Below are 42726 nucleotides of genomic sequence, written 5' to 3'. Positions count from 1 at the left end.
CTCCGATAGCTTCCACCCGCTAACCTTGTACTCTACCGAGCGACAGTGTTTCTTGAACTTAGGATACCCTTTAGGCTTTTCCTTCTTCTTGCAACGACTATAGAAACTAGAGATAGCCCGCCAAGCTCTTTCGGCACTAGCCTGTCTAGCGGACGAGTTTAATTTACCCGCAAACGGGAACTCTTTCGCTAGATCCTTACATAGCGAGTATAGAGCCGCTTTCCCCACTCCTCGATTATCCATCCAGTATCGAACCGCCTTATTCCGAATGAATTGAGCGGTACGAATGGCATCGTCGAGAGCGCAGTATTGCGCCTCCGTTCCGTTTAGTAGCTTGGCTTCTCTAATTAACATGACATTATTTTATAACACATTGTTGCGGATAAATATAAAGCCGCCCTAGAAGGGCGTTGCTCTAAACCCAAATTTCCGGTAATGAGACATAGTTGTAGGGGCGAACGGCCGACCCTACTGGATTGTTTCAACTAAAATAGGGCAATAGGTTTCCCGGAGTGCGTAGCGTAGCGTGTCCGCAGGACAAACGTCTCGCTCCCTAGGGAAAACAACAGCGAGCAAGATGCTCGCACTCCTCTTAAATGCATCAAATTAGCTGAAACAGTTCACTACTGCCTTGACAACCCTAAAATGGTGGGTTACGGCGGATTGATAGATTGCTGTCACAGTCTAGGTTTTAGCCGCCTAACCCACCCGCACATTTTTAGCTGTGTCACGGCACTACGGTGTTAATACTGGGATCTACGGCTACCTTCCCCCATCACCCCAGCACAAAGCCCTGTATTAGGGATTGGAGAATAATATCATTGAGCAGTCGAGTCCCTGAATAATCGGAGTTGCCCAATCATTGAGGATTAATCCTTTACCCGGATGGATATCTTTGGCATTGAGGATAATTAAGTCAAAGTTGTGGGCAGTCTCCAGGATAACCGTAGCTGGATGGGTATTAACGATCGCCTCAATCTCGATCTGATGATATTCCTCTTCCAACCCAAATACCAGATGTTGGCGCAACTGTAGCTCAAATTCCCCTTGCTTCTCTGGGGGAGTGCTAGCAGAAATCAAATATTTAAGGGTAATATTGCCTTGATTAGCCGTAGCAATGGACTGAGCAAAGGCAATTAACTTAAGAGTATGGGGTGAGATATCCCAGATAAAGACCAAAATGCGACTGAGCAGCTTAGGAGCGGCTAACAGTCGCATCACAGCCACAGGAGAAGGGCTACTCTGAAATACTTGATCGATGATATTCCCTAACAACCGGGCTTGTAGGGTGGTAATGTCCCCATATCCCATTAACACGAGATCGGCTTCCTGTTCTTTAGCAGCATGACAAATGCCTAAAGCAATATCGAGATCGATACGCAATAAGGGTTGGGTTTCTACTCCTAAATTTAAGCTGTGTTCGGCTGCTTGTTGGAGGACAGAACGCTTTCGGGATAAGCTTTCTAGAAATCGAGGATCGTTGAGAGTGCTAGAAGTTTGGGCGATCGCCAAAGGCATCACCCGCCCCCCCTGCTGTTGAACCAGCAAACCCGCCATCGTCATCAGATTGGGTTCTGTCGCAGGGTTATTGACAGGGACAAGGATCGCCAGAGGGCGATCCGTAGAAAATCGATTATTAGATCTCTGGAGATCCTTAGAGGTAGCTCCATCTCCAGAAATCATTAACTGTTTAGCAAAGCGTTCCGTTAACACCGGGCCTAAGATCGCAGTCACCAACATCAACACAATCACACTATTAAAAACCGGTTCAGTCAGCAGTCCCACCTGAAATCCCACTAAGGCGGCAGCTAGGGTTGCGGCTACTTGCGGTAAAGAAAGAGACCACATGGTAAGGGTTTCGATCCAAGTGTAGCGATCGACTCCTTTAACTATCCAAGCCGCAATAAATTTACTGCCGATTAAAGAGCCTACGATCGCGATCGCCAACATTGGCTCATTCCCTAAAGTGTAGAGAAAAGTCTGAATATCAATCAGCAACCCCATACAGACAAAAAAGAAAGGAATAAACAGCACTGCGCCAACAAATTCCACCTTTTCTTTTACCGGGCCATGGCCGAGAACATCACTAACCGCTAGTCCAGCTAGAAATGCCCCCACAATGTTTTCAATTTGAATAACTTGAGTCCCTACTGAAGCTAGAAATAGGGACAGAAGCACAAATAAAAATTGATTGCCCTCTTCATTTCCCGTGCGTTGAAAGTATTCCCGACCCAGCCGATCTAAACCGATGAGAACGGCAGCCGCATAAATGGCGAGGGAAACCAGTTGTAGGATTAAACCCACCCATGAAAATTGTCCTTGATGGATCGAGACACAAATCGCCAAAACCAAGAGAGCGCTCACATCTGTGAAAATGGTTGCCCCTACAGTAACGGCGATCGCCGGATTTCGCACCACTCCAAATTGTTGGATCAAGGGATAAGCCAACAGGGTATGGGAAGCTAAAAGCGATCCGATCAGTAAAGAGGCATTTAAGCCAAATCCAAAGACTTGTCCGACCAGCGTTCCCGCAATGAGTGGGACTAAAAATGTAGTCAATCCAAACTTCAGGGAGCGATTTCGAGTTTCGCGAAAAGCCGCCCGGTCGATCTCTAGACCCGCCACAAACATTAAGTAAATTTTCCCAATGTCCGATAGAAGTTTGACCGTTTCCGTCTCCGGGTTGAGCAATTGCAGACCATAGGGGCCAAGAATTACGCCAGCCAGGAGCAGTCCGACAAGTCCCGGCAGTTTCAGGCGCTCCACTAGGGGAGGAACCGTTAAGCTGGCAAACAGCAACAGAGTAAATGAGGCGATTGGGTTGGCTGCAACCCAGGTCGGAAGATGCTGCATAAATGGCTGAATTGATAATGACTTTAATTATTATGTATAGGACTCAACCAAAAAAGGGATGAACCCGAAGATTCATCCCCATCAACAATATCAGTGAACAGTTAGGAACAAACGAAGAGCAAATGCTCAAGAAAAATTAAACAGCAGCGACTTCTTTAGTGGTTGCGTCTAATTCACCTTTGCTATATTTAACCGCATAGACATCTAAGCTATCTTGCTTGATCTTACTGGCATTACCGGCAGTCCAGAACTGTTGATAACGATCCAAGCAGACTTGTTTCATGTACTTGATAGAAGGCTTCATGAAGTGACGAGGATCGAAGTTAGACGGATCTTGAGCCGCCGCTTCACGGATAGCCGCCGTGATCGCTAACCGGTTGTCGGTATCGATATTAACTTTACGCACGCCACTCTTGATTCCCTTCTGAATTTCTTCCACGGGTACACCGTAGGTTTCAGGGATGCTACCACCGTATTGGTTGATGATGGCAATTAAATCTTCGGGTACGGAAGAAGAACCATGCATCACTAAGTGAGTGTTAGGCAGACGCTTGTGGATTTCTTCAATGCGGCTAATGGCCAGGATTTCACCGGTGGGTTTACGGGTGAATTTGTACGCACCATGGCTAGTTCCAATAGCTACGGCTAAAGCGTCTACTTGAGTTTGTTCTACAAATTGAACCGCTTCATCGGGATCGGTTAATAATTGATCGTGAGAGAGTTTTCCTTCAAACCCATGACCATCTTCTTTATCACCCATTCCGGTTTCTAGGGAACCTAAGCAACCGAGTTCGCCTTCAACGCTCACACCAATGGAATGAGCCACTTTAACAACTTCAGCCGTAACGCTAACGTTATATTCAAAGGTAGCGGGAGTTTTCGCATCCGCCTCTAAGGAACCATCCATCATCACGCTAGTGAAACCATAGCGCATCGCGGTATAGCAGGTGTCAGGAGCATTCCCATGATCTTGGTGCATAGCAATGGGAATATGGGGATAGGTTTCCACTGCGGCTTGAATCAGGTGACGGAGGAAGTTCTCACCGGCATATTTTCTAGCACCACGGGAAGCTTGCAGAATTACAGGGCTATCGGCTTCATGGGCAGCTTCCATGATCGCCAGAATTTGCTCCATGTTGTTTACGTTGTATGCTGGGATACCGTAATTGTTTTCGGCTGCGTGATCGAGCAGAAGTCGCATGGGTACGAGGGCCATACTATACTTGTCCTCCTAAGATGGTTATGGTTATCAGCAAGTTGTCTAATGACAAATCCAGTCTTGAAACAATATTAAGATATTTTTGGGATTTTAGGAAATCAAACCGGGATCTTGCTACGATCATCGGTTTTTCTTTTTATGCCGTGCGCCGTTCTCCTTCTCCATTAAAGAGAGCTAAAGTTTGACGGCAAAAGTGCTTTAACTTATTTTCCATGTCGGGGTTAGGTTGGGTTTCCCCTTCAAAGCGCCAATTTTCCACCGTGGAGAATCGCCATTGTTGCCCTTGGTGGCTATATCCAGTCACTTCAATACCAATAGCCCGATGAGCATTGTCTAGGGGATCTCGATGAAAGCGAATTTGGATCAACAGAGAACGACTTTGGAGAGATCGACTAAAACCGGGAAAATGGAAACCCAGATCGATGGAGTCCGGATCAACCCATTCTTGGGTATCGGGGTCATTCATCCAAGGCTTCATATCCACCCGCACATCGGGGAATTGGGACTTAAAAAGGTTGATAGCCGTAGCGATTTGGCTGGCGACTTCAAAGTTTTTTGCTTGTTCAGCAGCATTCACAGGCAATCCTCCTCAATCGTGATGATGATTATTGACTTATCCTCTGCACTTTTGTTGTATCTCAAGTTACAGTAAATCTACTCAAGGTTAAGATTTTGTAAAGGTTTATTAAGTTGACAATATAATCAACATTTTTGTAAAATTCAGGGACAACTTTGAAGCTGCTGGAGTAAAGCGATGGCAAAACCTTCAATTCTTGATCCTGCCGCAAGTTACAGCTTTAGCCAATATGCCGCCCTACCCTTTGACACCGCCGATATCCTAGCTGAATTTGGGGTGGCGTTCCAATCCACTTCTCTCCAACTGCCAGAACAACAACCTCTAGACCCGACCCCACTGATCCATGAATTGACAGAAAACTTGGCATTAGTCAATCCCACCTCAGAAATTGCCCGTCGAGAATCGCTCATTTTTCCCGTGCTGAAAACGGTCTGCAAGTTTATTCAGTCGCCCCTCAAAATTGAGTATTCGATCCAGGTGAGTAACCAATTGAAGGGAAATGTGGATTATTTTATTCCCGCGCATCAAAACGTTGTCATTATTGAAGCGAAAAATGCCGATCTGGGGAAAGGATTTACCCAGCTTGCGGTAGAACTGATTGCCCTAGACCAGTGGGTTGATGCTCCTGTAGATTGTCTCTACGGAGCGGTGACGACAGGAGATACTTGGAAATTTGGTCTGTTTTATCGCCAGCAAAAGTTGATTCAAAAAGATATCAATACCTACGGTGTACCGAATGATTTGGCCAAAGTTATCGCTATTCTATTTGGCATTACGCTGCAAACACCAGGAGCGATCGCCAGTTGATATCATTAAGGGTGGGTTGGTGAAGAACGCAATCTTACCGAATGTCAGCTAAGGAAGGTCGTTGAGATTATGTCCATCACATTACGGAGTATGCAAAAGCTCCTGCGGGAGAATATATCAGGGGAAAACCCCCTCACTGTTGACCCCGAACAGGCCCAAGCGCTGGCGGAAGACTTTTTAGCGCGAGTTGAGCCTCTCGCTGGGGTCAAGCGCCATGATACCTGTTATGATCTCCGTCGTTCTCAAACCGGGTCAAGTGCAGAGCAAATCCCCAGCCATAGGGTCTGTTGTTGTATTCTGCTCGAACAATCAAAAGAGCGCTGGTATCACCACGATACCCATTTACATCTGCTTGTGAGTCCGGAGCAACAGCTCTGGGTAGACTTAGGATATCAGCGATCGCCGGCCCCCGTTTCCGATATCAGTGAAGTCGTCTCCCTAGTAAAAGCTTTTTTACAGCGCGTTGACCGGCAAAAAGCCCAAGCTGCCAAGCGCAAAAAACAGAAAGACTTGAAAGTGCAAGCCATCTTAGCTCAGGTGCGGAAAATTGCCAAAGAAGATAAATTTGACTTTGCCACCGAAGTCGATAGCATTAAGCTTAAGCTAATGATTCGTCTGTCTGACCAAGACTACTTTGCCATTCTGATTCCCTTTAACCAGTTCAAAGAAGTATTACCCAAATTACGACCCGCCATTCAAACTCTTCGCGAGACTTACAATAGTGGTGTTCGCTTTACCACCCGTCTCAAGCGTCGTTATGGCTGGTCTGGCTGGATTCGTCATGAGGATTTGTAGTAAAATCAATGAACAATTAACAATTAACAATGAACTCCCACGGGAGCTAATCTTGTAGGGGTTTTAAAATACAGATCAATTAGAGTTGAAGGAGTGCGAGCGTCTCGCTCGCTGCCTTTCTCTCGTGAGCAAGATGTTTGTCCTGCGGACACGCTACGCACTCCCAAGAGTTTATTATTATTGGTTAAATGATTCGTATTGATGCTCGCGAACTCTATCAAGTGCTGGAACTCACCCCACCGGAGCAAAATATTCTTCTGGTGGGAAAGCATGGTATTGGTAAATCAGAAATTATTAGCCATTTCTACCGTCAGCGCCAAAATCTGCCTGTTATCCCCTTCTTTTTGGGTCAGATGAGCGATCCGGGGGATTTGATTGGCTTGTTGCATAAAGATGAGAAAACCGGGCGATCGGTGTTTTTACCCCCCTACTGGTGGCCTGAAGCCGATCGCCCCGTGGTACTCTTCCTAGACGAGCTGAACCGCGCCCGTCCCGAAATTTTGCAGGCGGTTCAAGACCTCACCCTGAACAAAACCTTAGCCGGTAAAGCCTTACCCCCTGGCAGTATTGTCATTGCTGCGGTGAATGGGGGAGAAGAATATCAACTAACCGAACTCGATCCGGCCCTGGTATCCCGGTTTAACCTCTACGAGTTTGCGCCGACGGTGGAAGATTGGCTACTCTGGGCTGCCGATCGCGATATTGATTCGCGGGTGTTAACCTTTATCCAACAGCATCCAGAATATCTCGATGGTGATAATCTGGATGCGGATACGGCGATCGCCACTGCCGGTCTAGTCAAAACCCCCGATCGCCGCGCTTGGGTGAAAGTGGCGGATTTTGTTGGCAACCATAAAGATCTGCAAGACATTCATTTCAAACTGATCGCCGGTATGGTGGGGACTCATGCTAGTCTCGCATTTCGCCAAAGCTTGGCTAACCAACGGGGTTTGGAACCGGAGCAACTGTTGTTACAATTTTCTAAGTATTCCAAGCAGCTTAAAGACCTGGAAATTCAGGACTTTGCGAGTTTAAATGAACGGGTTTTACTCTGGCTAAATTCGGGCCATTGCCCGGAAAATAAAGCCGATCAGGCCCGCAAGAATCTGTTGAAATACCTCCAGCATCTCGCCAAAGCCAAACAGCAGGAGGCGATCGCCCATTTTTCCTCCCTGGTTCAAAGCCCCAAATTTAGCGATGCCATGGGTTTTGTCGCTGAATCGATGGATCTGATTGACTTCTTGTCGGAGTATTTAGAGGCGATTCAGGTTTGAACCCCAATCCTTCGCCAGAAACCGCCAGAAACCCGGTTTCTCCAAGAAACCGGGTTTCTTCAACCTCTTTTAATCTCTCATCCTGAATAACTATGATTGCAACTCTAACAACCCCCGTATCGTTCGATGAATTTGTGGACTGGTATCCAGAAAACTCGATTGATAAATACGAGCTACGCAATGGAGCGATCGTCAAAATGCCTTTAGCAACTGGGGAACATTCTAACGTTATCGGTTTTATTGCGGGCGAACTCCATTTTGAAATTCGGCGATCGCAATACCCTTGTACAATTCCCGGCGATTGCTTGCTGAAACCAATTGATGGCGAATCCGGTTACCAACCCGATCTTATTGTCCTCAATAAAGCGCAACTGGCGGAGGAACCCCGTTGGCAGCAAGAATCGATTATTACCAAGGGAGATTCCGTCCGACTGGCGATCGAGGTCGTCAGTACAAACTGGCAAGATGATTATCTGAGGAAGGTCGGGGACTACGAACTGATGGGTATCCCCGAATACTGGATTGTCGATTATCTGGGTTTAGGTGGCCGCAGGTTTATTGGCAATCCCAAACAACCGACGCTCTCGGTTTACCAACTGGTGGATGGGGAGTATCAGGTAACGCTGTTCACCGGAAATGAGAAGATTGAGTCTTTGGCCTTCCCGGAATTTCAACTGAGCGCCGCAGAGATTTTTGCCGCCAAAACTATTTAGATAAAGGTATAGTAAAATTATCTCAATAAAAATTTAGCTTTTGCACTAATTATGAGTACATTGAAAGAAGCTGAACAAGTTGTTAGTCAATTACCTGCGGAAGACTTAGCTGCTTTTAGAGCTTGGTTTGCAGAGTTTGATGCAGAGATTTGGGATCGTCAGTTTGAAGAAGATGTAGCGGCAGGTAAGCTTGATGGACTCGCTGAGAAAGCATTGCAACATCTACAGGAAGGGCGTTGTACCGATCTATGAAATATCGTGCAACTCCTGACTTTTGGTATCACTATCGACAGTTACCACGTGAGATTCAAGAACTTGCCGATCGTTGTTACGAGTTGCTAAAACAAGATTCTCGCTATCCGTCACTACATTTCAAGAAGGTGGGCCCATTCTGGTCAGTGCGAGTAGGAATTCATTACCGTGCTTTAGCTGTAGAGAAAGATACTGATGTAGTGTGGTTTTGGATTGGGACACATGCAGAGTACGATTTATTATTACGATGAAACAGATTGCCCGTCACCGTATTGCTCGAATAGTCGAAAAGTGGCTGCTGGTTGAGCCACTATTCTTGGCTGTCTGGACGAGTCACGCTTTGGTGTCTGAGCCACGCATTCAAACGATTCGCGTGCAACGGGGTAGAATTGAGTATAATCCGGAGTTTATCGCGCAATTGAGCGATCGCCACTTAGAAGCCACCCTACGTTTTGAAGCCCTACGGATTCTGCTCAAACACCCCTACAGTCGCCGCCAAGCGCACTCCGCCATTAGCTATGCTGCCAGTAATATAACGCTCCAGGAATATCTGCAAACCGAGCTACCGTTTCCGAGGGCGCGGGATGTGTTTGGCGACTCCAGTTCTGACCAACAATTCTTCGAGTTCTACTACCACAAGCTGCTCGATCAGGTTCCCCCCTTTTTAAGGGGGGCTAGGGGGGATCAACAGTCCCCCAATCCTCAGCAGGGAGGCTCTGGAGCAGGGATGGGAGAAGCTGAAACTGCCCTCCCATGCAGCTCTTCTAACTCTTCAACTTCAGATCTCCTAGAAGTCTATACCGACGCAGACCTGAGCGGTGTGGAAAATACTGACCAGTGGGATCGAGACGAATTATTGAGCGATCGCCTAGACGATCTGGTGAGAATGGCACAAGCCAATGACAGTTGGGGCAGCATTGGCGGCAAATTGCGCGAACGGATTTTGGCCAATCTGCACCCAAAACTCGACTATCGGGCAGTTTTACGCAAGTTTCGCACCTCCATCCTCAGCCAACAGCGACGGCTCACCCGCATGAAGCCGAATCGCCGTTATGGGTTCGCCTATATGGGCAGTCGTCGCGAGTTTACCACCCGTTTACTCTTTGCCATTGATGTGAGTGGCTCCATGGGAACCAAAGAGCTACAGCAGGGATTTTCCGTGGTGAATCGCTTTTTTAACTATGGCGTTCCGGCGATCGATGTCATTCAATTTGATGCTCAGATTACCGCCGATGTAATGACGTTCCGCCGCGCCAAAAGGGAGGTTCAGTTAACAGGACGAGGCGGGACAAATTTTGACCCAGTTTTAGCGTATCTGGAAGAACATCGAGATTACGATGGTCTGATTATTTACACCGATGGTTATGCTCCCTGTCCTAAGCCACCCCAGAATCGGCGGACTCGGATTCTGTGGTTGTTTGTGAGCGAGACGCATTACCGGAGTTGTTATCCCAAGCTAGAGCATCTGGGGCTGGGGGCTTATATTAAGGCTAGTGCGGCGATTTCTGCGTTAGCATAAGTTAAGATTGCCCAAAACACAAAGTCTGAGTGGTCAAGTTATTAGTCGGAGTTGGCTAATACCCCACCTTACAACTTTACAGGGAAAGATAAGCGAACATAGGGAAAATCATGGACATTAATGAACTTGTTGGCTCATGTCAATCGATAATTGGGAACCTTGTATTTCAGTATTCTGACGATTTTCAGAAGTATTTATCTGCTGGTGGTAGATGTCCTTCTTGCAAAGAAAAACTTTGGAATTCCATGGGAGTTCATACAAAAGTTGAATACTACTTTGCTGATGGTACAAGAGCCTCAAACTTGCACTCAGTAGATCCTACTCTTTCACATGCTAGATGCTCCATTTGTGGGTATCAATGGAATGTGCGTCCAAATACCACAATTGAACAGCCGAAACAGGTCAAAGTTCTTTCTGTGACTGAAACTAGCCGAAGCCAGGAGAATATTGGTGATGATAAACGAATCATTGATAATCTTAAGAGTCCAGCTATCTTGAGGCGTAAATTTACGGTTAGCAAAAATTGGAAGAGAAGTTATACGATTGAATACGAGGCAGTTCAGGTTGATGGTCATGAGTTTTCATTGGGCATTCAAGGTACAGGTCTGAAATTTCTTACAGAAGAATCTCTACGCAGGCAGTATTCTATCTCAGAAAACAGTCAAGAAACCTATACTGAAGAGGTAGAGATAGAAGTTCCTGCGTTTACTAGACTAGCGGTCATATTTCACTGGAAAAGAATCCTACAAAATGGATCAATAAGAATCACGAATAATCAGGGGCAAGAATTCGATATCCCTTTTCATATCGTAGCCGGTTTAACCTTTGATCAGCTTCAGTATGAAGATAGGGAATAAAGATCGTGTAGGGTGCGTTAGCAGGGGAGCAATCTATCAATAAATGGAGAATCTCTGTTCCTGCGTAACGCACCAAAACCCTGAATAAAATAGCTTGGCGATCGCTTGTTATACTTACATCAAGGACAGAAGCGCGATCGCATTACGTTACTTCGTCTTCATCTCTACTTTTGCCCAGATTAGGAAAACGTCCTAATGTTTCAAAATTTATCAAGAATTTTATCTAATAAACGGTTAGCAGCTTGAGGACTATAGGAAACCATGCGATCGTTAATACTTTCTAAATCGCTTTCAGCTTTTGAAGATATTAAAACAAGCGTCATTCTTCAATTCTCAATTAAGTCGAGATTTTTTACTTTTAAGCGTTGTATAACTTCTCTTCCATCAACTTTTCTACCTTGTTTTAGATCTTCCACGCCGATTGCGACCTCTGTTTTCAATTCTTCAAATCTTCCTTTATAAATGCTTTCTCTTTCAGCTAATAAGAGTAAACCTTCTTCAATTACCGCTAGATCGTCCCGATATTTTCCGCTTTTGACGTGGCGATCGACTAGGGCTTCAATTTCAGGAGTCAGTTGGATTGTTTTCATAGTTGAATTGAGTTTTTATAATAGAGCTATCTTAGCAGAAAATTTCTAGAAGATACAAATAATTTCCATGCGATCGCGATCGCCTCTCCATCAAAAATCTGTTAACTCCTCAAATACTCGTTCTGTTGGAATTGCTTCTAATTCACCCCTGCGATATGCTTGCAAGCGATCTTGAGATTCGCTTAACCAGAGTCGATCTAAATGGGAATCGGGTCGATCTAAACTGAATACTAAAGCATCAATTAAGACACTTCTTTCAGTGGGAGATAAGATTAATGCCTCTTGCAGAACTTTTTGAGTCGATTCGAGCATACTGACGATTCTTACAGAAAGAATATTGTATATTTTAGCATGATTCAGAGTGTGAGGTGTTTGCTTGGTGCGATCGCCGATATTTTGCGAGTGCGATCGCTTGCTATACTTCCACGAAAGACAGATAGCGTTTCATTGCCCAATACTCGCGATCTCACTTGTGTTCTTTGCTATTGGCGTTGTTTCGGCTACAATTGAATGAGTAGTTATAAGAAAACTGAGGCGAAGATCCATGAATCTCATATTCAAGCCAGAACAAGAACGTTTAATTAAAAAGCAAATCCAACAAGGGAATTTTACAACAATTGATGAAGTTATTGATGAAGCCCTACAGTTATTAGAAGAAAAGCAAAAAATTCTCTCCCAAATCAAAAGCAAGATTGCACAAGGAACAGAACAATTAAAACGCGGTGAAGGTATTGAAGGAGAAATGGTTATATCTCGTTTGCGAGAACAAGGTAAAAGATTACGAGAGAAAGGCTAATGGGTCGTTATATTATTTCTCCAGAAGCCAGTTTGAATTTAGAGGAAATTTACAACTATCTGGCAAGTTTTGAGATCGATCTAGCCGATCGTTTTTTAGATCGCTTTGTCGAAAAATGCGAGCGTGTCTCAGGGTTTCCTAATATGGGTAAGCCCTATGAAAATTTAGCACCGAGATTGCGCGTTTTTTTAGTTGATGATTATATTGCTTTCTATTATCCTATGGATGATGGAATTGAAATCGTTTATGTATTAAGTGGATATCGTCAATTTGAGATGTTTTTTTCAGATTAAAAAGATGAACCACGAGTATTAGATCGCTAAAAAGCATAAAATTAGGATATAATGCAATTATATCAAGAGTTTCACGTTGAGAGGCAAGAGTTATTAATGACTTTTAGTGATTATAAAACTATTGCTCAAGTTCAAGAAGAGTATAATATTAAATACTTAGAAGAAAACTTTATTGAAATTACCGATTTAAAGCCTTCCGATCTTTTTGTTCAGGAATTGAAATTCAGCGAACAAACTATGGATATTTACACATCTGAATACTCAAGATGTGAAAGTATTATTTATCCAATTTTAAGAGAAGTTTATAAAGATTTTGTTGATCAATATACTCTCTGGAGCCACAAATCCATAACATATGATGCTAAACTCAATGGAACACCTGATTACTTATTCTCCACAAAATCCGAATTAGGTAAAACGGTTTTGGGTTTGCCAATCGTCGTTATTGTTGAAGCAAAAAAGAATGATTTTACAGAGGGATGGGGGCAATGTCTAGCTGAGTTGATTGCTGTGCAGAAATTAAATAAAGCCGAGGAACTTCCTGTGTATGGGATAGTAACGGATGGAGAATTATGGCAATTTGGAAAATTAGTATCTAATGAATTCACAAAAAGTAAGTTGAGAATTACAATTACCGATTTAGATAAAATTTTTGGAACGATAAATTTTCTATTGTCAAGTACAAGGGAAGCAAATATTCTGGACGAATAGAAGTTCGCGACCTACAACCATTACATAACTCATTTAGGTTTTCTAATGAAGCGGATCGCAAACTACTAAAAGATTGAGGCGATCGCTGGCTATACTTTAATGTCAAAGTCGGTTAACCTCTAATGTTAGGTAAGAAGGCGATCTCGGAAACTTTGGCTTTCGCGATCGCCTTCTTATCGCTTATGGTGCGCGATCGATCGTGAAGGCATCAAATTCGCCACCCTCAAATTCACCCGAAATCGTCAATTCATCCCCCACAGAGATATTCGCGGGCGTTCTGTCGCCGTAGAGATCCCAAGTATCAACCCGCAAAGTGCGATCGCCTGTATTTAAGCTCAGTCCGTCTTCCCATACCGCTTGAACCGTACCCGTGTAAACCTTAGATCCCGGAGAACGAGAAGCCGGGACACCGACCCCTTCAGAAACCGGAGCAGATCTAGCCCCCTCAATGCTGAAGGCATCAAATTCACCACCCTCAAATTCACCCGAAATTGTCAATTCATCCCCCACAGAGATATGCGCGGGCGTGCTGTCGCCGTAGAGATCCCAAGTATCAACCCGCAAAGTGCGATCGCCTGTATTTAAGCTCAGTCCGTCTTCCCAAACCCGTTCGACGGTTCCCGTATGAACGGTTTGAGCGCGACTGATGTAGGGAAAAGCCACCGCTACAGCAAGACTACTGGCAACTAAGACAGACGCAACAATACGATGCATGGCGAGACTCCTTAAGTATTGAGAAGAGACTCTTTCGACTTTAGGGACTAAAGATGACGGAAAAATGACAAGGTGGTTTATGGTTTCGATTCGGCGGTAGTCAATGAAAATCTATTGGAATATTCAATGATACATTCTTGTAGGGGCGAGCGGCCGCTCGCCCCTACATATACCGACTCTACGGGATTGCGCGTAATCTAAAACCCTGTTAACCGGCTGATGAAGCTGAGGTTTGTTGTTCAATACGTTCCAACATTTTCTCCTTATCTTGGCGGCGTTTCTTCGCATAAAGTTGAATTGCAGCTACCATAGAAACAACTAGCCCAAAAATGAGCCACGTTGTTAAATCTAAAGGTAAACTTCCCTTAAAGACTGCCAAGAGAACGATAACAACTAACAGCACTGTCGGGGCTTCATTTAATGCGCGAAATTGTTGACCTGTCCAGTTACATTCACCGGATGCTAACCGTTTCATTATGCGTCCACAATAGAAATGATAGGCCAGTAATAGAGCAACCATAGCGAGTTTAATATGGAGCCAACCCGATTTTAAGATTTCTGGTTCTGTAGAGATCAAACCGATCGCCATTGCCACTGTAACCACCATTCCGGGCATGGTAATAATATGATAGAGGCGCTTTTCCATAATTTCGTATTGCGCTTTGAGAATGGTTTGTGCGGGTTCCTCTCGTTCTGAGGCTTCAGCATGGTAAACGAAGAGACGAACTAAATAAAACAACCCTGCAAACCAGACCACAACACCAATGAGGTGGAACGCTTTAAACCAAAAATAAGCCATATAGTGTTTTCGTATCGAGCAACTCATCAAGGCGAGTTTAAAATTTCTCTTGGGTCAACAGTGCGATCGCGTAACAAAAGTTAATATAGTCTGAGGGAGTAGTAGGGTGCGATCGCATGGGGAAGAGCGCAAAACACTAAGGTTATTTGGTACTCTGGTCTACAACACTGAGTAGGTGAGGAGAAGAGCCTTGAGATTGGTAATTTTGGGTGGGCCGGGTTCAGGAAAAAGCACGCAAGCTCGGTATTTGTGCGATCGCCTCCAGATCCCATTAGTCTCTATGGGGGGGATTCTCAAAAAGGCGATCGCCAAGCAAACCGAATTAGGATTGCAATGCCAAACCTATGTAGAACGAGGGGAATTTGTACCCGATCCAATTTTAATCACCTTTATCCGCGATCGCCTCCTCCAAGCCGATACCAGCAGTGGATGGCTCCTCGAAGGCTATCCCCGTACCGCATTCCAAGCCGAAGAACTCGATTTCTTACTCGATGAACTTCACCAACACCTAAACTGGGCCATCTTCCTCAATACCTCAGAATCGGTCATGATAGAAAGACGGTTAACTATGGGAGAAGCTGAAGATCTCCCCCACCTCATCCAACGACGGATTGAACTCTTTCAAACCCGAACTGTCCCCATTCTGGATTATTATGACAAACGTCAGCGCCTACTCACCATTGATGGGAATCAATCCCAAGAGCAAGTGCTGGCCAAACTCCAAACTCAACTGATGGCAAACTCCAGCGAAACTTAACCTCAATTATGGCTCTACCCCGTCCCGATGGTCGTCAACCCGATCAACTCCGTCCCATCCGCTTTGAGCGTGGTTTCACCAAATTTGCTTGGGGTTCTGTACTCACCAGTTTTGGCGATACTCAAGTTTTATGCACCGTATCTGTACAAGAAAATGTACCCAAATTTCTAGAAGGCACAGGCAAAGGATGGCTCACCGCAGAATATCGAATGCTTCCCAATGCCACCCCCCAACGTCACCCCAGGGAAGTCTTGAAATTATCCGGACGCACCCAAGAAATTCAACGGTTAATTGGGCGCAGTTTAAGAGCCTCTTTAGACTTAGAAGTATTGGGTGAGCGCACCTTAACCGTTGATGCTGATGTACTGCAAGCCGATGCTGGCACTCGCACCGCCGCCATTACCGGAGGATATGTAGCGGTTGTCGATGCCATTAATCAATTGTTAGAACAAGGAAAATTAACCCAGTCTCCATTACGTTATCGGGTGGCGGCTGTCTCCGTAGGATTACTAGAGGGTGAACCCTATTTAGACCTATGCTACGAAGAAGATGCGATCGCCCAAGTCGATTTTAATGTCGTCATGAACGATCGTCTAGAGGCGATCGAAGTCCAAGGAACCGCCGAACATGGAAGCTTTAACCGGCAGCAACTCAACCAGATGTTAGATCGGGCTGAAATAGGGATTCAGCAACTCTTCACCGCTCAACAGGAGGCACTTTCCTAAGAAATTGAACCCGGATGAATTACCCTTCAATCCGGTGAATCTTAATAAAATTCGTCCCCCGAATCTTCTGAACTGGAGAACCCCCTAAAATCAAAATCTTATCCCCTGGAGTCGCCCAACCTTTAGCCAGCAGGCGAGCATTAATTTGCCCAATCAACTGCTCCAAAGAAGCTTCAGGATTCTCCAAAAGCATAGGCTTAACCCCCCAAACCAAATTTAAACGATGATAAACGCGATCGCGAGGAGTAAAAGCCACCACCGGCGCTTTCGGACGCTCCGCAGCCGCCAGAGTCGCCGTATACCCCGTCGTCGTAAAACAAGCAATACAGCGCAGATCCAGAATCTTATCAATCGTATTGAGGGCCTCACTTAAAGCATGGGTTTCATCCCGTTCTGCTGGAGGATAATTCACAAACTGGGCATTCTCTTCCGTATCACAGGCAATTTTCACCAACATTTCCACCGCCTTCACCGGATACGCACCCACCGCAGATTCACCTGAGAGCATCACCGCATCCGTACCATCCATAATCGCATTCGCCACATCAGACACTTCCGCACGAGTTGGCCGGGGATTATGAATCATGCTATCCAACATTTGCGTCGCCGTAATCACCGGAATACTCTTTTGATTGCATAACTGAATAATCTGCTTTTGCAACTTAGGCACGCGCTCCGGACTCATTTCTACCCCTAAATCCCCCCGCGCAACCATCAAACCATCGCATTCCTTAACAATCTCCTCTAAATGCTCTATCGCTTGAGGCTTCTCAATTTTCGCCATCACCTGAATATGATCCGCTTCATGTTCCTTGAGAAATTCTCTCAGAGTGATAATATCCTTAGCACTACGGACAAAACTTAGAGAGACCCAATCAATCCCCTGCTCTAACCCAAAGACCAAATCCTGTTTATCTTTCTCCGTCATCGAAGGTAAACGCAAGGTTAAAGAGGGTAAATTCACCCCTTTGCGATTTTTAAGGATGCCTCCTTCCATCACCTTACATTCGACCTGTTGCCCCTCAATGGCCATAATCTGAAGCTCCAATAAGCCATCATCAAGCAAAACTTGCGATCCGGGTTCAGCTTCTTCAGCTAAAAAAGGATAATCAATGGGAATAGTTGACTCTTGACCGTTATATTCAGCTTCAGGAACTAAGATAACCGATGCTCCCGGAATCAACTCTAGCTGACCTTCCGGAAATCGTCCCACCCGAATTTTAGGCCCCTGTAAATCTTGCAGTAAGGTAACCGGAATCTCTAATTCTTCAGAGACTTGTCGCAGTCGCGAGACAACAGTAGCATGATCTTCATAACTGCCATGGGAGAAATTGAGACGAGCGACTCTCATGCCTGCTTGGACTAATTCTCGCAGAATTTCTAACTTATTACTGGCAGGGCCAATAGTAGCAACAACTTTGGTTCGAGAGAGACTTGAGTTCATAGGATAATAGGAAATAGATGGGATAGTCGGTAAACTGCTTCCCAGGGTAACAGCTTAAGATTAATCTCTCTTCAAGAAAGGTTAAGCTTTTACTGATTACTCAAGATACAGCCTTGGCGAGCAGGAAGTTCGAGGCGCAAATCCCCATTGTCTAACCATTCGATTTCTGCTTGTCCATAAACGAGGGTTCTGGGAATTTGATTTAAGTTTCTGGGGAAACAGCGCACGGCAATGGCTTGTTCTCCAGCATTGAGAGCGATAATCAGGGTTTGATCGGCTTCTTGACGGGCAAAGATATAAACGAGTCCTTCAGCAAAAATGACGTGATAGGTTCCCACTCGTAGGGCGCGATATTGATGTCTGAGGGCAATGAGTTGGCGATGATAGGTGAGGATGACTGGATCTCGCTGTTCTGGAGGGGGGAAACTGCGCCGACAATCGGGATCTCTTGCCCCGGCTAATCCAATTTCATCACCATAGTAGATGCTGGGCGCTCCTGGGAAGGTCATGAGCAAGAGGGTGGCTAATTGGACGCTAGGGCGATCGCCTTGAGCTATGGTGACTAAGCGGGCAGTATCATGGGAATCGAGTAGATTGAGTTGCGTCAGTTGAATTTCCCAGTCATAAAGATGTAGCAGGGATTGAATTTTGCTGGCATAACCGGCAGCATCGAGGGCTGGATAGGGTTCATAGGCACAATCACGAACCAGATTAAAATCTACGCGATCGCCAGCAGTAAAGGCTATGGTAGGTGCAGTAAATAAATAATTCATCACCCCATCAAACTGAGTTCCATCGAGCCATGGTAGGGCATCCGTCCAAATTTCGCCGACAATATAGGCTTCTGGGTTAATGGCTTTCACTCGTTGCCTAAATTCTTGCCAAAAGCCTTCCACATTAATACAAAAGGGCACATCTAATCGCCAGCCATCCACCCCTAAGCCAATCCAATATTCGGCGATTTGCATGATATATTCTCGCACATCGGGATTCTGGTGATTAAATTCCGGTAAGGCGCGATTATTGGCCCAACCGATATAGTTAGCCGGTTTACTCCCATCATAGGCGGAGAGGGGCCAATCTTGAATTTTGAACCAATTGACCCAAGGGGAATGGGGGCCATTTTCTAGGATGTCATGGAATTGGAAAAAGCCCCGACTGGCATGGTTAAAGACTCCATCTAAGACAATTTTGATATTTTTGTTATGGGCAGCTTCCAGAAGGGCAAAAAAAGCTGAATTTCCCCCCAGCATGGGATCGACTTGGGTGTAATCATGGGTATGGTAGCGATGATTGCAAGCTGATTGAAAGATGGGGGTAAAGTAAATGGCTGTAATGCCTAAATCTTGTAAATAATCTAGGGTTTCAATGACCCCCCAAAGATTGCCTCCCTTGTAGCCTTGTTGGGTTGGAGGACTCTCCCAGGGTTCTAGGAGGAGACGGGGGCAAGTTGTGTTTGGGGGTGGGTTGCCTTTTGCCAGGCGATCGGGAAAAATTTGGTAGAAAACGGCGTGTTTTACCCAGTCTGGTGTGTAAATCTTCATCTGTGCCAAAGTCTCCCTGATCTTAGGGTGAGGGGTTTTATTCAACTCAAGTTTACCGAAGGTCAGCCCCAGTGAAAACGTTTGACCCATGACGCAGGTGAATTAGAATAAGGGGTTAGAAACCGTGAAAAGTCGCGCCCTTTCGCGTTTCTGGTTCCCTATCTGTAATTGTTCCATGAAATCTTTGGTCGTCGCCACGGGTAACCCCGGTAAATTAGAAGAAATTAAAGCCTATTTTGAGGGCCTCGATATTAACTTTCTGCCCAAACCCCCAGAATTGGACGTTGAAGAAACGGGGGATACTTTTGTCGAAAATGCTTGCTTAAAGGCTTCAGAAGTGGCGAAAGCAACGGGAGAATGGGCGATCGCCGATGACTCTGGACTGTCTATTGATGCCCTCAACGGCGCTCCAGGTATTTATTCTGCTCGCTATGGAAATACCGATACCGAGCGCATCGAGCGAGTTCTCAAGGAATTAGGGGATGAAGAAAATCGCCGCGCTCACTTTGTTTGTGCGATCGCCCTTGCCGATCCCTCTGGAAACATCGCCCTGAGTAGCGAAGGCATTTGTCCCGGTGAAATTCTCCATGCTCCCAGGGGGAATAGCGGATTCGGCTACGATCCCATCTTCTATCTGCCCCAATATCAACGCACCTTTGCCGAATTCACCCCAGAGATGAAACACAACCTTTCCCATCGGGGAGAAGCCTTTAAACTCTTTTTGCCTCAATTTCGACAACTCTGGCTCTAAAATGATCGCTTAAACCTCAAAAATAGGATTGGATCATTAGTTCCCCCTAGGAGACACCAGAAGCGCTCAGAGCCTTTTCCCTGAGCGCTAGGGTGGCAACTGTGAGTTAGAAGCTATCGGGATGACTCTTGTCCTGCCTTTCAACCGCCTTCAACAGAACATTCAGTCAATCAACTCCTAACCCATCATCACCAGACAACTGCGGTTGCTATCTTAGATTGCCTGTTGGTTAGATTCTCCGGTTCTAATGCGAACCACGGTTTCCACAGGAGAAATGAAGATTTTCCCATCTCCAATCTCACCCGTACGGGCAGCACTAATGATCTGATCGACCACCTTCTGAACCTCCGTATCTTCAACAACCACTTCTAATTTGAGTTTTTGCAGAAACTCAACCGTGTATTCAGAACCGCGATATCGCTCGGTTTGACCCTTCTGCCGTCCGAAACCCCGGACTTCAGAAACCGTCATCCCCACAATACCAGCATTGACCAAGGCAATCTTAACTTCATCCAGTTTGAACGGACGGATAATAGCTTCAATTTTCTTCAAGGTTTTAACTCCTTCAGGGCTTGTTACTCAAATAGACTGCACTAGGACTGCATTTTACTATCACCCCTTGGCAATAGAATTTTGTTACAGACTTTACGAAATTTACTTTGGATTGCCTTGTTGAATCAAGGGGCGAACAATCAGAAAGCTGGCTGTTCCTGCCATAGCCGCAATAATAAAGATAGCGATCGCCAGGCCAACACCATTCAGGTCAGAAGAACGTTCTGGGGCGCTAGGATAGGGATAGGGGCGTTGTTGCTCCTCACTAAATAAGGGTACATCTTCTGGATTGGGAGGTAAATCAATCGGGCGATCGCTCTCTTCTGGTTCCGGTTGCAGTGGAGGATTTAAATCCACTCGTGACTCCGGCTTAAACTGGGGTTCTGACATTACCCCCTCTTTGGGAACTGGGCGAGGAGGTGACAGGGGCACAACCGGTATACTGCTTGGCTCATAGGCATGGGCAATCTGTTGTAAGCGCACCACCGAACGCACCAACTGCTCAATTTCTCCCCGTAACTGTTGATTTTGTTGAATCAGTTGTTGATTCTGTTGTTTCAGACTCTCCAGTATGACTTGCTTTTCTTTCACCTCACTGGCTAAGTCCCGATACACTGAAATCGGTACAGAGGGGGAATACTTCTGAGAAGCCGCTCGGCTCTTCTCTGGGTCAGTTTCATAAGGGCCTGCCGGTTTTCGGGGAGGAGGTGTATAAGGTAAAGAAGTCATAAGCTTTTACCGAAGATCGTATTTGTTATTAGAGCAATAATCGGTCGGATTCGTCAAGAACTGAGTCTTAAAATGAAGTCAGGAAAATCTTCTCCCCGATCTTCATCCATCATTTCTTTCTCTAGGGTTCACTAATTATGACTTGTCAGACTTATTTTAATCTTCTCCTTTCCCGCCGGGATTATAGCGTTAAAGAACTGGAAAAGAAGGGCCAAGCAAAAGGATTTTCCCTTGAGGAAATTACTGAGGCGATCGCTCACTTGCAAAGTTTAGGCTATCAATCCGATCGACGATTAGCCAACAGCTTGATTGAAAGTGGCAAAGGGAAATATGGTAAAGCGGGGATTCGTCGCAAATGCCTAAGCAAAGGCATTCCCCCAGAACTCTTTGAAAAAGTTTGGGATCAACAGGCTGAACTCCCAGATGATTTAGCCGAAACCCAAGACTTACAAGCTAAAGTAGAACGCAAATATAAAATTACGGATTGGACTAACCTCGATCCTCAAACCCAAGCCAAGGTTTATCGTTATCTGCAATATCGTGGATTTAATCCTCGTGAAGTATTAGAGTATTGGCAAATGAGTAATCAGTAATCCCCCATTCCCCCATGCGTGTTATACTAGATTCCAGAATAAAGGTTTGAGAGTCCTGGGGGTTAAGATCCTTGGGGCTTTTTTTTACCTTTACTCAGAGGATTGACTCTGAATCCACAGACGGGCTTGTTCTTGTTCTGACCAAGGAAAACAAGCCACTTCTAAAGCCGGAAACAAGCGACGAGCCAAAGGCAACAAAGACTTAATCCACTTCGTATCAGAAACTACAGCTTTTTTATCAAAGTCCTGAAAGTGATTAAAGCCAATTTTCAAATCTTCCAGTAGTGCATCTGGAGTAATCCATCCCCACTGCTTCACTTCCACATAGGCTTGTAAATGGGGATACTGTTGTAGTTTGTCATCAATTTCTTGACCAATTTTATCAATATCCTCGCGCTCAATTTTGCCTTCAATACTCAGAGCAATCACTGAAGGATGATCGAAATCTATTAGGGTAATCATCAGCCGGTTCCTCTCCTGCTGGCTATCTCCTTTCAGTCTAGCAAGTTTCACCCAATCAGAAAAACCGCCTAACTCGGAGGTTAGGCGGCTCAAGTCCAGCTCAAGGGACTAGCTCAAGAGACTAGAGCCAAGTCCTAATCAGCCAGATCTAACTGGGCAATAGATTCTACCGCAGGGGTAGAAGCTTGCAACAGGGGAGTATTGATGACGGCATCATTGGCTAAAGTAAATAAGGGATTGGAGAAAATGCCACCTAGGGAAGTGACTAACAAGGAGACAATTAAACCCACTTGCAGAGGACGCAAGCCGGGAATATTCCATTGAATGGCGGGATAATTTTCTACAGATTCAGACATTTCATGGGGTTCTTTAACCACCATCATTTTGACGACACGGATGTAGTAGTAGATGGAAACAACGCTGGTAATTAATCCCAGTAAAACCAGGGTATATAAACCGGCTTGCCAACCTGCCCAGAAGAGATAAATTTTGCCGAAGAAACCGACGAGGGGAGGAATTCCACCGAGGGATAATAAGCACAGACTTAATCCCAGGGTGAGTAGGGGATCTTTTTGATATAAACCGGCATATTCACTAATTTGGTCGGTTCCAGTTCGCAGAGAGAAGAGGATGACACAGGTGAAGCCGCCGAGGTTCATGAACAGGTATACCAGGAGATAGAAAATCATGCTGGCATATCCGGCTTCAGTTCCAGCAATGAACCCAATCATGACAAAACCGGCTTGAGCGATGGAGGAGTAGGCGAGGAGCCGTTTCATGCTGGTTTGAGCCAGGGCAACCACATTTCCTAAGATGAGGCTGAAGATGGCAAGGGCGGTAAAGACAAAGTGCCATTGCTCGGAGACGGAGGGGAAAGCGGTGACGAGTAGGCGAATGGCGAGGGCAAAGCCAGCCGCTTTGGAGCCGACGGAGAGGAAGGCAACGACGGGGGTAGGGGAGCCTTCATAAACATCGGGTGTCCATTGGTGGAAGGGGACAGCAGAGATTTTGAAGGCAATACCGGCGATAATGAAGACGAGGGCAATGACGAGACCGATCGCCGGACTTTGGGGATTTTGACTAAAGCTTTGGGCTATTTCGCCTAATTGGGTTTCTCCACCGGATAAGCCATAGAGTAAGGAACTGCCATAGAGAAAGACTGCCGAACTTGAGGCTCCAATTAACAGATATTTTAGGGCTGCTTCATTGGAGCGGGGATCGCGTTTCATATATCCCGTCAGTAAATAGGAGGAGATACTGAGGGTTTCTAGGGAGACGAAGATCATGACTAATTCATCTGCTCCAGAGAGGAACATGCCTCCAATGGTAGCGGTGAGCAGAATCATCAGAAATTCACCTAAAGCGGTTCCGGTTTCTCGGACGTAGGTGATGGACATGAGGATGGTGAGCGCCGCAGAGAGGGCAATTACACCCCGGAAGACGATGCTGAGGGCATCACTGTTAAATCCGCCAAAGAAGGCGATGGGGTTGGGGTTATCCCATTGGAGAACTAGAGCGCCAACGGCGGTGAGTAATCCGGCGATCGCAATATAGGGTGTCCAGTTTGAGGCGTTGCGTCCACCAATTAGGTCTGTAATCAGTACGACCAGTAAGGTTAGAATAACGATTCCCTCTGGTATTATGACTCCAGCATTAAGCTGGGCAGCAAGGTTGGTAACATCCATAGGTTGTTTTGAGTTGAGCTATGCATCTGGCGACGTAACATTTCCGCATTATATAGCGATCGCGCTTCCCACCATAGGTTTATTGAGTTTAGAGCTTCTTTTAGCGCTACCATAAAAAGACTATTCTTAGTCGATTTCTCGTTATGGTACAGATCTGTGCTGAAACCTTAACTCTAGAGCAGTTTCTGCAACAACCGGAAACTCGGCCGATTCGCGAATATAGGGATGGGGTAATTCTGGAAAAACCCATGCCTGAAGGAAAACACAGTACGATTCAAACTGAGTTGGCGACAGCGATTAATATGGCTCTGAAACCCCCTAAAATTGCGCGAGCGTGGTCAGAATTGCGCTGTACTTTTGGTGGGAAATCGATTGTGCCGGATATATCAGTGGTGGTTTGGGAGCGTATTCCTCGCGATATGGATGGGAAAATTGCCAATAGTTTTGAAATTGCTCCAGATTGGGCGATCGAAATTGTTTCTCCAGATCAAGGACAAACGGCGATCGTCAAAAAAATTCTGCGCTCCTTAGACTATGGAACACAAATGGGTTGGTTAATCGATCCGCAGGAAGAAACCCTATTTACTTACGCTCCCCATCAGCAACCCCAATGCTACGATGAACCCGGACAAGTTATTTCAGTTCCTTCATTTGCGTCCCCGTTCCAGTTAACTGTCGCTCAATTGTTTGCTTGGTTAGTGGATTAATACCATCCCATAGCTTAATTCAAAGCCCAGATATTTAGCTATTTTTTTATAGTTGAAAATAGTTGTGATACCATGGCAAATTGATTTCTATAGTTTTTTCTATCGAATCATACTATAATTCACTTGTGAACATTGCGAATTTCTAGTCTTAATTAAAGTAATATGGTCTACCAGGTCAACACCAGTTTTTTCAATAGCAATTATGATCCCAGTAGAGAAGGGGGAACTTTATTTCAACAAGAGTTTACTCTCAACACTTATGTAAAATTACCGTCATTTTTCAATAATAATTCCTTTCAAACCTTGAAAGCAGAAGTTCTCAGAATATTTGAGCAGCATTCTCGAAGAAGAGATTTTCTCATGAAGCAGGATGGAAATACGCCTAGATTTATGAGTAATGTTTCTGGCAATGCTGTTGCAGAACACTCATCACTCATTCCTGCTATCTACCATAATTCTCAACTCATGGACTTTTTCTCTGGTATTGCAGGAACTCAAGTGTATGTAGCACCAGATATTTTTGAGAGACACGCCATTCACCGACTTGAAAAAAGAGGGGATGTTCATGGAGGACACCTCGATACATACGCTTTTGTGTTTGTGATTTTTATTCAAACCCCACCAGAAGAAGTTGGAGGATGTCTGGAGTTTGTGCCTCATAGTATGGAAATTAGCGATCTGGATACGCCATTAGTTCACCGGGTTGGGCATAATGTTGGAGATTGCTATTTTATGAAAGCGAACAAAACAGTTCATAGAGTTTCGCCACTTCTAGAAGAAGCCCAGCGCACTAACATCATCTTTACATACGCTGATGAAGAAACCCAAAATATTGATATTTCTTACTCTAGTGATACTCTTTACGGTTAGTTAGAGGAATTTAGCTCAATTACTCGTGAATTATTCTGCTAATGACTATAGAATTAGATAACAAATCTAACCAAATAACAGACAGCAACCATGCTTGGGGTATAGCAGCGCTACTGGTTGTTACCCTCATCTGGGGTAGTAGCTTTCCCGTCATCAAGGGAGCAGTCAGCAATCTTTCTCCTGCTGTAATAGTGGCAACACGCTTTGCAGTAGCAGCATTGCCTTTCACTCTGTATTTGCGCTTCCTTAATATTTCTCTGCTACGGGATGGCGTTCTGTTGGGACTTATAATCTTTTCTGCTTATACCATCCAGACTGTTGCCCTTGAGACTGCCCATGCCAATCATGCTGCATTTATTGCCAGTTTCAATGTCATCCTAGTTCCTTTACTCGGACAACTACTCGGTCGGCAGGTATTCTTAAAAACTTTCCTCACCGCAGGAATTGCCATCCTTGGTGTGGGTGTGATGTGTTGGGAGAGCCAAGAGATCGTTATGGGTGATTTCTTGATGCTTGTCGATGCTTTATTATACTCTATCTATATTCTCAAGCTTGACTCTATTGCATGGCGCTATCCAATTTTGCCACTCGGAGCAATACAGCTTTGGGTTATTGCCATAGTATCTTTAATCTGGGCCGCTCCCGATTTGGTTAGGCAGCAAGAAGTAATTGTTACGAATTTGGGGCCGCTCCTATACCTTGGTTTCGTTGCTACTGCTTTTCCTGTTGTGCTTAAAGTTATCGGTCAACGATGGGTTAACGCTTACGAAACCGCCCTAATATATACGCTAGAGCCGATTTTTGCTGCGGTTTTTTCATTTTTCTTGATGGGAGAAAAATTGGGAGTACGCGGTTTCATTGGCGCAGCTCTGGTAATAGCTGCAATGGTTTTAGCTCAAAGTAACCCTCAGAATACTAACGGCTGACGATCGGCTATGATTGTCTAAAAATCGTGAGGAGTAGTGAATATGCTAACTCGACTCAAAACTTTAAGTTCCCTCTGTGTCTTGGTTTCTGTGGGAGTTTTGACCCTAGGATCTAAAGCCAATGCCCAGTTTAATGCCGATCCCAATCCTACGATGAACCCGGACAAGTCATTGCAGTTCCTTCATTTGCTTCCTCATTCGAGTTAACCGTAGGTCAATTGTTTGCTTGGTTAGTGGACTAAATGGCGGTTATTTTATCGGGGTAAAACATCGTCTAATCGTAACTGTAAATCGGTCAATAAAGGAGAAAAAATCGCTTCTCCTAACCGATATTGTTGCTGATGATAGTCCTCTCCCTGCAATTGACAAACCGTAAACGTAGGTTGCTTTGGTTTCCCAATAAATGCCGTTCCCCCCAATCCCCTAAAGTCTACAATCCAATATTCAGGAATTCCTAACAGTGCATATTCTTCCACTTTGCGAGCATAATCATTTTCCCAGTTAGAACTGACCACTTCTACCACCAGCTTAATCGAGCGACCCAAGGTAATAATCGGTTCTCTTTGCCATAGGGGTTCACGGTCTAATAGAGTTTCATCCAACACCAGAACATCAGGACGACGCGCTGTAGCGATATCGGCAAACGGTTGAATTAAGCAGGTGCGCGGAATAAACCACGGTTGTTGAGCATTAGTAACAGCTATCCCAATTTTGGTAGCGAGTTTACCACTGACCGTTTCATGGGGCCCCGTCGGTTCCATATCGATTAATTCTCCATCGGCTAATTCATAACGAAAATCATCGCCGTATTCAGCAACGAATTGCTCAAAGGTTAGTAATTTAGTCGAAGTGTAAATCATAATTTAGCAGCTAAAATTTGACTGGCGGTTAGCTGAAGTTGTGGGAATGTGGGGGAGTTGATGAGTTGTTCGCCTTGAAATTCGGTTAGATTATACAATCCATGATCTAATTGACCAATAATTACTTTTTGTTCAATGGGGTCTACAATCCAATATTCAGGGATATTTAGCACACTATATTCAGATTGTTTAGAGCGATAGTCATCCATTTTGGTGGAGGGACTGACAACTTCAACTACGAGCAATGGGGGCGGTTCATTCAGGTTAATGACGGCTTCCCGTTCGGCCATGTCTTCCCATTGTTCTTGAGATAAGAGGGTAATATCGGGAATGCGGCAGGTATCCCAACGACCTCCACGAGGGGAGCGAACGGCAACGATCATTTGTTTTGCTGTCCAGGGAAGGGCTTGCTGTTTAATGATCTCGCGGAATTGATCATATAAAAATTCGGCGATCGCCCCATGTTTTCCCGTCCCCAAGCTCATCGGTACTAATTCTCCGTTGACCAGTTCGTAGCGGGTATCTGTGCCATCGTTATAAATTAGATATTCCTCAAAACTTAGTTTTTGGGTCGTCAGAGCCATATCAATGAACAATTAATAATGAACAATTAATAATGAACAATTAACAATGGGCTTGGGTTAGGGGTAGGTTGGGTTCGCCGGTTGCGTCCTCCAACCTACCCATGACTCCTAGGGAGATCTAACCGAGTTGATTGCCTCGTTTGTACTGGAGATAGGCAGCTACAAACAAACCAGCGAGGGTAATGGGAATTAAGCCGAGTACGATGCCGGAAACTAGGGGTTCTACCATGGGTTTAGGTTCTCCTTTTGAATTGGTGTGATGATAACGGTGTGTTTTCTATCCTATCGCTTCAGGAGCAGGTAATAAAGCTCTCCGTTGGAGTGGGTTAACCCGGCGCGATCGCCTGCTTCGCTTCCTGTGCCCATAAATACATCGACTCGTCCCGCTCCTTTAATAGCGCTTCCGGTATCTTGATCGAGGACAAACCGACTCACAAGAGTGGGTTCAAGCTGCCCCTGGGCATTGGGTTCGGGAAGGGGAGCATGAATGACAGCTAGAGCGCCTGGAGGCATGATTGATTTATCAGTAGCAATGGAGCGCCCCGCAGTGACGGGTACGCTTAAATTCCCGGTGGCGGGTTGTCCCTGGGTTTCCTTAAAAAAGATAAAACTTTGATTGCGGGGTAAATACTCGTTCATCTGTTCGGGGAACTGATGAAAATAGTCGATGAGTTTGGGTAAGGTTAAGGACTCTAGGGGAAAGATGCCCGCGTTCACCAGTTCTTTACCAATGCTAGTATAAGGATGATCAGTTTTCCCCGCATATCCAACAGTCATCACCTGGCCATTGGGAAGTTGGATCTGGGCGGAACCTTGGACATGGACGAGAAAGGCTTCTAGACGGTCTCTGAGCCAAACGATTTCGGTTCCTCGCAGGGGACTTTGCGCCCCTAAACCATCTTCCCCTTCCAGTTCTAGACGAGTGGGATGGGGTTTGTCCCAGTCCTCGAAGTCTGCGGGACGAGCATAGAGGGGATAGCGATATTGGGCGGTTCGGGTGCGACTTCCTCTGTAGGTGGGTTCAAAATAGCCGGTAAACCCGACGGTTCCTTGGCCATCGTTGCCGACGGACTGATACCCGGTAAATTCTCGCTGCACGGCTCTTTGGAGTTCGGCCGCATTGCGGGAGTTAGCTAGGATCTGGCGAAAGCGAATTAATGACTGACGGACGCGATCGCGATTAATCTCTGGATGGTTCAATTTAGTGTAATCTTCGATCGCCTTGGGCGTTTGCAAATACTGCAAACTATAATCAATGGCCCTTAAGAGCGATCGTTTATCTCCAGAAGGGCCAAACAGGCGATCGTCCCAACCCACATCACCCTCCAATCTCTGGGTTACTTCCAGCGCTTCCATTGCTGGGGAGGGTAAGGGAGTTTGCTGCCCCCAAACCGGAGGCATCCAACTGAGTCCAACCGTTAAAATCAGGGAGGTAACGAGGGGTTTCATACAGTGTGCTAGTCATCCATAGGTGTTTGATCTATACTGCTGGTATACACCGGTTCTACCCGGATAGCCAGGATACTCATGGGGCGAATGACCATATATTCGCCTTCTGAGTGTGTATGTTTATCGATTTAGCCTTTATACTTCTTCAGGAGGAATGAGAGTTTCTAAAACCCTGATTAATTCTGGTAATGCATTCTGAACTGTCTGCCATATGGTCGCTAAATTTAAACGATCATACTCATGAACAATCCGATTTCGCATTCCAATAATTTGATGCCAAGGAATCTCCGGAACTTCGGCTTGAGACTCTTCAGAAATCCTCCGAGCAGCTTCTCCAATAATTTCAATTTCGCGAGTAATGGCCGCTTGGCGCATGAGATCTGCTTGAAACTCTTCCCAACCGATCCCTAAAGCAAATTCTTGAGCTAACTTTGCTGCATTTAGCATATCTAGTAAGTAATGAATTTCACGAGATTGCATAAATCGTTTGAGTAGAACTTAAAATGGCTTTGCGCCGCAGATAATTTCGGCTTTGCTCAATTCCTCGACGTTCGACTAAATCGACATCTCTGGCAAATATTTCCCGTAATTCATCTTCCATATCTACCAAATGCAGCAACGTCCAACTGGCATCTTCAGCGAAGGACACTAAGACATCTACATCACTGCGATCGCGATCGAAATCTTCTCGCAAGACCGAGCCAAATAATCCCAGTTCCGTAATTTTCCAGCGATCGCAGAATTGGGCAATTTGGCGATCGTCAATCGGAATTTGAATAGCCATCTGTTCAGAAGTTCGATTAACCCTGTACTACGGTAACATAAGTGGAACCCTAGAGCTAAATGTTATCGTTGAAAATTGCAAACTATAATCAATGGCCCTTAAGAGCGATCGCTTATCTCCAGAAGGGCCAAACAGGCGATCGCCCCAACCCAGCTCCCCCTCCCCTCTCTGGGTGACTCCTAGGACATCCACCGCAGGAGAAGGTGAGGGAGTCTGCCCCCAAACCAGAGGCATCCAACTGAGTCCAACCGTTAAAATTAGGGAGGTGAGGAGGGCTTTCATTGAGAGGGTTAATCATCCATGGGAGTTCGATCTATACTGCTGGTATACACCGGTTCTACCCGGATAGCCAGTATACTATTGGGGCGAATGACCATGTATTCCCCTTCAGTGGTTTTCATGGGGACGCTTACAAAGTCGTCACTATCTTTTTTCTGCACCACTTCGGCCGCGTACCACTTCTGAAAGTCTTTGATGGTTGGAAAGCGTACTACTTCTCGGTGTCCTCCACTCATGAGTAGATGGACGGCATATTCATCTGGAGTTCTAGGCATGATTGTCGGATTTCAAAATAACTCACCAGACACTATTATGGGACGCGATCGCACCAAAATGACGATTGGGTAATGGGTAATGGGTCATCTTCAACTACAATACGCCCTTAGAGCTAGGAATGCTACTCGTGCGACGGGGATCGATTTCTAGGGCCATTCTCATGGAACGGGCAAAGGCTTTGAAGGTGGCTTCGATAATATGATGGGAGTTGATGCCATCGAGTTGACGGATATGGAGGGTCATTTGGGAATGGTTCACCACTGCTACAAAGAACTCGCGTACCAATTGGGTGTCATAGGTTCCCACTCGTTCCGTGGGAAGAGTTAACCCGTAACTCAGATGGGGCCGTCCAGAGAAGTCGAGGGCCACTTGTACTAGGGCTTCATCGAGGGGGGAGATAAAATGGCCAAAGCGGACAATTCCTTTGCGATCGCCTAATGCTTTGGCTAGGGCTTGACCGAGAGTAATCCCCACATCCTCATTGGTATGATGGTCATCAATTTCCCAATCTCCCTGTGCTTCTACTTCCAGGTCAATCAGTCCATGGGATGAAATTTGATTCAGCATATGGTCAAGAAAGGGAATGCCTGTTTTGGCGCTACATTTTCCCTGGCCATCCAAATTTAAGAATACGGTAACATCGGTTTCCCCGGTTACGCGATGAACTGAAGCTGTGCGCTCACCCATTTCCATTGTTCTCTGATTGTCTTTATTACATCAGTTTATGATACAGCGATTTGTGGCTGGATATAGCATTTATACTTCTTCAGGGGGACTTTTAAGAGAACCTATTACCTCGTTACCACGCGAAGCGCTGTATTAGATCATCTGAACCGGTAATGTTATGACCCACTCTATCCCTTCAGATACTTTGCTCAAACATTCAATGGTTCCCTGATGCTGCTCTGTAATAATTTGATAGCTAATGGAGAGTCCTAACCCTGTTCCTTGACCCACATCTTTAGTTGTAAAAAATGGATCAAATAATCGAGGTTTTATGGACTCTTTAATACCGATACCATTATCAATAATACTGATTTGCACTGAGCGATCGCCGATCGTTCGAGTGATAATGCTGATTTCCCCTAGATAGGATTGAACGTTGTCCGAGGAGCGATCGCGCTCTTCAATGGCATCAATGGCATTCATGATTAAATTCATAAACACCTGATGCAATTGATCGGGATAACATTCTACCAAGGGTAACTTACCATATTGTTTTTTGAGCTGAATCTCTCGACGATTTTCATCCCCTTGTAATCGACATTGTAATAACGTTAAGGTACTGTCCAATCCTTGATGAATATCTACCGCTTTAATCCCCACCTGATCGATATGAGAAAAGGTACGCAAAGAAGAAACAATCGCATCAATTCGATTTGCCCCTTCCTTCATCGATTCCAAAATTTTGGATAGATCTTCGCTTAAAAATTCCAAATCCATCTCTTCGATAGTTTCCGCCACCCGTTGCTCAGGATCGGGGTAGGATTCCTGATAAGCCTCAATCACACTCATCAAGTCTTTGATATAACTTTCAGCATAGCCCAAATTTCCATAGATAAAACTAACAGGATTATTGATTTCATGGGCAATTCCGGCAACCAATTGCCCCAAACTCGACATTTTCTCAGTTTGGATAAGTTGGGATTGAGCCTGACGTAATTCGGCTAAAGTTTTCTCCAGCTCTTGAGTTTGCTGTCTTAATTTATATTCAGACTCTCGCAAGTCAGATTCTGCCTGTTTACGAGCCGTTATATTTTCTTGAATTCCTAAAAAATGAGTTATTTTTTGATCAGCATTGAAGATAGGAGAAATAGTCGCATGGGCCCAATACAGAGAACCATCTTTGCGTTGGTTATGAAACTCACCCCGCCATTCATTTCCTGATTGAATCGTTTGCCATAATTCCTGATAATATTCCTTGCTCTGTTCTCCCGAATTTAAGATTCGCGGTGTTTTTCCTAGAACTTCTTGCACAGTATACCCGGTCATTTCAGTAAACTGGGAGTTCACATATTCAATTCTTCCTTTTAAATCCGTAATCAGAATGCCATTAGCGCTTTGTTCTACGGCTTGGGAAAGTTTACGCACTTGCTCTTCTGCCTTGCGGCGAGCTGTAATATCTAAACTATACTCAATCATTTGTACCAAGTTTCCTTGAATATCCAAAATAGGATAGGCATGAACTTCTACAATAAGTGGGTTACCTTGGGCATCAAAATGAGTATGTTCAACCACAGTTGGCTCTTTTGTTTTCCGCAATATTTCTAACGGACAAGGATGAGCCTGATCCATATCATCACTACAAGGACTATTCCGTTTATGAGTCAACGTATAACAGGTTGTATGGTTAACAGTACCCAGTTTTTTTGCCGCAGTATTAGCTGTAACAATTTTGTAATTGGTGACATCAATGACATAAAAAGAATCTCCTAAAGAATTGATGACATTATTTAGGAAACGATTTTGTGCCTCAATTTTTAGTTCCGCGTTTCTATGTTTGACTTGAACATCCGTTAACCCTATCGAAAGGACTAACACGATCGCCGCTAATAGGAGAAACGGTAGCGTAATTTTTTGCCCAATGGGGAGTAGGATTGCCTGAATCTCTTCCGTCGGTACATAGGACACGACTTTCCAGTAATACTCCGATGCACCGATCTCCAATTCACTGGGACTAAAGGCATCTGAAGCCCCCGTGCTGGATCTTTGTCCCTCCACTAAGGGATAGATAGTTACAAATGTAAACAAGCCATTAGTTGTATAAAATTGACCTTTCCTCTCCTGACTAATGCGTTGCCATTCCTGGGGAAACTGTTCGGCGAAGGTTTGCGGGAGTTCAGTTTGGCGATCGCGATACATAAATCCCCATAACTGCGATGCGGAAACTCCAGTCAACCAAAACCCTTCCGCATTCAATAACATTAGCTCCCCTGGAGCATGGATCGCATCCTTTTTGAGCGCAGTTAATAATGGCTTTCCCAGATAATTGAGTAAGACAATCCCTCGTTTCTCCCCCTGGCGATCGAACACCGGCATCCCAAAGCGAATCATGGGTTTTAAGGGCTGTTCAATCTTGCCTTTTTCCATGTTCAAATCAAAAGGAGAAACAAAAATTTCTCCAGCAGACAGAACCCAGGCATCTTGAAAGTAATAGCGATTTCCTTTATTTTGCAGTTTTTCTACTGGCACAATCGAGGGCTGACCGGCATTAAAATTAACCCGAACATTTTCCAGTCCCGTTTCATCTAAAAACCGAATCTGATCGTACAGTTCTTTATGGACAGAAAAGTGGAAAAATTCACGGGCTAGAGCATTCCGTTGCTCAACTGTTATTTCCGCGAGATAGGTTTGCAGCTCGTTCAGTTCTGCTAAGATTCTTAAATCGGATACCACTAACTGAAACTCTCTGGAAATTTGATCGGTTTGCCCTTTGAGGCTATTGGTGGCTTGGATTTCTAATAAAGTTTTTGCTTGCTTTATTTCTTGAGTATAGATAAAACCAGCAACGGTCGCAATGGGGGCGATAAAGAATAAAAAAGTGATGAGTAATCGGAATGCTTTTTTAGATTGAATTAAAGAGATGAATTGAGTCATGTTTTTTTTTCCTGCTCTAGCTCATTCTACACGCTGGTAAACAGGATGTCATGGCACGGTCATGAGATACAGTGGGAACGATCCCCCTTTCATGTCCGGCTAAACAGTTGTCATTGCGATCGCAGGGAAGCAATCTCCATCATCTCCAAATCTTAGGGTTTCGGCGATCGCTGAAGCGATGCCCAGCATTACAGCCCAAAGCGCTGTAACCTTATTGTACTTTCTCAATCCGAGATCCAGAGGTTGGAGACAAGCCAGGTTTGAGTTCTTTCGGTAGGCTAGATACGGCTCCCCACTGGCTCACCAGTTGGTTGACAAAGGCTTCTTGCTCTTCACGGAAATCTTCGTAATAGCTACCGCCATTAAACATAGCAAACCAAATAATACCTTTTTGGGCAGTGGGTAAGGCTCCTCCCAGGGTGCTGACAACGTAGAGACTTCCTGATTTGACGACAGCAAATTTAGGTAAAGGGCGCGATCTTAAGATCCCTTCATCTTGTCCGACAATGGCAACAACATCACCGACGGTCATTTGATGGGGTTGTAAAAGTTTTTGAATACCTAAGAATAAACCGATCGCCGCTCGTGGGGACATTTGGTTTTCTTCCCCTAATCCTGACCCATTAATCAGTTTAATCTCGGCTGGGGGAATACCGGCAAGAGAGGCCGCTTTTTGGGACACGATCCCTGCACCTCCCACCATGCGAGCGAACATTTCCGCCATGGGGTTATTGCTGTATTGGTTCATTTTTTTCAGCAATAAAGTATTCACAAGATCGTTCGATATTGTACCTTATTAATACTTCGTCTCGATCATTTCTTTTCCTGCTATAGTATTGACGTGAAAATCCTTCAATAGATGAACGAAACCCAGCATGGTTTTCAAAATAATCTTTGAGACGCTTATAAAACTGTATATAAATTTCTGAGTCCTGAATGTGGCTACAAGTCTCGAATGTAAATTGAGTCTGTTCTTGAAAAACAGAGAAAAGATGTTTATTATCCTGAATAAAACAATTCCCCATTGCTAAAGCTTCAATCAGCGCGATTTCTGGTTCAAGTGACTTTGTAGTTTCCAACGTTATCCGATGAATACTATCTCCAACTAAGACAGCACAGTAGCGAAACCTCCTAGAAATCCACTCAATCATTGCCTTAAGCTTTTCTGGGGTGAAGTTTTTATTCTCAAGACTGACTCCCAAAAAACAAGAATCTAATTGCTCAAAACTCATTCTGGCTGTATGGGGAAAAACACCATTGACTTTAGCTCGATAGGTTGTGCGATCGCCCAAGCGATGCGGAGTATTATCGCCCATTTCCATTGTTCTCTGAATTTCTCTATTACAACCGATCCCCATTGTTAATTTTTAATTGATAATAGAACTTTCTGTGGGTAAGTTAGGTTCATTGGCAAGCAAGCACAGCAAACCCAACTTACCCATAACGATCAACTCCGATTACATGCCCATAATTTCATATCCAGCATCCACATAAATAATCTGTCCCGTGATGCCACTAGCCAGATCGCTACAGAGAAAAGCAGCAGTATTTCCCACTTCCGTTTGCGTCACAGTCCGTCGTAGGGGAGCAATTTCTTCCACATGCTTAATCATATCCAAAATACCCCCCACGGCTGAAGAAGCTAACGTGCGAATGGGCCCAGAAGAAATGGCATTGACGCGAATATTTTTCGGCCCCAATTCAGCCGCTAAATAGCGGACACTCATTTCTAAACCGGATTTAGCGATCCCCATGACATTATAGTTGGGGATCACCTTCACCCCTCCCAAATAACTGAGGGTAACAACAGAACCGCCTTCAGCCATACAAGACTTAGCCTGAGCGCAGAGCTGAGTCAGAGAATAGGTGCTAATTTCCATCGCTTTGAGAAAACCAGCGCGGGTGGTGTCGCTAAACTCGCCACTAAGTTCATCTTTACCCGCAAAAGCCAAAGAATGAATCAGAATATCCAGATGTCCCCATTCTGTTTTCACCGTCTCGAACATTTCGGCCACTTGCTCATCATTTTGCACATCACAGGGCAGAAATAGGCTGGGATTGAGGGGAGAGACTAGATCTTCGACTTTTTTGCGAAAGCGGTCTTTTTCGTCAGGTAAATAAGTAATTCCTAAGTTGGCTCCCGCTTGATGGAGTTGTTGGGCGATTCCCCAAGCGATGGAGCGGTTATTGGCAATGCCTAAAATCAGCGCGTTTTTTCCAGTTAAGTTGAGCATGATGGTTTGATCGTCAATAGAATCTTGTCGAGATATCCCGCCTAAGCCTAAAAGGTTAGGGTTGGGTATACTGGCATCATCTCATACAGACTGACTGACCGATCTGGGTCGAGGAGATTTTTTTGGGGTCGAGTTTTCCACGAATGGGCAGAGATTGGTTAAACTGATAGCCATCTATCCCAGATTAAGATAGCCCCTTTATTGAAAAACTCCGTTAAATTTGTTTTAAGACCAGTGGTGGAAGGTGATACACTGCTCACCAGATCACTTGTTGGAGAGCGAGATTGCTCCGCAACACTATCGCGATCGCACAGTCACACATTAGAAGTAAGGCAATATGGTACTTAGTGATGACAAACCCCTAGCGGCTATGTTTCGCCAAATGAGTGGCGGTGGTTTTCCCCCAGTGGTGGAAAGCTTTGAGCGCGGTAAAACGATCTTTTTTCCGGGCGATCCAGCCGAGCGGGTTTATTTTCTGCTCAAAGGGGCAGTTAAGCTCTCTAGGGTTTATGAAGCTGGAGAAGAGATTACCGTGGCGCTATTGCGGGAAAATAGTGTCTTTGGGGTGTTGTCCTTAATTACGGGCCATCGCTCAGACCGATTTTATCATGCTGTGGCGTTCACTCCGGTGGAATTGCTTTCTCTGCCGATCGATCGTGTGGAGAAGACGATTAAGCAAAATCCAGAGCTGTCTATGGTGATGCTGCAAGGGCTTTCTTCTCGGATCTTACAAACGGAGATGATGATTGAGACTCTGGCACACCGGGATATGGGATCGCGACTGGTGAGTTTTTTGTTGATTTTATGTCGAGATTTTGGCGTTCCTACGGAGGATGGAATTACGATCGATCTGAAACTGTCTCATCAGGCGATCGCCGAGGCGATCGGCTCTACACGGGTAACCGTTACCCGTTTGCTGGGAGATTTACGGGGGGAAAAAATGATTTCTATCCATAAGAAGAAGATTACAGTCCATAATCCGGTGGCTTTGAGTCAGCAGTTTGCTTAAATTGAACACCCATGTGAATTCTTACGGTTTGGGCGATCGCCTTTACTCTTATGGGCTAGGCTATATCTGGATCTTAGATCGTCTCTAGCTACCCATGACTATTGGCATTATTCTGATTGTCTCGATTTTGTTTTTAGGGGGTTTACTCGCGACTCTGGGCGATCGCCTGGGAACTAAGGTGGGTAAAGCCAGGTTGAGCTTATTTAATCTTCGCCCCCGACAAACGGCTGTTTTAGTCACGATTGTTACGGGGACTTTGATTTCTGGCTCAACCCTAGGCATTCTCTTTGCCATGAGTCAGCCTTTGCGCCGAGGCATTTTTGAGTATGATGAAACCCAGCGTAAGCTCCGCGAAGCTCGTCGAGAACTTCAGTCTACCCAAGCACAAAAGGCACAGATTGAAATTGACTTAGCTCAGGTGCGGGCCGAACGGGAACTGGTCGAGCAAAATTTAGATAATCTCAATGCTAGTTTGCAAACGGTTACAGCTCAGAAGTCAGCAACGGAAGAAAATCTAAAGAAAACCCAAGCTCAATTACGGGAAATTCAAAAGAACTTTGAGCAAACCCAAGGTCAGCTACAGGAGATCGTGGGCAAATTTCAACAGGCTCAAGATCAATTAAAGCGAGTAACCGTTCAAACTGAAAATTTGCGATCGGAGTTAGATAAATTAAGGACGGAGCGCGAAGAGTTAATTCGTCAGCGAGATGAGGTCAAGTCCCAAATTGCTCAACGAGACGAAGAAATTGCCAATCGCAATGAGTTAATTGCCGAACGCGATCGAGAAATTGAAAATCGGAATAAGGTCATTCAAGAGCGAGAATCTAAATTAAAAGAACTGGAAAATCAACAAAAATTTTTGGAGCGACAAGTCCGGATTTTTGAGCAATATTATCAAGATTATCAAGATTTGCGGCAAGGTAATTTAGCCTTACTTCGAGGACAAATTCTCGCTTCTGCCGTAGTTGAAGTTCTCGATCCTCAAAGATCTATGCAAGCGGTGAATCGCTTATTAGAAATTGCTAATCAGTTTGCTAGAGACCAGGTTAAACCGGGCACGAGAGAAATCAATGAGCAGGTCATTCAAGTGACTCCGGAGCAAGTGGAACGATTAAAAGAAAAAATTGCTGATGGTCAGGAATATGTGGTGAGGTTATTATCAGCAGGCAACTATATTCGTGGGGAATCTAATGTGGAGATTTTTGTAGATGTGGCCTTAAATCAAGTTGTGTTTGAATCCGGAGAAGTGATTGCTACAGGAATCACCAATGGTGCAATCATGAGTGAAGAGCAGTTAATTGAACAAGTTGGTATTTTGATTGAGTCTTGTCGCTTTCGGGCCCGTCGAGGAGGGATTTTAGAAAGTCGGTTACAAGTAGGGGATGGCTCGCCAGAAACATTGATGAATTTTGTGCAGAAAATCAGGGAAAATCCTACCCGCATAACGATTCAAGCGATCGCCTCGGAAACGACCTATACCGCAGGGCCCCTACGGATTGATTTAGTTGCTTTTGACAATAATGAGGAAATATTTCGCACTTCTGCTCCATCTAGTATAAATTGATGAACACCGTAAATCAATTTCAATCTTTTGATCCTTCCGGATAGTTGAAGTTCAAAATCTGGATTGGATCGAGGCGCAATTGGTTAGCGATCGCTCGGTCATCTATGATTGTTATCAGTGATGCTTCGCCCATTACTAATTTAGCGGCTGTTGAACTTTTAGGACTTTTACATATTTTGATCGTATCTGGTAGAGGCGAACAGCCGTTCGCCCCTACAAAACGTCTAATTTTTATTTATAATGATTATAATTTTAATTGGTTTGGATTAGCAATTCAGCCATTGCTTTTGCCATAGGAAGTTTAGTTAATTCTTCAATCCAATACCATTGACCATTTGGGTTGCATTCTAAAAAGTAGTATTCTCCTTCAGGCGTTAGAATCAGATCAAATGTCGAGAATACCAAAGAATAATGACGGTTAAAAGCCAACAGTTTCTGAGCGATGTCTTCTGGGAGATCGTAAATGGTATGTTTGATTTGGTAAGTGTCTATAGCTCTCCAGTCAGACTTGGTTTTTTCAATCTCTTGTGAGTGAATAGCAGCCGTAAAGACTTGTTCTCCAATAATAGTAACCCTTAATTCTATGGATTTGTCTATGTATTGTTGTAAAAAAGTTGGAGCAAAATGTATGGTTTCTGCGAATTCAAGAAACTGTTCTTTGTCAATTTTTTTGGCAAAACAATGCCACGCTTCTGTTTGATTCACAACAAAGCCAGAAAAATGAAAGGTTTTCACGAGTAAATTCCAGTTGCAATATGCCCCAAACTCTCTAGCCACTTCTGCATTGTTAGTAATTAAAGTTTTGGGAATTTTTAAGCCTAGTTTTTCTGCAAGTTCTAGGTTCGGTAACTTTTGGCTGGAGTGTCTTAAACTCCAAAAAGGATTAACCCACCTCTTGTGACCATAAAGCGTATAAAATGACCGTAAAAAATATGCATATTCTTCCTGAACAAAAATCTGCGCGTGTTCTTCGGCAATACTGGGATTGGGATTGACGGGTTCTGGTTTTCGATACCAAATTGTATCAAAGCTATCTGCTGTTAGAGTTTTGTTAGAATCTTTGAAATGGAACTGTAGCTTCCAAGGTTCTTGTAAATCTGGCTTTCCTAGAAAGAAATCTGAGTTATGTCCCATATCTTGAGTATTCATGCGAATAATATCACCACCCATTTTCCTAAGTTCCATGGTGACAAAATCCGCGTGAACATCACATTTATCTGTAATAACTAGAATTGGCTTTATCATATAACTATAATGAAACACATAATCCCAACAAACTTAAAAAGATAGGTATCTATAATTTATAAACACCTATCTTTGAATTTCTCAAATAAGTGACTTACTTGCTTTCATCACCCATACTATCGTCATCAGAATCTCCAGTACCAGGTATAGGAAGACTACCAGTATTAGTAGATCTCCTAACACTTGTGCTGGTTTGCCCAGCTACAATAAGACTTAATTGACTTTCTTCGTTGATCTGAAGTTCAGGATTATAGCGAAGTTCTTTTTCAAGCACTTCACTAGAAATGCTGGTAAAAGCAGGCTCTACTGCAAACAACATGGCAAAAGGTAGCTTTTCAGAACACTTTTCTTCAGTTCCTAACATTTTTACCATTGATCTGATCCTCTAAGGGTAAAATTAAACCGGCCGTTTATATACTGTCATTCTACTGATAATTGATCAACTTACAAAAATGGGATTTAAGGGGGATATTGATGCAGTGATCGCGGCTTGAAAATGTCACAAAATTTGTTTTTATTCCAAGAAATGGGAAAATATGGGATAATGTAGGACAAAAAGATACAAAACTTAACTCTATTGATGAAGCTATGGAACTTCAAGAAGTCCTCAAGTGGACAGATGATGTGATTTTTGCGAAAACAGGAAAACGTCTGGATTCCCTACAGCAGGCGATTTTGGAGGGGGTTTGGGAACGTCAAGACTATAAAGCAATTGCTGAGGAATACCACTGCTCTACGGATCATGTGAGAAAGATGGCTTGGGAATTGTGGAAATTGTTATCAGATGTGTTGGGAGAGGATGTCAAAAAAAAGAATGTTAGAGCTATTTTAGAAAATGTGTCGTTTTTCTATTCTAATCCTAATATGCATATGGGTAACGGCAATATAAATATTTTTCACGACAATTCTTCAAATGAAAAAGTAAAAGAACAAACTTCTATTAATCAATCAGAAAATTTTCAGGCTGAAAAAATACACGATCGCACTCACATCCCCAAATACGATCGCCTCTATCCCCACCGTACAGAGGAACTCAACACGCTCAAACACTGGATACTCAACGAAAATAGCGCCATTATCAGCATCTATGGGTTATCGGGGATGGGCAAAACAGCCCTTGCAACCCAACTGGTAGACGACATAGCAGCGCATTTCGATCGCCTCATCTGGTATAGTCACCGCACCTTCCCCAATCTTAACGCCCTCACAACTGGCTTAATCCAATTCCTCTCCCAAGGAGAAGCAAGCGAACATCGCGCACTACTGGACTACTTGCGATCGCACCGTTGCTTCATTATCCTGGATGACTTCCACGAAACTCTCACCCCTGGAGAACTCGTTGGGCGTTACCTACCCGAATACCAGAGTTATGGTAAACTGCTGCAAGATATTGGGCGATCGCCCCACAACAGTTGCGTACTGCTCCTCAGTTGGGAACAACCCCCAGAAATAGCCACCCTAGAAGCCGAAAATCGTCCTTGTCATAGCCTCCTGTTATCCGGTTCAGTGCAATTAGCCGAAGAACTCCTACAAAACAAAGGATTAAGCGATCGCGATCGATGGTTAGAACTGATCAACCGCTACAGTCAAAACCCCTCATGGCTTAACATTATTGCTGCGACGATCCAAGACCTCTTTAATGGTAGCGTCGCCCAATTCTTATCCTATCCTAACCTATTTTTAGGCGATATAGAACTCATCATAAGAGACCATTATCAGCGTTTATCTGCTTCTGAAAAATTCCTATTATCTTGGTTAGCTCATCAAGAGAATCTCACCGATCTGTCCAACATCCCTTCAGAACAATTTTCCTCAGACTTCAATCTTTTAGCCACCATTTACTCTTTAAGAAAACGGGGCTTTATTCAAAAATCTCTAGACTCTAAACACTTCCAGTTAATTCTAGAACCTGTGATTAAACACTATAGCGCTTTGCACGGTAATGATAAACACTTGGAAAGATCACCGGTTGAAATCAAAGATGACCAAAGAAACTCTTAACACTATCTTAAACCAAACCTGTCAAAAACTTAAAACCCTATATGGACAGCAAATTGACCAAATTATTCTCTATGGTTCTCAAGCAAGAGGGGATGCAGAACCTGACTCAGATATCGATATTTTAATCATTCTGAAACAAGACTTTCAATATTCTGAAGAGAGCAACAGAATTAGCAAAACAATTGCCGATTTATGCTTAGAATATAATACGTTGATAAGCTGTGCTTTAGCCAGTAGTCGCCAATTCCAAGAGTATAACAATAGCTTCTTTCGTAACATCCGCCGAGAAGGTATACCCCTATGACACCAGAACAGCAAAAATTGCTGGAA

52 protein-coding genes and 1 pseudogene are annotated in these 42726 nt (G+C 44.5%); 23 read left to right on the top strand and 30 right to left on the bottom strand.

The genetic code is table 11. From position 1 onward, the window contains the following. The 4 genes and pseudogenes from PMG71_RS23815 to PMG71_RS03720 form a co-directional block, all read right to left on the bottom strand. Positions 1-354 (bottom strand): annotated as a pseudogene (locus tag PMG71_RS23815) (RNA-guided endonuclease TnpB family protein); the annotation flags it as partial. A 444-nt stretch (positions 355-798) separates the two neighbouring features. Then, positions 799-2853 carry a cation:proton antiporter domain-containing protein gene (locus tag PMG71_RS03730; RefSeq protein ID WP_283752303.1) on the bottom strand — a complete coding sequence of 685 codons (2055 nt, stop codon included), beginning with the start codon at positions 2851-2853 and terminating at the stop codon, positions 799-801. 136 nt (positions 2854-2989) lie between these two features. Continuing rightward, complete coding sequence (fba, locus tag PMG71_RS03725) at positions 2990-4069, bottom strand: class II fructose-bisphosphate aldolase (RefSeq protein ID WP_283752302.1); 1080 nt, start codon at positions 4067-4069, stop codon at positions 2990-2992. Between the two features lie 139 nt (positions 4070-4208). Beyond that, positions 4209-4649, bottom strand: a complete 441-nt coding sequence (locus tag PMG71_RS03720; protein ID WP_283752301.1) for a hypothetical protein — start codon at positions 4647-4649, stop codon at positions 4209-4211. A gap of 177 nt (positions 4650-4826) precedes the next feature. Here PMG71_RS03720 and PMG71_RS03715 point away from each other — a divergent pair, with 177 nt between their 5' ends. The 8 genes from PMG71_RS03715 to PMG71_RS03685 all read left to right on the top strand — a co-directional run bounded on the left by PMG71_RS03715 (position 4827) and on the right by PMG71_RS03685 (position 10866). Next, a complete protein-coding gene (locus tag PMG71_RS03715) occupies positions 4827-5456 on the top strand; it encodes a hypothetical protein (protein WP_283752300.1) in 630 nt (209 codons plus the stop codon). A 69-nt stretch (positions 5457-5525) separates the two neighbouring features. Continuing rightward, positions 5526-6251, top strand: coding sequence for a hypothetical protein (locus PMG71_RS03710; protein WP_283752299.1), 726 nt, complete (start codon positions 5526-5528; stop codon positions 6249-6251). A gap of 188 nt (positions 6252-6439) precedes the next feature. Beyond that, on the top strand, positions 6440-7525 hold the full coding sequence (locus tag PMG71_RS03705) for an AAA family ATPase (RefSeq protein ID WP_283752298.1): 1086 nt from the start codon (positions 6440-6442) through the stop codon (positions 7523-7525). A 92-nt stretch (positions 7526-7617) separates the two neighbouring features. After that, a complete protein-coding gene (locus PMG71_RS03700; protein ID WP_283752297.1) occupies positions 7618-8238 on the top strand; it encodes a Uma2 family endonuclease in 621 nt (206 codons plus the stop codon). A gap of 51 nt (positions 8239-8289) precedes the next feature. Beyond that, on the top strand, positions 8290-8490 hold the full coding sequence (locus tag PMG71_RS03695) for a hypothetical protein (RefSeq protein WP_283752296.1): 201 nt from the start codon (positions 8290-8292) through the stop codon (positions 8488-8490). Continuing rightward, the gene (locus tag PMG71_RS23810; RefSeq protein WP_347179193.1) at positions 8487-8741 is read left to right on the top strand and encodes a ParE family toxin-like protein; all 255 of its coding nucleotides are present in this window, start codon (positions 8487-8489) and stop codon (positions 8739-8741) included. The genes PMG71_RS03695 and PMG71_RS23810 overlap by 4 nt, the downstream gene beginning before the upstream one ends. Further along, positions 8738-10009 carry a DUF2201 family putative metallopeptidase gene (locus PMG71_RS03690; protein ID WP_283752295.1) on the top strand — a complete coding sequence of 424 codons (1272 nt, stop codon included), beginning with the start codon at positions 8738-8740 and terminating at the stop codon, positions 10007-10009. The genes PMG71_RS23810 and PMG71_RS03690 overlap by 4 nt, the downstream gene beginning before the upstream one ends. Positions 10010-10119: 110 nt before the next feature. Then, positions 10120-10866 (top strand): hypothetical protein, encoded by a 747-nt coding sequence (locus PMG71_RS03685; protein ID WP_283752294.1) that lies wholly within the window; start codon positions 10120-10122, stop codon positions 10864-10866. A gap of 200 nt (positions 10867-11066) precedes the next feature. Here PMG71_RS03685 and PMG71_RS03680 read toward each other — a convergent pair whose 3' ends face one another. The 3 genes from PMG71_RS03680 to PMG71_RS03670 all read right to left on the bottom strand — a co-directional run bounded on the left by PMG71_RS03680 (position 11067) and on the right by PMG71_RS03670 (position 11768). Next, positions 11067-11189, bottom strand: coding sequence for a type II toxin-antitoxin system RelE/ParE family toxin (locus PMG71_RS03680; RefSeq protein WP_283752293.1), 123 nt, complete (start codon positions 11187-11189; stop codon positions 11067-11069). Between the two features lie 3 nt (positions 11190-11192). Beyond that, positions 11193-11456 carry a ribbon-helix-helix domain-containing protein gene (locus tag PMG71_RS03675; protein WP_283752292.1) on the bottom strand — a complete coding sequence of 88 codons (264 nt, stop codon included), beginning with the start codon at positions 11454-11456 and terminating at the stop codon, positions 11193-11195. A 90-nt stretch (positions 11457-11546) separates the two neighbouring features. Next, on the bottom strand, positions 11547-11768 hold the full coding sequence (locus PMG71_RS03670) for an addiction module protein (protein WP_283752291.1): 222 nt from the start codon (positions 11766-11768) through the stop codon (positions 11547-11549). Positions 11769-12000: 232 nt separating this feature from the next. On the opposite strand from PMG71_RS03670, the gene PMG71_RS03665 reads away from it, so the two are divergent. Genes PMG71_RS03665 through PMG71_RS03655 form a run of 3 tightly spaced genes read left to right on the top strand, consistent with a single transcriptional unit; the run spans position 12001 to position 13256 of the window. Then, positions 12001-12252 carry a ribbon-helix-helix domain-containing protein gene (locus tag PMG71_RS03665; RefSeq protein WP_283752290.1) on the top strand — a complete coding sequence of 84 codons (252 nt, stop codon included), beginning with the start codon at positions 12001-12003 and terminating at the stop codon, positions 12250-12252. Continuing rightward, positions 12252-12545 (top strand): type II toxin-antitoxin system RelE/ParE family toxin, encoded by a 294-nt coding sequence (locus PMG71_RS03660; protein ID WP_283752289.1) that lies wholly within the window; start codon positions 12252-12254, stop codon positions 12543-12545. Before PMG71_RS03665 ends, PMG71_RS03660 begins: the two co-directional genes overlap by 1 nt. A gap of 51 nt (positions 12546-12596) precedes the next feature. Continuing rightward, positions 12597-13256 (top strand): hypothetical protein, encoded by a 660-nt coding sequence (locus PMG71_RS03655; RefSeq protein ID WP_283752288.1) that lies wholly within the window; start codon positions 12597-12599, stop codon positions 13254-13256. A 180-nt stretch (positions 13257-13436) separates the two neighbouring features. Here the strand turns inward: PMG71_RS03655 and PMG71_RS03650 are convergent, their stop codons facing one another. Together PMG71_RS03650 and hemJ are read right to left on the bottom strand one after the other, a co-directional pair. Next, the gene (locus PMG71_RS03650; RefSeq protein WP_283752287.1) at positions 13437-13970 is read right to left on the bottom strand and encodes a hypothetical protein; all 534 of its coding nucleotides are present in this window, start codon (positions 13968-13970) and stop codon (positions 13437-13439) included. A 208-nt stretch (positions 13971-14178) separates the two neighbouring features. Then, positions 14179-14769, bottom strand: coding sequence for a protoporphyrinogen oxidase HemJ (gene hemJ, locus PMG71_RS03645; RefSeq protein ID WP_283752286.1), 591 nt, complete (start codon positions 14767-14769; stop codon positions 14179-14181). 190 nt (positions 14770-14959) lie between these two features. Here hemJ and PMG71_RS03640 point away from each other — a divergent pair, with 190 nt between their 5' ends. Together PMG71_RS03640 and rph are read left to right on the top strand one after the other, a co-directional pair. Then, positions 14960-15526 (top strand): nucleoside monophosphate kinase, encoded by a 567-nt coding sequence (locus PMG71_RS03640; protein ID WP_283752285.1) that lies wholly within the window; start codon positions 14960-14962, stop codon positions 15524-15526. Between the two features lie 8 nt (positions 15527-15534). Next, entirely contained in the window at positions 15535-16251 is a 717-nt protein-coding gene (rph, locus tag PMG71_RS03635; RefSeq protein WP_283752284.1) for a ribonuclease PH, read from the top strand. Between the two features lie 19 nt (positions 16252-16270). Here rph and pyk read toward each other — a convergent pair whose 3' ends face one another. Both pyk and PMG71_RS03625 read right to left on the bottom strand, forming a co-directional pair. Further along, positions 16271-17695, bottom strand: a complete 1425-nt coding sequence (gene pyk / locus PMG71_RS03630) for a pyruvate kinase (RefSeq protein WP_283752283.1) — start codon at positions 17693-17695, stop codon at positions 16271-16273. An 89-nt stretch (positions 17696-17784) separates the two neighbouring features. Beyond that, positions 17785-19239, bottom strand: coding sequence for a glycoside hydrolase family 13 protein (locus PMG71_RS03625; protein WP_283752282.1), 1455 nt, complete (start codon positions 19237-19239; stop codon positions 17785-17787). Between the two features lie 175 nt (positions 19240-19414). Here PMG71_RS03625 and rdgB point away from each other — a divergent pair, with 175 nt between their 5' ends. Continuing rightward, complete coding sequence (gene rdgB, locus PMG71_RS03620; RefSeq protein WP_283752281.1) at positions 19415-19990, top strand: RdgB/HAM1 family non-canonical purine NTP pyrophosphatase; 576 nt, start codon at positions 19415-19417, stop codon at positions 19988-19990. Positions 19991-20203: 213 nt separating this feature from the next. Here rdgB and PMG71_RS03615 read toward each other — a convergent pair whose 3' ends face one another. Both PMG71_RS03615 and PMG71_RS03610 read right to left on the bottom strand, forming a co-directional pair. Beyond that, the gene (locus PMG71_RS03615) at positions 20204-20542 is read right to left on the bottom strand and encodes a P-II family nitrogen regulator (protein ID WP_283752280.1); all 339 of its coding nucleotides are present in this window, start codon (positions 20540-20542) and stop codon (positions 20204-20206) included. A gap of 102 nt (positions 20543-20644) precedes the next feature. Beyond that, entirely contained in the window at positions 20645-21271 is a 627-nt protein-coding gene (locus PMG71_RS03610) for a hypothetical protein (RefSeq protein ID WP_283752279.1), read from the bottom strand. Between the two features lie 137 nt (positions 21272-21408). Between PMG71_RS03610 and PMG71_RS03605 the strand changes: the two genes are divergently transcribed. Continuing rightward, positions 21409-21864 carry a regulatory protein RecX gene (locus PMG71_RS03605; RefSeq protein WP_283752278.1) on the top strand — a complete coding sequence of 152 codons (456 nt, stop codon included), beginning with the start codon at positions 21409-21411 and terminating at the stop codon, positions 21862-21864. A gap of 90 nt (positions 21865-21954) precedes the next feature. Here PMG71_RS03605 and PMG71_RS03600 read toward each other — a convergent pair whose 3' ends face one another. Beyond that, entirely contained in the window at positions 21955-22419 is a 465-nt protein-coding gene (locus PMG71_RS03600) for a SpoIIAA family protein (RefSeq protein ID WP_283752277.1), read from the bottom strand. Positions 22420-22460: 41 nt separating this feature from the next. Beyond that, the gene (locus PMG71_RS03595) at positions 22461-24011 is read right to left on the bottom strand and encodes an NAD(P)H-quinone oxidoreductase subunit N (RefSeq protein WP_283752276.1); all 1551 of its coding nucleotides are present in this window, start codon (positions 24009-24011) and stop codon (positions 22461-22463) included. Between the two features lie 143 nt (positions 24012-24154). Between PMG71_RS03595 and PMG71_RS03590 the strand changes: the two genes are divergently transcribed. The 4 genes from PMG71_RS03590 (at position 24155) to PMG71_RS03575 (ending at position 26721) form a co-directional block, all read left to right on the top strand. Next, complete coding sequence (locus PMG71_RS03590; RefSeq protein ID WP_283752275.1) at positions 24155-24718, top strand: Uma2 family endonuclease; 564 nt, start codon at positions 24155-24157, stop codon at positions 24716-24718. A 162-nt stretch (positions 24719-24880) separates the two neighbouring features. After that, entirely contained in the window at positions 24881-25588 is a 708-nt protein-coding gene (locus tag PMG71_RS03585) for a HalD/BesD family halogenase (protein WP_283752274.1), read from the top strand. Between the two features lie 41 nt (positions 25589-25629). Further along, positions 25630-26514 carry a DMT family transporter gene (locus PMG71_RS03580; RefSeq protein WP_283752273.1) on the top strand — a complete coding sequence of 295 codons (885 nt, stop codon included), beginning with the start codon at positions 25630-25632 and terminating at the stop codon, positions 26512-26514. A 42-nt stretch (positions 26515-26556) separates the two neighbouring features. Then, positions 26557-26721, top strand: a complete 165-nt coding sequence (locus PMG71_RS03575) for a hypothetical protein (RefSeq protein ID WP_283752272.1) — start codon at positions 26557-26559, stop codon at positions 26719-26721. A gap of 47 nt (positions 26722-26768) precedes the next feature. Here the strand turns inward: PMG71_RS03575 and PMG71_RS03570 are convergent, their stop codons facing one another. From PMG71_RS03570 to fabI, 13 genes are all read right to left on the bottom strand, one after another. Further along, positions 26769-27374, bottom strand: a complete 606-nt coding sequence (locus tag PMG71_RS03570; protein ID WP_283752271.1) for a Uma2 family endonuclease — start codon at positions 27372-27374, stop codon at positions 26769-26771. Beyond that, positions 27371-27958 carry a Uma2 family endonuclease gene (locus tag PMG71_RS03565; RefSeq protein WP_283752270.1) on the bottom strand — a complete coding sequence of 196 codons (588 nt, stop codon included), beginning with the start codon at positions 27956-27958 and terminating at the stop codon, positions 27371-27373. The genes PMG71_RS03570 and PMG71_RS03565 overlap by 4 nt, the downstream gene beginning before the upstream one ends. 118 nt (positions 27959-28076) lie before the next feature. Then, on the bottom strand, positions 28077-28187 hold the full coding sequence (gene petG, locus PMG71_RS03560; RefSeq protein WP_283752269.1) for a cytochrome b6-f complex subunit V: 111 nt from the start codon (positions 28185-28187) through the stop codon (positions 28077-28079). A gap of 53 nt (positions 28188-28240) precedes the next feature. Further along, on the bottom strand, positions 28241-29407 hold the full coding sequence (mltA, locus tag PMG71_RS03555; RefSeq protein WP_283752268.1) for a murein transglycosylase A: 1167 nt from the start codon (positions 29405-29407) through the stop codon (positions 28241-28243). Between the two features lie 135 nt (positions 29408-29542). Beyond that, positions 29543-29887: a HepT-like ribonuclease domain-containing protein gene (locus tag PMG71_RS03550; protein ID WP_283752267.1), complete on the bottom strand. Its 345-nt coding sequence runs from the start codon at positions 29885-29887 to the stop codon at positions 29543-29545. After that, positions 29874-30191, bottom strand: coding sequence for a nucleotidyltransferase family protein (locus PMG71_RS03545; protein ID WP_283752266.1), 318 nt, complete (start codon positions 30189-30191; stop codon positions 29874-29876). Before PMG71_RS03545 ends, PMG71_RS03550 begins: the two co-directional genes overlap by 14 nt. A 27-nt stretch (positions 30192-30218) precedes the next feature. Next, complete coding sequence (locus PMG71_RS03540; protein WP_283752265.1) at positions 30219-30473, bottom strand: hypothetical protein; 255 nt, start codon at positions 30471-30473, stop codon at positions 30219-30221. Positions 30474-30481: 8 nt separating this feature from the next. Beyond that, positions 30482-30745, bottom strand: coding sequence for a hypothetical protein (locus PMG71_RS03535; protein WP_283752264.1), 264 nt, complete (start codon positions 30743-30745; stop codon positions 30482-30484). A 94-nt stretch (positions 30746-30839) separates the two neighbouring features. Beyond that, positions 30840-31433 carry an imidazoleglycerol-phosphate dehydratase HisB gene (gene hisB, locus PMG71_RS03530; RefSeq protein WP_283752263.1) on the bottom strand — a complete coding sequence of 198 codons (594 nt, stop codon included), beginning with the start codon at positions 31431-31433 and terminating at the stop codon, positions 30840-30842. A gap of 132 nt (positions 31434-31565) precedes the next feature. Then, entirely contained in the window at positions 31566-34343 is a 2778-nt protein-coding gene (locus PMG71_RS03525) for a PAS domain S-box protein (protein WP_283752262.1), read from the bottom strand. Positions 34344-34554: 211 nt separating this feature from the next. Next, positions 34555-35091 (bottom strand): D-alanyl-D-alanine carboxypeptidase, encoded by a 537-nt coding sequence (locus tag PMG71_RS03520; RefSeq protein ID WP_283752261.1) that lies wholly within the window; start codon positions 35089-35091, stop codon positions 34555-34557. Continuing rightward, entirely contained in the window at positions 35072-35701 is a 630-nt protein-coding gene (locus PMG71_RS03515; RefSeq protein ID WP_283752260.1) for a tRNA-dependent cyclodipeptide synthase, read from the bottom strand. Before PMG71_RS03515 ends, PMG71_RS03520 begins: the two co-directional genes overlap by 20 nt. A 99-nt stretch (positions 35702-35800) precedes the next feature. Then, positions 35801-36577: an enoyl-ACP reductase FabI gene (gene fabI, locus PMG71_RS03510; protein WP_283752259.1), complete on the bottom strand. Its 777-nt coding sequence runs from the start codon at positions 36575-36577 to the stop codon at positions 35801-35803. A gap of 337 nt (positions 36578-36914) precedes the next feature. Between fabI and ntcA the strand changes: the two genes are divergently transcribed. After that, positions 36915-37586: a global nitrogen regulator NtcA gene (gene ntcA, locus PMG71_RS03505; RefSeq protein ID WP_283752258.1), complete on the top strand. Its 672-nt coding sequence runs from the start codon at positions 36915-36917 to the stop codon at positions 37584-37586. Positions 37587-37680: 94 nt separating this feature from the next. Continuing rightward, entirely contained in the window at positions 37681-39150 is a 1470-nt protein-coding gene (locus PMG71_RS03500; protein ID WP_283752257.1) for a DUF3084 domain-containing protein, read from the top strand. 252 nt (positions 39151-39402) lie between these two features. On the opposite strand, the gene PMG71_RS03495 is transcribed toward PMG71_RS03500, so the two are convergent. Together PMG71_RS03495 and PMG71_RS03490 are read right to left on the bottom strand one after the other, a co-directional pair. Further along, positions 39403-40395, bottom strand: a complete 993-nt coding sequence (locus PMG71_RS03495; protein ID WP_283752256.1) for an MvdC/MvdD family ATP grasp protein — start codon at positions 40393-40395, stop codon at positions 39403-39405. Between the two features lie 94 nt (positions 40396-40489). Further along, positions 40490-40768 carry a hypothetical protein gene (locus tag PMG71_RS03490; RefSeq protein WP_283752255.1) on the bottom strand — a complete coding sequence of 93 codons (279 nt, stop codon included), beginning with the start codon at positions 40766-40768 and terminating at the stop codon, positions 40490-40492. A 215-nt stretch (positions 40769-40983) separates the two neighbouring features. Here PMG71_RS03490 and PMG71_RS03485 point away from each other — a divergent pair, with 215 nt between their 5' ends. Both PMG71_RS03485 and PMG71_RS03480 read left to right on the top strand, forming a co-directional pair. Beyond that, the gene (locus PMG71_RS03485; RefSeq protein ID WP_283752254.1) at positions 40984-42396 is read left to right on the top strand and encodes a helix-turn-helix domain-containing protein; all 1413 of its coding nucleotides are present in this window, start codon (positions 40984-40986) and stop codon (positions 42394-42396) included. Continuing rightward, on the top strand, positions 42377-42700 hold the full coding sequence (locus PMG71_RS03480) for a nucleotidyltransferase domain-containing protein (protein WP_283752253.1): 324 nt from the start codon (positions 42377-42379) through the stop codon (positions 42698-42700). The genes PMG71_RS03485 and PMG71_RS03480 overlap by 20 nt, the downstream gene beginning before the upstream one ends. Positions 42701-42726: the final 26 nt, after the last annotated feature.

The sequence above is a fragment of the Roseofilum acuticapitatum BLCC-M154 genome, assembly GCF_030068475.1.
Taxonomy (GTDB): domain Bacteria; phylum Cyanobacteriota; class Cyanobacteriia; order Cyanobacteriales; family Desertifilaceae; genus Roseofilum; species Roseofilum acuticapitatum.
This window is presented reverse-complemented; position numbering and strand designations above follow the sequence as displayed.

What these genes read in the sequence shown, in the direction of transcription:
- pyk (WP_283752283.1), bottom strand. Translation starts at nt 17,695, where the DNA reads ATGAACTCAAGTCTCTCTCGAACCAAAGTTGTTGCTACTATTGGCCCT.
- PMG71_RS03715 (WP_283752300.1), top strand. Translation starts at nt 4,827, where the DNA reads ATGGCAAAACCTTCAATTCTTGATCCTGCCGCAAGTTACAGCTTTAGC.
- PMG71_RS23810 (WP_347179193.1), top strand. Translation starts at nt 8,487, where the DNA reads ATGAAATATCGTGCAACTCCTGACTTTTGGTATCACTATCGACAGTTA.
- PMG71_RS03605 (WP_283752278.1), top strand. Translation starts at nt 21,409, where the DNA reads ATGACTTGTCAGACTTATTTTAATCTTCTCCTTTCCCGCCGGGATTAT.
- mltA (WP_283752268.1), bottom strand. Translation starts at nt 29,407, where the DNA reads ATGAAACCCCTCGTTACCTCCCTGATTTTAACGGTTGGACTCAGTTGG.
- PMG71_RS03570 (WP_283752271.1), bottom strand. Translation starts at nt 27,374, where the DNA reads ATGATTTACACTTCGACTAAATTACTAACCTTTGAGCAATTCGTTGCT.
- PMG71_RS03690 (WP_283752295.1), top strand. Translation starts at nt 8,738, where the DNA reads ATGAAACAGATTGCCCGTCACCGTATTGCTCGAATAGTCGAAAAGTGG.
- petG (WP_283752269.1), bottom strand. Translation starts at nt 28,187, where the DNA reads ATGGTAGAACCCCTAGTTTCCGGCATCGTACTCGGCTTAATTCCCATT.
- PMG71_RS03700 (WP_283752297.1), top strand. Translation starts at nt 7,618, where the DNA reads ATGATTGCAACTCTAACAACCCCCGTATCGTTCGATGAATTTGTGGAC.
- PMG71_RS03500 (WP_283752257.1), top strand. Translation starts at nt 37,681, where the DNA reads ATGACTATTGGCATTATTCTGATTGTCTCGATTTTGTTTTTAGGGGGT.
- PMG71_RS03660 (WP_283752289.1), top strand. Translation starts at nt 12,252, where the DNA reads ATGGGTCGTTATATTATTTCTCCAGAAGCCAGTTTGAATTTAGAGGAA.
- PMG71_RS03670 (WP_283752291.1), bottom strand. Translation starts at nt 11,768, where the DNA reads ATGCTCGAATCGACTCAAAAAGTTCTGCAAGAGGCATTAATCTTATCT.
- PMG71_RS03705 (WP_283752298.1), top strand. Translation starts at nt 6,440, where the DNA reads ATGATTCGTATTGATGCTCGCGAACTCTATCAAGTGCTGGAACTCACC.
- PMG71_RS03515 (WP_283752260.1), bottom strand. Translation starts at nt 35,701, where the DNA reads ATGGGGATCGGTTGTAATAGAGAAATTCAGAGAACAATGGAAATGGGC.
- PMG71_RS03685 (WP_283752294.1), top strand. Translation starts at nt 10,120, where the DNA reads ATGGACATTAATGAACTTGTTGGCTCATGTCAATCGATAATTGGGAAC.
- PMG71_RS03580 (WP_283752273.1), top strand. Translation starts at nt 25,630, where the DNA reads ATGACTATAGAATTAGATAACAAATCTAACCAAATAACAGACAGCAAC.
- fabI (WP_283752259.1), bottom strand. Translation starts at nt 36,577, where the DNA reads ATGCTCAACTTAACTGGAAAAAACGCGCTGATTTTAGGCATTGCCAAT.
- PMG71_RS03490 (WP_283752255.1), bottom strand. Translation starts at nt 40,768, where the DNA reads ATGGTAAAAATGTTAGGAACTGAAGAAAAGTGTTCTGAAAAGCTACCT.
- PMG71_RS03495 (WP_283752256.1), bottom strand. Translation starts at nt 40,395, where the DNA reads ATGATAAAGCCAATTCTAGTTATTACAGATAAATGTGATGTTCACGCG.
- PMG71_RS03625 (WP_283752282.1), bottom strand. Translation starts at nt 19,239, where the DNA reads ATGAAGATTTACACACCAGACTGGGTAAAACACGCCGTTTTCTACCAA.
- PMG71_RS03540 (WP_283752265.1), bottom strand. Translation starts at nt 30,473, where the DNA reads ATGAAAGCCCTCCTCACCTCCCTAATTTTAACGGTTGGACTCAGTTGG.
- rdgB (WP_283752281.1), top strand. Translation starts at nt 19,415, where the DNA reads ATGAAATCTTTGGTCGTCGCCACGGGTAACCCCGGTAAATTAGAAGAA.
- PMG71_RS03610 (WP_283752279.1), bottom strand. Translation starts at nt 21,271, where the DNA reads ATGACTTCTTTACCTTATACACCTCCTCCCCGAAAACCGGCAGGCCCT.
- PMG71_RS03710 (WP_283752299.1), top strand. Translation starts at nt 5,526, where the DNA reads ATGTCCATCACATTACGGAGTATGCAAAAGCTCCTGCGGGAGAATATA.
- hisB (WP_283752263.1), bottom strand. Translation starts at nt 31,433, where the DNA reads ATGGGTGAGCGCACAGCTTCAGTTCATCGCGTAACCGGGGAAACCGAT.
- PMG71_RS03595 (WP_283752276.1), bottom strand. Translation starts at nt 24,011, where the DNA reads ATGGATGTTACCAACCTTGCTGCCCAGCTTAATGCTGGAGTCATAATA.
- PMG71_RS03585 (WP_283752274.1), top strand. Translation starts at nt 24,881, where the DNA reads ATGGTCTACCAGGTCAACACCAGTTTTTTCAATAGCAATTATGATCCC.
- PMG71_RS03590 (WP_283752275.1), top strand. Translation starts at nt 24,155, where the DNA reads ATGGTACAGATCTGTGCTGAAACCTTAACTCTAGAGCAGTTTCTGCAA.
- PMG71_RS03730 (WP_283752303.1), bottom strand. Translation starts at nt 2,853, where the DNA reads ATGCAGCATCTTCCGACCTGGGTTGCAGCCAACCCAATCGCCTCATTT.
- PMG71_RS03575 (WP_283752272.1), top strand. Translation starts at nt 26,557, where the DNA reads ATGCTAACTCGACTCAAAACTTTAAGTTCCCTCTGTGTCTTGGTTTCT.
- PMG71_RS03650 (WP_283752287.1), bottom strand. Translation starts at nt 13,970, where the DNA reads ATGCATCGTATTGTTGCGTCTGTCTTAGTTGCCAGTAGTCTTGCTGTA.
- fba (WP_283752302.1), bottom strand. Translation starts at nt 4,069, where the DNA reads ATGGCCCTCGTACCCATGCGACTTCTGCTCGATCACGCAGCCGAAAAC.
- PMG71_RS03525 (WP_283752262.1), bottom strand. Translation starts at nt 34,343, where the DNA reads ATGACTCAATTCATCTCTTTAATTCAATCTAAAAAAGCATTCCGATTA.
- PMG71_RS03535 (WP_283752264.1), bottom strand. Translation starts at nt 30,745, where the DNA reads ATGCCTAGAACTCCAGATGAATATGCCGTCCATCTACTCATGAGTGGA.
- PMG71_RS03665 (WP_283752290.1), top strand. Translation starts at nt 12,001, where the DNA reads ATGAATCTCATATTCAAGCCAGAACAAGAACGTTTAATTAAAAAGCAA.
- PMG71_RS03680 (WP_283752293.1), bottom strand. Translation starts at nt 11,189, where the DNA reads ATGACGCTTGTTTTAATATCTTCAAAAGCTGAAAGCGATTTAGAAAGT.
- PMG71_RS03565 (WP_283752270.1), bottom strand. Translation starts at nt 27,958, where the DNA reads ATGGCTCTGACGACCCAAAAACTAAGTTTTGAGGAATATCTAATTTAT.
- PMG71_RS03520 (WP_283752261.1), bottom strand. Translation starts at nt 35,091, where the DNA reads ATGAACCAATACAGCAATAACCCCATGGCGGAAATGTTCGCTCGCATG.
- hemJ (WP_283752286.1), bottom strand. Translation starts at nt 14,769, where the DNA reads ATGGCTTATTTTTGGTTTAAAGCGTTCCACCTCATTGGTGTTGTGGTC.
- rph (WP_283752284.1), top strand. Translation starts at nt 15,535, where the DNA reads ATGGCTCTACCCCGTCCCGATGGTCGTCAACCCGATCAACTCCGTCCC.
- PMG71_RS03550 (WP_283752267.1), bottom strand. Translation starts at nt 29,887, where the DNA reads ATGCAATCTCGTGAAATTCATTACTTACTAGATATGCTAAATGCAGCA.
- ntcA (WP_283752258.1), top strand. Translation starts at nt 36,915, where the DNA reads ATGGTACTTAGTGATGACAAACCCCTAGCGGCTATGTTTCGCCAAATG.
- PMG71_RS03695 (WP_283752296.1), top strand. Translation starts at nt 8,290, where the DNA reads ATGAGTACATTGAAAGAAGCTGAACAAGTTGTTAGTCAATTACCTGCG.
- PMG71_RS03480 (WP_283752253.1), top strand. Translation starts at nt 42,377, where the DNA reads ATGACCAAAGAAACTCTTAACACTATCTTAAACCAAACCTGTCAAAAA.
- PMG71_RS03485 (WP_283752254.1), top strand. Translation starts at nt 40,984, where the DNA reads ATGGAACTTCAAGAAGTCCTCAAGTGGACAGATGATGTGATTTTTGCG.
- PMG71_RS03675 (WP_283752292.1), bottom strand. Translation starts at nt 11,456, where the DNA reads ATGAAAACAATCCAACTGACTCCTGAAATTGAAGCCCTAGTCGATCGC.
- PMG71_RS03545 (WP_283752266.1), bottom strand. Translation starts at nt 30,191, where the DNA reads ATGGCTATTCAAATTCCGATTGACGATCGCCAAATTGCCCAATTCTGC.
- PMG71_RS03655 (WP_283752288.1), top strand. Translation starts at nt 12,597, where the DNA reads ATGCAATTATATCAAGAGTTTCACGTTGAGAGGCAAGAGTTATTAATG.